The sequence below is a fragment of the uncultured Intestinimonas sp. genome (genome assembly GCF_944387725.1).
Lineage (GTDB): Bacteria > Bacillota > Clostridia > Oscillospirales > Oscillospiraceae > Intestinimonas.
In genome coordinates this window covers 1-54,456 of the sequence record NZ_CALXGA010000002.1, presented here as the reverse complement: position 1 = coordinate 54,456, position 54,456 = coordinate 1, and the positions used below count along the sequence as shown (strand labels likewise).

The following is a 54,456-nucleotide window of genomic DNA, read 5'->3' as shown; positions in this document are numbered from 1 at the left end:
CGATCCTTTCCCTGTGTACGAGAAAGCATTCCGTGCCTACTGCCAGCGATTTGGCGATACGGAGACCCGCCTGCTGATTTATTTGCGTGAAGATTACCCGTACGGATGGCTATATCCAGACGCTGAATAACCTGGTGGCCAAGCACTATTCCGGACGGGGAGACATTCTGGTTCATGTGGAGAACTTGGTTGATGAGCGGCCGCTCTTCGCTGTCTCGGATTTCTTTAACACGACCCGTGCACCAGACACCATCCGTTGGTCCTGCTATGCCTATCAGTACGGAGTCTCCATCCTTTCTGGTGTGGATCAACCCATTTTTTGAGTTTTTAGAGGTTCAGTATAGATCAACAAATTTTTTCCAAGCTACAGATCCTGGCAGTGTTCAGCTAAGGATCACGATGAGCGATCTCTCTTGGCGCTTTAGATTTGATTGAGCATTTCCTTTAACTTCTGCGCAATCTGTTCCATTTCTTTTAAAACACTTGTATTATCGTATCTCTTCGAGGAATGGTCCCGTAGGCGCTCCGCCTCTCGGGACCATTCCTCGAAGTCCGCCTTGCTCATGGTACCCTTTTTGGTCCGGGCAAAGTATTTCTTATAGGCCCGCTGGTGGAGCTTCCAGATATCACTGTTCTGTACTTTATTCCGGAAGCTTGTGGTTCCCCCCACATCCCGGCAGGTTTTCTCCTCCTCTCCAGGCGCCGGTCCATCGCAGTAGGAGTAGATAGCGCCGGGTTTCTGGAGGAACCATCGTTTGCAGTTTGGGTACCGCTTTGGAACAAAGCCCCTCTGCAGTCCCTGCATCATCTCCACATAGATGAAGTCGGAAAGCCGGTCAAAGTACAGCCGCTCCACCAGCTCCGGCGCCCGCTTGGGCAGCTCCTTCAGCGCGAAATGGATGTTCACCTGGGGGGCGTCCACCACCGGGGCCTCGCCCAGACTTCCCCCGCTTACATAGGACTCCAAACCATGTTTCCTGATCTGCGCGGCCAGAGGTGCTTTCCTCTGGCCCTTTTTCTTTTCATAGGACTCGCCTTTGGACAGGGATTCCAGAAACCAGCCATACCGCCGTTGGATGAAGTGGACCTCCCCAAAAAACCTGCGAGAAAAACGAAATCAGAATTCATCAAGATAGTGATCTAAAAATTTGATGGGCAAGCCGTGGCAGGTACCCAGGAGGAACGTCTTGGCATTGCTGACCAGGATATGCAGCCAATGCAGCATCCCGCTTTTGGGGTCATAGCGCTGTGGATGATGTTCAAATGCAGTAAGGGCCGGGCCATAACTGCGAAAGCCGTCGCTGATAATTGTGCTGGGATCCGCAAAGAACTTTTCCGCAAAGCTTTTCACAGACTTTTGACGAATATCCTTTGTGGTTTTCATCCTGATCCAACGATAGTGCAACGAATCCTTTGGCTTTCTCTATACCACGTCCGCGCTTCTTACCTACCGTCGGCCCGCCGAAAAAAGCATCATCGAACTCGATCTGTCAACGCCGGAGTAGAAAAAGCGGAATCGCCGGGAAGAAGCTGACCCAACCGCCGGAATCACATCGCCGGTCTTGTGGTGCCGGAAACCTACCTGCTAGTTATCCGTGCGCCGGAATTTCGGCCAGTGGGACCGGTTAGACGCCGGCCTTGAGGCGGTCCCGCAGCCGGTAGGTCTGGCCCCGGATATTCACCACGTGGGCGTGGTGGAGCAGCCGGTCTAGGAGAGCAGTGGCCAGGATATCATCGCTGAGCAGCTCGCCCCAGTCGCTGAAGTATTTGTTGCTGGTGAGGATCACACTGCCGTGCTCGTAGCGCTCTGAAACCAACCGGAATAACAATTCTGCCTCCTGGCGGTTCAACTGCATGTACCCGACCTCGTCAATCACTAGGGCTTGTTTGAAAATTGGCGATGTGTCCAGCAGCGAGGGATTTTGGGCCGCTGGCAAGCAATTTTTTCGCAGGAATCCTGGCGGATTTCAAGGAAAAATTGCGCCGTCCAGGGGGCAAAAGACCCGCTGATTGGGCATGTTGACTTTTTTCAAACAAGCCCTTAGGGAAAGCCGGAATTGTAGCCTCGGTCCGGCGCAGCAACGGGAGGCGGATTGTGGAGCTTCACAGTGCCGAAAGTGCCGATGCGCCGGAGGCCCCGGAGATCGACCCTATCGACCCTCCCCAAAGCTCCGACCCAAGGAAGCACGCACCGACAGAAGGAAAACTTCTCCCGTTAGGGAGGGCAAGCATCGCGTCCGATACGCCGGCCATAGACTCTGGGGTGCCGCCTTGGTCCCCCAGCCCCTGAAGGGGAGAGAGGTGTGAGCATGCAGAGAGCAGCAAAGAAAACGGAGCTCATCACCCTCCTGGTGACACCCCGGGTCAAAGCGGCCATCCGGGCGCGGGCGAAGCAGGCGGACATGACGGTCACCGACTACCTGTGTTTCTGTGGGCTGGGCAAAAAGATTGTCCAGGTGGACGGCCTGGATAAAGTGATCACTGACCTGAAAGGCCAGGGGCGGAACCTGAACCAGCTTACCACCCTGGCCAACATGGGGAGGATCCCCGTCGTGTACGGTGACAGGCTAGCGGATGGCTACGGGCAGGTCAGCGAACAGCTCCGGCAGTTGTTAAAAGCGGTAAACGGAACCCCCACAAAAGCGGTGAACCGCTTTTGTGGGGAGATGAGACGCCCTAGAATGAGTGAGCTTTCGGACGATAAGGCCGGAAGCGAATGATATGGAGGAGGTGTCGACGAGATGGCCACCTTCACCGCCATCAAAAATCGTGGTGGAGGCCGGGGTGCGCTGGGCGGTATCACCCGCTACGTCAGCCAGAAGGAAAAGACGCTGTGGGAAGGACAGCGGCTGGTGACCGGCTGGAACTGTACCACGCAAAGTGCCCTCTCTGAGATGCAGCTCACCAAGAAGCGGTTCCGAAAAACGGACGGGTGGCAGTACTACCACTTGGTCCAGTCCTTTTTGGAGTCGGACGACCTGACGCCCCAGGAGGTCCACGTCATCAGCCTGGAGCTGGCCCAGCGGGAGTTCCTGGATTTCGAGGTGCTGGTAGCCACCCATGTGGACACAGAGCATCTCCACAACCATCTGGTGGTGAACAGCGTCAGCTTCCGGGGTGGAAGAAAGCTCCACCAGAGCGTCGCCGATCTCCAGGCCCACTGAATGGCCAACGACGAGATCTGCCTTGCCCATGGGCTGGAAATTTTGCCGCCGCCGCAGAAACAGGTTCGGGAAAAACGGATGGGTGCCAGGGAGTACCGCTCCGCCGCCAAGGGCTAGATCTGGAAGTTCCGGCTGATGAAACACCATCGACCAGTGTATGGTATACGCCGCCAGCCGGGAGGAGTTCCTCTCCCTGATGCGGAGCGAGGGCTGTGAGGTCCGCTGGACGGACGGCTGGAAGAGCATCACCTACACCACGCCGGAGGGCATGAGGTGCCGGGATGACCGGTTCTCTGAGGAAAAGTACAGGAAGGAGAGGATGGAGCGTGAGTTCCGCATTCGAGCAGAACTTGTCTCTGGAGGAGCTGAAGCGGCGGAATCTGCCGAATGGACAGGGCGGTCCCCAGACCAGTCCCACGCCCCAGGAGTGGGAGGCGCTGCTGGAGCGGTTGGACCGTCTAGAGGCCAGCGTTGGGGCGCTGGCGGCCCTGTCCCGGGAGATTTCCACCCAGGTGGGGAACTCCCCACCCTGGCACAGTGGGAGGCCCTGACGTGAGTGGTGGCGGAGCTGCGGCGGAGGCTCCCACCGGCTGGGAGGAGGAGCAAGCGTTGTTTCTCACCGCCCAGGCTGCCGAAGCCTTCGCTCCCCCGCCCGTCTCAGGATCTCCTGCTGATCCCGCCAGGGCTGCTGGCCTTGTGGGCGGGCTGGTACGACTTGAGCACGCTCTGGAGCGTGCTCAGGTCAGTGGACCAGTGGATGACTACACCCTGAGGCCCGGCCCGGTAGATTTCGAGACACGGGAGCGGCAGAGGCAGAAGCGGCTGGCCATGGGCCACAGGACCGACGACCATGAGGAAGATCCCACTTGGAAGCTCACCATGTGACCCGGCCTCGTGGAGATGAAAAAAGGCAATGGACTCGTGGGGGAGTGCGGCAGGCTCCGTTTAACCACCGCTGCGCTCCCCTCCGCATGGAAGGAGGCACACATCATGAGGACAGCATCCAAATCCAATTCACATCCGACGATGCGCTGAAAGGGAAGGGGGCACATCCGCTAAGAAATCTGGTCTTGTCCCATGCATACCCTGGAACCAAAGGGGGCATGCGGGATGGGGGATCGGATCAGACTGCTGGGCGTCACAGATGAGAAATTCATCACACAAGAGACGGACCCGGCGTTCTGGTCTATGCTCCAGCGGGCCATCCTGCTCGGGCTGAAAGACGAGGGCATTCTCAGTGAGGTGCAATACAGATATGCGGAAGAAATCTGTAAAGGGAAAATCCATTTCACACCAGAAGGGGAGGGGAAACACACACCATGATCTATGTAGCGTCCTACTGCCGGGTCTCCACCGACAAGGAGGATCAGGCCAACTCCTTTGAGAACCAGCAGCGGTACTTTCGGGAGTACATCGACCGCCATCCGGAGTGGGAGCTGTACCAGGTCTACGCGGACGAGGGCATCACCGGCACCTCCACCAAGAAGCGGGCCGCCTTCAACCAGATGATTCAGGACGCCCGGCGGGGAAAGTTCCGCCTGATCCTAACCAAGGAGGTCAGCCGGTTCTCCCGGAACATCCTGGACACCATCGCTTACACCCGGGAGCTCAAGGCCATCGGGGTTGGGGTGGTCTTCCTCAACGACGGCATCCACTCTCTGGAGCCGGACGCCGAGCTTCGGTTGTCCATCATGGGCTCCCTGGCCCAGGAGGAGAGCCGCAAGACCTCCAGCCGGGTGAAGTGGGGCCAGACCCGGCGGATGGAACAGGGGGTGGTCTTCGGCAGGTCCCTGCTGGGATATAATGTAAAGGATGGACGCCTGACAGTGGAGCCCAAAGGGGCGGAGATCGTCAGGCTCATCTTTCACAAGTACGGCGTGGAGAAAAAGGGCACTACGGTCATTGCCCGGGAGCTGCGGGAGGCCGGATACCGCACCCACCGGGGCAACGTCAAGTGGAGCAACACCCACATCGTTAAAATTCTGAAGAATGAAAAGTACATCGGCGATCTGGTCCAGAAGAAAACCATCACTCCGGACTACCTCTCTCATGCCAAAAAGTACAACCACGGAGAGGAGGACCTGGTTATCCTGCGGGACCACCACGAGCCCATCATTGACCGGGAGTTGTGGGATACGGTCCAGGCGGAGCTGAAAAAGCGAAACCGAAACGGCGAGCTGGGGGCGGGGCACTCCAACCGCTATGTGTTCAGCGGCAGGATCAAGTGCGGGGTGTGCGGGGCCAGCTTCGTGTCCCGGAAGAAGAAGCGGAAGGACGGCAGCTACAGCCGGCGCTGGAGCTGCTACACCGCCACCAGGGAGGGGAGGGCCCATCTGGACCCCCAGGGCAACCGGGTGGGCTGCGATGTGGGGCGGACCCTCCGGGACGAGACGGCCATGGAGCTGCTGCGGCAGTCCCTTCAATCCCTTCCGCTGGACAGTGAGGCGATGGTCCGCAGCGTGACCGCCATCGTCCTGGAGGCCATCCGGGCAGGGGAGGGGGGAGGCAGTGAAAACCAGAAGGCCCTGGAATTGGATCTGGATCGCCTGGCCAAAAAGCGGGAGACCGCCCTGGACGCCTTCTTCGCCCAGGACATCACCAAGGCAGAGATGCGGCAGATGACGGAGCGCTATGACCGGGAGATGGCTCAGCTCCAGGAGCGCCTGTCCGCCGCGAAGGCCGGGGCGGAGGTGGCCTACGACAAGGGCGAGCTGGAACGGTGCATCAAGAGGAGGGTGACCGCCCTGCTCCAGGGGGAGCAGGCCAGCGAGACCTTCTATAAAACCATCCTGGACCACATGGTGGTCTACCCGGACCGGCGGGTGGAGGTGAAGCTGAACCTGCTGCCCAGGACCTGGACCTTCGTGCTGGAGCGGCTGGGGCAGCCGGCCCAGAACAGCCCCTCGGTGCCGATGTCGGTGAGCAGCGCCTTGAGCTCCGGGTAAGGCATGGCGTACCGCTGGCTCAGATAGCGCAGGGAAGCGCCCAGTTCACCGTCCGGCCCACCGTACTGGCTGATGATAAAGGAAGCCAGCTTGGGATTTGGCGTCTTGATTTTGACGGGATATTGCAGCTTTTTCTCATAAGAAAACATCTTATTTCATCCCTCCTTCTGGGTAGTTCCAGGGCCAGGGCTCCTTGGGCCAGGTGTAGGTCTTGCAGTCGGCTGTCTCACTGCGGAGGACAGGGCCGTTGGAGGAGACAAAGGCCGCCCGGGCCTCCTTCTCCATGGCGCTGTACTGTCGGAAGAGCTCAAATGCCTCCGTGTCGGAGGGGTGGGTATCTAGGTAAAGGGCCAGCTCCTGGACCACGAACTCCAGAGCCTGAAGCTCTGTGAGCGGGGTCTGGGGCACGCCGGCGGCGTCCACCTTGGCCCGGAAGGGAAGGTTCAGGCCGGGATAGAGGGTGCCGTTGCTCAGGGCATCCATCTGCTCATAACGTTTGGGGCTGTTCTGCTGAAAGGGTACATAGGGGACCGCCAGAGGGGCGCACTCCGGCAGGGTGCCGCAGGCATCGCCGCAGGGCGTGGGCTTGGTTCCGTTTTCAGGATACAATGTGAGGTTCCTCCTTCGGTGGTTTCGAGGGGTTCCGCCCGGCAGGCTTCCCCTCTGTTCTATCTTATGCGACAGCAGGCGGATGGGAACTGGCAGGGGAGAGGGAAGCCGAACCCTTGCGCGGTTCCTGGAGGATGTGGTATAATCGAGACACGGCTGAGGCCCTTTTGGGTATATTGTGCACGGTCCCCTCATAAGTTGACAGAGAGGGGGTGCCCGTTGATGAAACATCCTGCCCTGATCCGGGTTTTATCTATCGCGGTGACGGTGCTTTTGGCCGTGAGCACCGGCTTTTTTCTGTTTTATGAGAAGGAGTCCGTCCCAACCATGGCCCATCCGGCCCGGTTTTCCCGCTCCACCGTGGTAATTGATGCCGGACATGGCGGGGAAGACGGGGGCGCGGTCTCCCAGACTGGAACGGTGGAGAGCCAGGTAAATCTGGCAGTGGCCCAACGGCTGGACCTTATTCTCGGTCTCTTTGGGGCCGATGTGGTCATGCTCCGCACCGAGGACATCTCTCTCCATGACCCAGAGGCTCAGACGCTCAGGGAGAAGAAGCGATCCGACCTCCAGAACCGGGCGGCCCAAATTGAGGCTGTGCCCAATGCCACCGTCATCAGCATTCACCAAAACACCTATAGCGGCAGCACCCAATACCACGGCGCACAGGTGTTTTATGCCGACGAAGCCAGCAGTCTGGGTTTGGCCCAGCATACCCAGGAGCTGCTGCGGCTGGCTCTGGACCCGGAAAACAGACGCCAGGCCGCCCGTCTGCCCAATACTGTCTACCTGATGACCCACATCACCTGCCGTGCCATTTTGGTGGAGTGCGGTTTTCTCTCCAACCCGGAGGAGGACGCCCTGCTCCAGACCGGCAGTTATCAGACCAAAATCGCTGCGGCTTTGGCCTGCGCCTATCTCAGCGACTCGGAAAATGATTCAGAAGGGGAGGGCACCCTTGAAAGCCAAGACAGTCTTTTATTGTACGGAATGCGGGAATGAAACCCCCAAATGGGTGGGGAAGTGCCCCGCCTGCGGAAGCTGGAACACCATGGTGGAACAGCCCGCAGAGACTAAGAAAAAAACGGCTCCTACCGCTGCGGTCCGCAGTGGGGGAGGCCGCCGTCCCCGTCCCATTACGGAGATCGAGACCAGCGATGAGCTGCGCTTTTCTACCGGCCTTTCCGAACTGGATCGGGTCCTGGGTGGGGGAGCGGTGCAGGGTTCTCTGGTCCTGGTGGGGGGCGCCCCCGGCATCGGAAAATCCACCTTGATGCTCCAAATCTGCGACAATCTCTGCCGGTTTTCCAAGGTGCTCTATGTCTCTGGGGAGGAGTCCGAGCGGCAGATCAAGCTCCGGGCGGAGCGGCTGGGGGTGCGGAGCCAGTCCCTCTATCTGCTGGCTGAGACCGATCTGGGGGAGATTCTGGAGGCCATTCGCTCCCTGCGGCCGGATGTGGTCATTGTGGACTCCATCCAGACCATGTTCAGCGGGGAACTGACCACCTCTCCGGGCAGCGTGGGCCAGGTTAAGGAGTGTACCATGGCCCTGATGCAGCTGGCAAAAGGAGAGGGAATCACCGTTTTCGTCATCGGCCATGTGAATAAGGAGGGCTCCATCGCCGGCCCCAAGGTGCTTGAGCACATTGTGGACTGTGTGCTCTACTTCGAGGGGGAGCCGCACATGTCCTACCGCATTCTGCGCTCAGCCAAAAACCGCTTCGGCGCCACCAACGAAATCGGCGTCTTCGAAATGGCCGACAGCGGCCTGACCCAGGTGCCCAACCCCTCGGAGACCCTGCTGGCGGGACGGCCCCTAGATACGCCGGGCACCTGTGTGACCTGCGTTATGGAGGGAGTTCGGCCGGTGCTGGCGGAAATTCAGGCTCTTCTGGCCCCCAGCGCTTATGGGAACGGCAGACGCACCAGCAACGGGTTTGACTACAACCGGGCCATGCTGCTGCTGGCGGTGCTGGAGAAGCGGGGCGGACTTCTGGTAAGCGGATGCGACGCCTATCTCAATGTCATCGGCGGCCTGAGCCTGGACGAGCCCGCCGCCGACCTGGCCGCTGTCATCGCCATGGCCTCCAGCTTTCGGGACAAGCCCGTGCCCGGAACCCTGGCCGCTATCGGTGAGGTGGGGCTTACCGGCGAGCTGCGCTCAGTGAGCGCCTTAGGCCAGCGGCTCTCTGAGGTGCGCCGGCTGGGCTTTACCCAGTGCCTGATTCCGGCCAGAAACAGCGGCAAGCTCACTGAGCCGGACGGACTCCAGCTTGTCCGAGTCCGCAACATCCGGGAAGCTCTGTCCGCCATCTTATAAAAGAGACACAAAATGACAGAAGCGTACATTGCCAATCACAGACAAAACGCAGAACCGGTTATTAACGCCGTCGGAGCAAGCTGCCCATCAGGCAGCTTGCTTTGGAGGCCTGCCAGGGAGGAGGAATGCGGCGGGAGATTGCGTAGTAAACAAAATAAAAATTTTGTTTACTACGAAGGAGGGGAAGCCACCTTTTTCAGAGTCTCCGCCGCCGGCTGCACATGACAGACTATCGAACGGAAGCGCCCCCCATTCTGCGGGATTTTCTCATTTACCATGAGACCATTCAGGGACATTCCCGCAGAACGGTGGACGAGTATTTTCTGGACCTGCGGAATTTCTTCCGCTATCTCAAGATTGAAAAAGGCCTGGCGCCGAGGACGGCCGAACTGGACAACGTCTCTATTGATGATGTGGACTTGGACCTGGTGGCTTCGGTGACCATCACCGATGTCTACTCCTATATGGCCTACCTGAGCCGGGACCGGGCCCAGCATCCCAACAGTCCCAACACCGGCTATGGGCTGAGTCCGGCCTCCCGGGCCCGAAAGATTGCCGCCATCCGCTCCTTTTATAAGTATCTCGCGGTAAAGGCCAAGCTCCTCCAGGAAAATCCCATGCAGGATCTGGATTCGCCCCGGCTGAAGAAATCCCTGCCCCGATATTTGGATTTGGACAGCAGCATCCAGTTATTGGAATCTATAGACGGGCCGTACCGCGAGAGGGACTACTGCATCCTGACCCTGTTCCTCAACTGCGGGCTGCGGATTTCGGAGCTCATCGGGCTGAATCTCACCGACATCCGGGAGGACAGCCTGCGGGTGCTGGGCAAGGGCAACAAAGAGCGGGTGGTCTACCTCAACGACGCCTGCCGGAGTGCCCTGGACAACTATCTGGCGGTCCGGGGCGGCCAGGAAGTCATCGACAAAAACGCCCTGTTCCTCAGCCGGCTGCGCAAACGCATCTCCAAGGCGGCGGTGGAGAAACTGGTGAAAAAGCACCTGTTGGCCTCTGGACTGGACAGCTCCCAGTACTCCCCTCACAAGCTCCGGCACACTGCCGCCACGCTGATGCTTCAAAACGGCGTGGACGTTCGGACCCTTCAGGAGGTCCTTGGCCACGACCACCTGAACACCACACAGATTTACACCCATGTGGACAATGCTGAACTGCGCATCGCGGCCAAAGCCAACCCGCTTGGGAAGCTCAAGCCTGGAAAGGCCCCCCCCAAGGCGGTCAGGTCCTCCGGCCATCAGGAGGAGGCGGAGGGGCGAAAGAGCGGAAGCAGCAGCTCCCCGAATCCCTCCGGCGGATAGGCCCCCAGGATGTGCAGGAAGCGGATTTCTTGGAAAAAGTAGGTGCTCAAAGGCCTCCAGTCCGCATCATAGGAGTGGGCGGCGACAAGGGTATTTTCCAGGGTTGGCGGGGTTCCCATGGCCACGATGATGGGCGTGTGGCCGAAGACCTCCCCGTTGAAGCGGAGCTGGACAAAGTCACCGGGCTCCAGGTTGTCTAGGGTGCTCTCCAGGCCGAAAGGGCCGGGGGTTTTCTCCTCTCTGGTGATAAAGTTATAAAAATACGGGACGCCCGTCCAGGAGGGCGACTTGTTGTTGGCGTCGAGGTAATACCAGCCGTAGGTAGGGGTGAAGTTCATCACCTTGGTCCCGGCGTAGAGGCACTGGGAGGCAAAATTGGTACAGTCACCCCCGAGCTTCTCATAGTCGTAGTAGTTTGGATTGCGGCTGCTGGCCCAGCGGTGGGCGTAGCGGACGGCCGCCCTTCGGTTATAGGGAATGATCAGGGATGGCATGGCGCGGATCAATCCTTTCACAGGTACTGCTCCATGCTATGCGTCCATATCCAGGGGCGGTACTGTCCACACACAAAGGAGGGAAACGATCTTGTCGCGTTATCAAGCCGTGATTTTTGATTTGGACGGAACGCTTTTGAATACTCTGGAGGACCTGGCGGACAGCACCAACTTTGCCCTGGATGCCCATGGGTTTCCAGAGCGTTCGCTGGAGGAGCTCCGCCGGTTTGTGGGCAACGGTGTGGGGAATCTGATCCGCCGGGCGGTGCCGGCGGGCGCCTCCCCCGAGGAAACAGAGCGGTGTCTGGCGGACTTCAAGGCCCACTATCTTGCCAATATGCAGCAGAAAACCCGGCCCTATCCAGGTATCCCGGAGCTGCTGAAAGCCCTCCAGACCCAGGGCTGCCAGACGGCGGTGGTCTCCAACAAATTTGACGGGGCGGTCAAAGGGCTGTGCCGGGACTATTTTGGGACCCTCCTCCCTGTCGTCCTAGGTGAGAGGCCGGGCCTTCGGAAAAAACCCGCGCCAGACCTGGTGATCAGCTGCCTGGAGGCCCTTCAGGTTCCGGCCTCCGGCGCGGTCTATGTGGGAGACTCCGACGTGGATATTCAGACGGCAGCCAATGCGGGCCTCCCCTGCTTATCGGTCACCTGGGGCTTCCGGGACCGGCAGTTTCTGCTGGAACATGGGGCCTCTGCCCTGGTAGATACCCCGGAGGAGTTGCTGGAGCGCATCCGGTAAACAGGGCCTCTCCCCTCCCCTGCCGACGAAAGCGGCGGGACCCTTACTTGGGTCCCGCCGCTCCTTGTTTATTTTCCATGAAACTGGGATATATCAGGCCTTGTGATCACAGCCCAGCACGTCCACGATTTTGTGGGCCACCAGTTCCTTGATGGCGGCCCGGGCGGGCTTCAGGTACTCCCGGGGGTCGAACTTGTCGGGGTGATCGTGGAAGAACTTCCGAATGGTGCCAGTCATGGCCAGACGAAGGTCAGAGTCGATATTGATCTTGCACACGGACATCGCGGCGGCCCTGCGGAGCTGCTCCTCGGGAATGCCAACGGCGTCAGGCATTTTGCCGCCGTTTTCGTTCACCATCTTCACATACTCCTGAGGCACAGAGGAAGATCCGTGGAGCACGATGGGGAATCCGGGCAGACGCTTGGAGACCTCCTCCAAAATGTCGAAGCGCAGGGGCGGGGGTACCAGCTCCCCCTTCTCATTGCGGGTACACTGATCAGCGGTGAACTTGTAGGCGCCGTGGCTGGTGCCGATGGCGATAGCCAGGGAGTCGCAACCCGTCTTGGAGACGAACTCCTCCACCTCCTCTGGGTGTGTGTAGTGGGACTCCTCGGCGGAGACCTTCACATCGTCCTCAATCCCGGCCAGGGCGCCCAGCTCGGCCTCCACCACAACACCGTGGTCATGGGCGTACTCCACCACCTGCTTGGTGATGGCGATGTTTTCAGCAAAGGGCTTGGAGGAGGCGTCGATCATCACGGAGGTGAAGCCGCCGTCGATACAGGACTTGCAGGTCTCGAAGTCGGGGCCGTGGTCCAGATGAAGCACAATGGGAATGTTGGGGCACTCGATGACGGCGGCCTCCACCAGCTTCACCAGATAGGTGTGGTTGGCGTAGGCCCGGGCCCCCTTGGAGACCTGGAGGATCAGGGGGGCGCTCAGGTCCCGGGCGGCCTCGGTAATGCCCTGCACGATCTCCATATTATTGACATTGAACGCACCGATGGCATACCCGCCGTCGTAGGCCTTCTTGAACATCTCCGCTGAAGTGACCAGAGGCATATGTCTCAACTCCTTTTATCATATTTGGCAAAGAATCCGTGCGGCCTCATTTGAAAGATGTCAGCATGTCCGATGGACAGATTTTCCCCTGGACAGTACAATTCCCTTTGAAATCCGGGGGTTCCTGGGTCGGAACTGCCTGCCATCGGCCAAAATCCCCGCCGCCGGGCACACCGGCAAGTTTCAAACAAAGCCGAGAGGGACGTCCCCTCTTTTTCTTTTCTAATTTTACCAGCAATAGTTGATAAATGCAAGAGGTTATGATATGATATTTGCGCAGAATGAACTTTCACATGAAAGTTTTTCCAAAATGATACGAATGGTATGATTGGAGGACCAAACATGACCGAACTTCGAGGCGCATGCATCATCGGGCAGTCCGGCGGCCCCACTTCTGTCATCAACGCCAGCGCCCAGGGCGCGATCCAGGCGGCCCTGAAGGCCGACTGCATCACCCGGGTGCTGGGCGCTGCTCACGGAATTAAGGGTGTTCTGGACGATAAGCTGTACGATATGGGTCAGGAGGACCCCAAGGAGCTGGAGCTGCTCCAGAACACCCCCTCCTCCGCCCTGGGCTCCTGCCGCTACAAGCTCTCTGACCCCGACCAGGATGACACCGACTACAAGCGCATCCTGGAGATTTTCAAGAAGTATGATGTGCGCTACTTCTTCTACAACGGCGGCAACGATTCCATGGACACCTGCAACAAGATTTCCAAGTATATGCAGAAGGTAGGCTACGAGTGCCGCATTATGGGCATCCCCAAAACCATTGACAACGACCTCAACGGCACCGACCACTGCCCCGGCTTTGCCAGCGCCGCCAAGTATATCGCCACCTCCTGCATGGAGGTCTGGCATGACGCCCACGTCTACGACACCGGCATGGTGACCGTCGTCGAGATCATGGGCCGTCACGCCGGGTGGCTGGCTGGATCCGCCGCCCTGGCCACCTGGGCCGGCTGCGGGCCCGACCTCATCTACCTCCCCGAGGTAGACTTCGACCTGGACCAGTTCATTACCGATGTCACCGCCATTTACGACAAGACCGGCAAGTGCATGGTGGCTGTCTCCGAGGGCATCCACTACGCCGACGGCCGCTTTGTCTCCGAGGCGGAGACCTCCGCCACCGACGGCTTCGGCCACGCTCAGCTGGGCGGCCTGGCGGTAAAGCTGGCCGATCTTATCAAGCAGCGCACCGGCGCCAAGGTCCGGGGCATTGAACTCTCTCTGCTCCAGCGCTGCGGGTCCCATCTGGCTTCCCACACCGACGTGGAGGAGGCCAAAATGGCCGGCCGTGTAGCTGTGGAGTCTGCTGTGGCCGGCGAGACCGACAAGATGGTGGCGTTCGAGTGTACGCGGGACAACGGTAAATACACCTGCAAGGCGGTCCTCCAGCCCCTGGACATCGTGGCCAACGTGGAGAAAAAGGTGCCCCGGGAGTGGATCAACGCCGCGGGCAACGGCGTGGAGCAGCCCTTCATCGACTATGTGCTTCCCCTCATTCAAGGGGAGCCGGACCGGCCCAAGGAGCACTCCCTCCCCCGCTTTGCCAAGCTGAAAAAGGTCCTGGCCTCTGTGTAAAGCTGTGCGTCAATCCCAATAAGACTCCCAATACGCATGATAAAAGCGCCACGAAGAGATGCGGTGATCGCACTTCTTCGTGGCGCTTTTTGAGCTCATTTTGTGACTGGACTGTCTTGTGTGTGACGGAGCTTTTCCAATCTTCTGTTGCGGAGCCAGAGCAGGGCGTCCGTGGAGACCATTATCAGGTTCAGAATATACAGATACAGAACCACATCATAGTTGAAATAAATCTTATTCAAAATGCCCGCAAGATATCCCAGAATCAGCACCAGCAAAAAGGCAAGGCTTTTGCCATTGGTCGATTTTGATGTGGCGGACCGATAGATGGAAAACGGCCAGGCGGCTCCAAAGCAAATCAGCATGACAGCTTCCAGGGTGCTCAATTTCGATATTCTCCTTTAAGTGTGTACTGATCCAAAATGTGCCCTTCCATGGCATGGAACAGATCATTGAGCATAAAACCATTGTTCAGATCCAGCATGGTATCCAGCGCATAGACATGCAGCTCATACAGATGCGGCTCGTTTGGCGGCGCCATCCCCCCGTAAAACGAGGAGAGCTCCTTGCTCTGCTGCCCTCCCTGGATACTAATCCAGCTGTTTACGCCCTGCACGAAGTCAGTGGCGATCTGACTTTCATTTTCCTCGATCTTCCGGCGGGTAATATTGGCGGCCAGCCAGTGCACCCAGGAGAAGCCCCCGCTGACCGGGTAGGCATCCTTGTCCTCCAGGAGGACCGCGAAGCTCTTTGCATGTTCCGGTGCATCCAGAATTTCAAAGGGCAGCGACCAGGTGGGCACGCCATTCTGATTAAAGTGGTCTCCATGCTTGCCATACTTGTCTTCGATGACGCCGTTTTTGATTCCGGCACTGACAACTTTCATAAGGTCATACCTCCATCACGTTTTGAGACGGGGCCATTATATCAGTATCGAGAGAGTCTGTAAATTACTTACTTTTTTGTGGGTATCTCAGGCAAAAGCCCCTTGCCTCCAATTCATCCAGCATCCCATGCCCAAGCATGTAGTCAATGCCAATCTCCTGCATGATTTTCAAGGCGGACAGCAGCTTTTCCCCCTGCGGGCTTGTCAGAAAATATTCGACCTTCAGCGGATAGCCCTCATAGACGGTTTTCCCCACAAAGCCAAGCGCCATCAATTCCTTGAGATGCTGGAGCAGCATTTTCTGCGTAATGCCTTCAATGTCATGCTCCAGCTTGGACAGAGAGGTTGGACCCAGCCGAAGGCGCCACACAATGATCGGCTTCCACTTCCCTTTCATCATATCGTGGGTCAGCTCAAGCGGGCATGTGTAAACACTTCTTATTTTCATTTCCTGGAAATCTCATTCCACCCCCGTCAGCGCCCGCATGACGGTGTAGGTCTGCTCGTCCAGGCCCTTTTTCATCTCCAGAGCCTCGTTGATGTCATAGTCCACATAGGTCTCTCCCTGGACGCAGACCACCCGGTTGGTCTTCCCTTCCGCCAGAAGCCGCACAGCCTCATAGCCCATATAAGTAGCCGCCACCCGGTCCCGGGCGGTGGGAGCGCCTCCCCGCTGGACATGGCCCAGCACAGTGACCCGGGTGTCCAGGGCGGTGATTTCTGTGATTTTCTTGGCCACATCATAGGCACTCCCCACTCCCTCGGCCACAATGACCATAAAGTGGGTCCGCCCGCCCAGACGGGACTTCCGAATGGGCTCGATGACATCCCGCTCAAAGTTCACCTCCCGCTCCGGGACCAAGACGCAGGTGGCTCCACAGGCTACCCCCACATAGAGGGCCAGGTGGCCGGCGTGGCGGCCCATCACCTCCACCACAGAGCAGCGCTCGTGGGACTGCATGGTGTCCCGCAGCCTGTCCGTGGACTCCAGGGCGGTGTTACAGGCGGTGTCAAAGCCGATGGTATAGGTGGAACAGGCGATGTCGTTGTCAATGGTGCCCGGCACCCCCACCACAGCAATGCCCCGCCGGGAGAGCGCCAGCAATCCCCGGAAGGTGCCGTCTCCACCGATGCCCACCACGCCGTCCAGACCCAGCAGCTTGCAGGTGGCCACCGCCTTCTCCTGCCCGGCATCGGTTTTGAAGTCCTCGCTGCGGGCGGAGTAGAGCATGGTGCCGCCCCGGCGGCTCAGCCCGCTGACGCTGTCAAAGTCCAGGGGGATGAAATCCCCGTGAACCAGGCCGTTGTAGCCCCGGCGGATGCCGATGCACTCGATGCCCATATGGACCGAGGTACGGACCACCGAGCGGATGACAGCGTTCATGCCGGGGGCGTCTCCCCCGCTGGTAAAGACTCCGATCCTGTTTACTGCATTAGACATCATGACGCACTCCCTTCTCTATTTTTGATTGCTTATACCTTGAGGTCCACGTCCGCGCCCTGAAGGGCTTCCGGGTATTTGTCCAGCACCGGCTGGATGTGCTGAGTCAGAAATTCCGTCACCTGCTCCGGGCAGCGGCCAATATAGCGCTCCGGCTCCAGATGGGCGGTGAGCTCCTCCCGGCTCATGCCAAAGGTGGGGTCCGCCGCGATGAGGTCGATGAGGTTGTTGTCCAGACCTAGGTCCTTCACGTTCCGGCCGGCCTCCTGAGAGAGTACCCGAATGCGCTCGTGGAGTTCCTGACGGTCCCCTCCCCGCTTCACCGCGTCCATCATGATGTTCTCTGAGGCCATGAAGGGCAGCTCCTCCAAAATGTGGCGGCGGATGACCTTCTCGTGGACCACCAGACCGGAGCAGACGTTTTCATAGATGTTCAAAATGGCGTCCGCCGCCAGGAATGCCTCGGGTATCGAGATGCGCTTGTTGGCCGAGTCATCCAGGGTCCGCTCAAACCACTGGGTGGCGGCGGTGACAGCCGGGTTTCCGGCGTCTACAATGACGTACCGGGCCAGGGAGCAGATGCGCTCGCACCGCATGGGGTTGCGCTTGTAGGGCATGGCCGAAGATCCAATCTGATTTTTCTCAAAGGGCTCCTCCACCTCCTTGAGGTGGCATAGCAGCCGCAGGTCGGTGGCGAACTTGCTGGCCGACTGGGCGATTCCAGAGAGTGCGGCCAGGACATTGGCGTCCACTTTTCTGGAATAAGTCTGGCCAGAGACAGGTACAACTTCTGTAAAGCCCATTTCCTTTGCAATCTTTGCCTCCAGGAGCTTCACCTTCTCATGGTCCCCGTCGAAAAGCTCCAGAAAGCTGGCCTGGGTGCCGGTGGTCCCCTTGGAGCCCAACAGCTTCAAGGTGGAAATGCGGTACTCCACCTCCTCCAGGTCCATCAAAAGCTCGTTCATCCAGAGGGCGGCACGTTTGCCAACAGTCACAAGCTGGGCGGGTTGAAAGTGTGTAAATCCAAGGGTTGGAAGGGACTTATGCTTGTCAGCAAAGAGGGACAGCGTATGGAGCACCCGCACCAGCTTATCCCGGATCAGCTCCAGGCCCTCCCGCATAAGAATGATGTCAGTGTTGTCCCCCACATAGCAGCTGGTCGCCCCCAGGTGGATGATGGGCATGGCTTTTGGGCACTGGGCGCCGTAGGCGTGAACATGGGCCATGACGTCATGGCGGAGCCGCTTCTCCTCGGCGGCTGCCACATCGTAGTTGATGTCGGTTACATGGGCCTCCAGCTCGTCCACCTGCTCCTGGGTCACCGGGAGCCCCAGTTCCATCTCGGCCCGGGCCAGGGCTACCCAGAGCCGCCGCCAGGTGGTAAACTTCTTGTCCGGGGAAAAGAGGGCAAGCATCTCCTCGCTGGCATAGCGGGAGGAGAGCGGGCTTTCATAAATCTTGGTATTGCGCATTGGGCACAGCCTCCTGTCACAGCACTTTCACTGAAAAGCATCATACCATAAAAATGGAGCGGACACAAGGTCCGCTCCGAAGATATCACCAGTTTTTGCATTCCCTTCTGCCGGAGGGGAGAGAAGCCGCCCCTCCCCTCTCCTTTCCGCTGTGGGCCTCAGCCCTGCAAAAAACGCTCCAGCCGGTCCAGACCTGCGTCGATGTTCTCCATGGAGGTAGCGTAGGACCAGCGGACGAATTCCGGTGCGCCAAAGCCGGTACCAGGCACTGTAGCCACCAGGCCATGCTTCAGAAAGGCGTCGGCAAAGTCGTCCGCGTTCTGGATAACGGTTCCATGGAGCTCCTTTCCCAAGAGCGCCCTGAGGTTCATCATGACATAGAACGCCCCCTGGGGCTTGAGGCAGCTCACGCCGGGGATGGCGTTCATCCGTTCCACCAGGTGGTCTCTGCGGGCCTCGAAGGCCTGGCGCATGGTCTCCACTGCGTCCTGGGGACTGGCCAGGGCGGCCACAGCGGCCTTCTGGGCGATGGAGCAGGCTGCTCCGGCGGAATGGCTCTGGTAGTTGGAGATTACCTTGGCGATGGCCTCCGGCGCGGCGGCATAGCCCACCCGCCAGCCGGTCATTGCGTAGGACTTGGAGACACCGTTGATAACGATGGTACGCGCTTTGACGTCCTCCCCCAGTGCGGCGAAGCTGGTAAAGCTCCGTCCATCATAGACCAGGCGGTAGTAGATTTCGTCGGCGATGACGTAGAGGTCCCGCTCAACACAGACGCCGGCCAGGGCCTGGAGCTCTTCGGGGCTGTAGACCATGCCGGTGGGGTTGGAGGGATTGTTGAGCAGGACGGCCTTGGTCCTGGTGGTCACCGCTGCGGAGAGCTGCTCCGGCGTGAGCTTGAAGCCGGCGGACTCCTGGGCGGTGACAATGACGGGGACGCCCCCCACCATGCGGACCATCTCGTAATAGCTCACCCAGTAGGGCGCGGGAATGATGACCTCGTCTCCTGGATTTACCAGGGCCCGGAGAGCGCCGTACAGGGAGTGCTTGGCGCCGCTGCCCACCACGATCTGGCTGGGCTGGTAGTCTAGGCCGCAGTCGGCCCGGAGCCGGTCACAGACAGCCTGACGCAAATCCAGAATGCCGGCGGTGGGGGTATAGCGGGTGAAGTTCTCCCGGATGGCGGCCTTCCCCGCCTCTTTGATGTGGTCCGGCGTATTAAAGTCTGGCTCTCCCGCTCCAAAGCCGATGACGTCCACCCCGTCCGCTTTCATCTGCTTGAACATGGCGTCAATGGCCAGGGTGGTGGAGGCCTGGACTCCAGCGGCAATCTGTGACAGCTCTTTCATGTGTGTATTCCTCCCTATGAAACACAGAGTATCGAACCGGCTCCATTATAAGATGACAGAGAGGGAATTGCAAGAAATACCGGAAAAAACCGCATGGAAATGGCAGCGGGCCGAACGCCTGCTCCTGACGTCCGGCCCGCTGCCAAAAAGGAAAGAGGATACAATGAAACGAAGAAACTGTCCCTTGCATGTTCTATCATAAGGGAAAGATATTAAAGAAGAAGGGAGAAGATGTTTCAAATGTGTAAAGTTTTTGGATTTTTGCGGTTTTCTTTTTGTTCCGTCCCGATTCCTGTAAAAAATTGCTTGTTAGAAACCCAAAATTCCTCACCGCTGGGTACATTGCTATTTTTCAAACAAACCCTCGTCCGAAGAAAACGGCTGCCTCTCTGCAAAGTACCGGTAAAAAGAAGCGCGGGCCCGCTGAAACGAGCCCGCGCTTCTTTTTGAGAGAGGAGGAGGGGTAAATCTTTTTTCTGCTTTCCTGACCACATGGATAGTGTACCATGCCCCAGTGGAAAATGATTGGACAAATTTTGAATGAGCTGTAAATAAAATGTGAACCCTTTCCAGCTCTCCACCCCGGGGCAGCTAAAAGAGCAGCTCCATCAGGTCTTCTTCCTCAGAACGGAAGCCGCCCCCAGCCAGCCACGCCTGAACCTGTCCCATCAGGGCGGGCTGAATCTCCGGGTAGGTCATCTCCTCCGGCAGGCCATCCATGCAACGGTTCTCCGCGATCTCAAATCCGGACGGCCGTTCCCCCAGTTCCCGGACCTCCGCGAAAAAGAGGGCCCCAAAGGAGGGCTCCTCCCCCTCCTGGAAGAGACCGTAGGCCGCCACGGGCTCCAACTGGCATTCGGTGACGCCGGTCTCCTCCCACAGCTCCCGCAAGGCGGCGCTGTAGATATCCTCCCCCGTCTCCCGGTGCCCGCCCGGAAACTCCCAGGTGGACCGGTCCTGGTGGCGGCAGAGGAGCCACCGGCTCCCCACCCGGGCTGCCACCACGGCAAATTTCAGGTCGCTGTCCAGCGCCTGGTCGTAAAAACGGATTTCCATACGCGATCCACTCTCAGTTCAGAAAGTCCTTGAGTTTCTTGCTCCGGCTGGGGTGGCGGAGCTTACGGAGGGCCTTGGCCTCGATCTGGCGGATGCGCTCCCGGGTGACGTTGAACTCCTTGCCCACCTCCTCCAGGGTGCGGGTCCGGCCATCCTCCAGGCCGAAGCGGAGCTTGAGGACCTTCTCCTCCCTGGGGGTCAAGGTGTCCAGCACGTCGATGAGCTGCTCCTTGAGGAGGGTGTAGCTGGCGGCCTCAGAGGGCTCGGAGGCGTCCTCGTCCGGGATGAAGTCTCCCAAATGGGAGTCCTCCTCCTCGCCAATGGGGGTCTCCAGACTCACAGGCTCCTGGGCGATCTTCAAAATCTCCCGGACCTTGTCCACCGGCATGTTCATCTCCTCGGAGATCTCCTCCGGGGAGGGATCGTGTCCCAGCTCCTGGAGAAGCTGACGGGAGACTCTGATAACCTTGTTGATGGTCTCCACCATATGGACGGGGATGCGGATGGTCCGGGCCTGGTCTGCAATGGCCCGGGTGATGGCCTGGCGAATCCACCAGGTTGCATAGGTGGAGAATTTATAGCCCTTGGTGTAGTCGAACTTTTCCACGGCCTTGATGAGGCCCAGGTTACCCTCCTGGATGAGGTCCAGGAAGAGCATTCCCCGGCCCACATACCGCTTGGCGATGGAGACCACCAGCCGGAGGTTGGCCTCAGCCAGGCGCTGCTTGGCGGCCTCTCCCCGTTTGACAGCCCGTTTAAGCGCCTTATCCTCCTCGGGAGTCAGGGAAACCTCCTCCCCCCGGGCCTTGGCCGCCTCCAGCTCCTCCATTTGGGACTTGGCCGCGTCTCCGGCCCCCATATCCTGGGCCAGCTGGACCTCCTCCTCCGGGGTCAGCAGATTGACCTTGCCGATCTCCTTGAGATACATCCGCACCGGGTCGTCGATGCCGAAGGAGTCCACCAGGGTGTTGGGGTCTACAATCTCCTCCTCGGGAATCTCCTCGATCTCCTCCAGAGGGGGCACATCGTCTACCAGCTCAGGGAGGTAGTCCTCCCCGGAGGTATCAATGCCCATGTTCTCCATGGTGTCATAGATCTTGTCAAGCTGCTCGCTCTCCAGGTCCAGCTCCTCCAGAACGTCCATGAGCTCGCTGGAAGAGAGCTTCCCCTTCTTCTTTCCCCGGTCCAGAAGCTCCGCCAGTTTTTCCGCCCCCTGAACCCCTGCGACCACCTTCATCAGCTCGATCTTACCGGCCTCCAGCTTCTCGCCGCTGATGGTGTCGTTCTTCTTTTGGGGCTGGTTGTTGGCCTGGGGCTTTTCCCCCTGGGGCTGGCTGTTGGCCTGGGGGCTCTCCAGGGGATCGGACGGCATATCCAGCACTCTCTTTTCACTCATGGGCATATCCTCCATATGCTTTTTTCTCTAGCAGCTTTTTTTGAAGCACACGCAGGGCGTCCCGGTCCCCCGGGAGGCTGCGTTTTTCCGCCTCATCCTGAATGATCTCTATGTAGTCCGACATGGCCGCCGCTCCGTTCTGGAGGGACTCCGGCCGCTGGACGATGCCGGTCAGGCAGTTCATCTCCTCTGGCTCCAGCTCCCCGGCCAGGGCCGAGAGCTGGACCGCCAGCCCACCCTCCCAGCGCTCCCGCAGGAGGCGGTAGGTCTTGCCCAGCAGAGGCGAGGAGAACGCCTCCGGCGTCAGGCTCCCCGTCCTTCGGAACAGCTCCGGGTCCAGCAGCACCAGCCGCACAACCCCCTCCTCCGCCCGGGCGGAGTGCAGGTTTTCGTAGCGCAGGGTGCGCTCCTTGGGCTGGAGCTGGACCGTTGGCGTCAGATCCCGGCGCTCCTGCTGCTTCTGTTCCTTTCTGGCGCGGCGGGAGCGCTCCCTCCGGACCTCCTGGGCCATGGTCTCGGCGGAGATACCCGCCAGATCGGCACAGCGGGCGCCGTAGACCTCCCGCTCCACTGGGCTGTGGAGCCCGGCTACCACCTCCACCGCCTCCTTGAGAAACTCTACCCGCTGGGCGTCGTCGGTAAGGTCGTACTTGGCCTTCACCTGGTCGATGCGGTACTCGATATGGTTCTCACTCTGGTCCAGAAGCTTGGCAAAGGCCTCCGGGCCGTACTGCTTGATAAACTCATCGGGGTCCTTGGCCCCCTTCATCCGCAGAACCCGCACCTTCATGCCGGTCTTCTCCAAAATGGGGATGGCCCGCTGGGCCGCCGAGACCCCCGCCCCATCGCCATCGTAGGCGATGACCACTTCCTTGGTGTACCGGGACAGGAGCTGGGCGTGTTCAGAGGTCAGGGCCGTGCCCAGGGAGGCCACCGCGCAGTCAAAGCCCGCCTGGTGGAGGGAGATGGTGTCCATATACCCCTCTGTCAGGATGATCCGGCCCAGCCGGGACTTTTTGGCGATGTTCAGGGCGAAGAGATTACGCCCCTTGTTGAACACCGGGGTGTCTGGGGAATTGAGGTACTTAGGGGAAGAATCGTCCAAAACCCGTCCTCCAAAGCCGATGACATCCCCCCGCAGGTCGATGATGGGGAACATGACACGGTTCCGAAAGCGGTCGTAGACCCGGCCCTCCTTGCTGCGGACCGCCAGTCCGGCGGTCAACAGGTCGCTCTTTTCGTAGCCCTTGGCCACCATGGCTGTGATGAGGTTGTCCCAGCCCTCCGGGGCCATGCCCAGACCGAATCGGGTGACGGTGGCCTTGGAGAGCTTCCGCCTGCCGAAGAGGTAATCCACTCCTGCCCGGCCCTCCGGGCTCCGAAGGCTGGCATGGAAGAAGCGGGCGGCCTCCCGGTTGAGCTCCAGCAGCCGCTCCCGCCGCCTGCGGAAGGCGCCGCTGCCCTCCCGGTCCTCCGGGACCTCCAGTCCCGCCCGCTTAGCCAGGAAGCGCACCGCGTCCGGGTAGGAGAGGTTCTCCATCTCCATGATGAAGTTGATGACACCCCCGCCCTTACCGCAGCCGAAGCACTTATACATCTGACGCTCCGGCACTACATGAAAGGATGGGGTCCGTTCACTGTGGAAGGGACAGCAGCCCCACAAGCTGCCCCCCTTCCTGGTGAGGGGAACATAGTCGGCCACCACATCCGCGATGTCGCAGCGGGCCGCCAGTTCGTCGATGAAATGGGCTGGAATGGCCATTCTTGCACCCCCCTTTCGGTCTATTTTGGCCGGATGACCGTTCTTTCATACGATTTTTTCATTTCACGCCCCAGGAGATGGGGATAAAGGCGTCGGAAAATTTCTCCACCGCGTATTTGTCGGTCATGCCCGCGATATAGTCGCACACCGCCCGCTCCACGCCCTCCCGTTCCCGGATGTCCTGGAACTCCGGGGGAAGCCTGTCCGGGCCCCGGCAATAGTGCTCGAACAGGTGGAGGAGCATCTCCTGGGCCTTGGACTCCTCCCCCTTGGCCACCGGGTTTCGGTAGACATGCTCAAACATGAATGCCCGCAGGTTGGCCATGGCCTCCCGGCAGGGCTCAGACTGCCGGAGGACGCCGATGCCGGCACTCTCCCGGATGATGTCGGTGGTGAGCGTGTCGATGCGGTCAGAGTAGGTAAAGCCCAAAACATTGGAAATCTCCAGCGGGATATCCATGGGGTAGATGATGCCGCCCCGCATGGCGTCGTCGATGTCGGCGTTGATGTAAGCAATCTTGTCCGCCAGCCGCAGAAGCTGTCCCTCCAAGGTCTCAGCCATGTCCGGCCCGGTGTGGCAAAGGATACCCCGGCGGACCTCATAGGTGAGGTTCAGGCCATCCCCGTCGTTCTCCAGCCGGTCCAACACCCGCAGGGACTGGACGTTGTGCTCAAAACCCCCGGGCATAATCTGATTGAGGACCCGCTCCCCGGCGTGACCAAAGGGGGTGTGCCCCAGATCGTGGCCATAGGCAGCCGCCTCAGTGAGGTCCTCGTTGAGCTGGAGCCCCCGGGCGATGGTTCGGGCGATGCGCACAACCTCAATGGTATGGGTCATCCGGGTGCGGTAGTGGTCCCCCTCCGGCTGGAGGAAGACCTGGGTCTTGTGCATCAGCCGCCGGAAGGCCTTTGAGTGGACAATGCGGTCAATGTCCCGCTGGAAGCAGGTCCGCACCGGGCAGGGCTCCACCGGCCGCAGGCGCCCCCGGGAGTCCACTGCCCGGCAGGCAAAGGGGGAGAGCATCTGCCGCTCCTGCTCCTCTCTCCGTTCTCTCTCCGTCAAGGACTTTCACCTCCCAAAATTGGGCTCTAATGAGAAGATACGCCGTGGGCAGGGAAAAATCCTGCCGCCCGGAGCAGAATTCACAAATTATTCACGACTTATCCGTTGAAGCATTCTTGTAAAGGTATATCCCTTAACGTCTCTCCGATGACAACAGGTGCTGATTCCCCCGCTGTCACTTCTGCGATCCGGTCTGTAAAGTCTTTTACCTTTCCTTCTGGAAACAGCGCGTGGAGGGTTACGTCGGCGGCGTAGTCTGTCTCCACCGGCAGGCCATCCGCCTCCTCCACCTCCAGCTTCACCCGTTCGTAGAGGCGGTAGGGGCAGGTAAGCTCCACCTCTACCCAGCGGCGGACCACCGAGATGCCGGCGGCGTGCAAAGCCTCCTTGGCAGAGCGGCTATAGGCCCGGGTCAGGCCACCGGTCCCCAGCAGGACACCGCCGAAATACCGGGTTGCCACACAGCATACGTTGGTAATCCCCACCCGGCGGAAGACCTCCAGCATGGGCTGTCCCGCTGTGCCCTGGGGTTCCCCGTCATCAGAGTAGCGCTCCACAGCGGGGTCTCGGAGAAGGTAGCACCAGCAGTTGTGCCGGGCGTCGTGGAAGCGTTTTTTTGTCTCATCAATCCGGGCTCTGGCCTCCTCTTCCGTCTCCACCCGCCAAACCTGGCCAAGGAAGCGGGAGCGTTTTTCCGTGAATTCCGTCTCTGAGTGGCCTGTGGGGATATAGTATTCCGTCATAGCGGCATCCATCCTTTCCCATCCGTTCCGGCTTTCGGAGGTACAGGGCGGAGGCCTGCGCCCTGTACCTCCGCCTGGAAACAGGCAGACTCATTATATCACATGGATTTCTTTTCTTCCAGCCTCTCCCGGAGGGTCTGGTTTACCACCTGGGGGGAAGCCTGGCCCTTAAGCTCCCGCATGACCTGGCCAACCAGAAAACCGAAGGCCTTCTCCTTGCCGCCCAGGTAGTCCTCCACCGACTTGAAGTTGGCGGCCAGGACCTGCTCCACCACCTGCCCCACTAGTCCGGCATCAGAGACCTGCTCCAGACCGTGTTCTCGGATATAGGCGTCCACATCGCCGTCCCCGGCAAAGACGGCGTCGAAGACCTTCACCGCCGTGTTCCGGTTGATTTTCCCCTCCTGGACCAGGGCAATGATCCGTGCCAGGGTCCCGGGGGTCAGGGCCATCTCTCCGGCCTCGAGCCCGTCGGCCGAGAGCCTCCGGAGGACCTCCCCCATGATCCAGTTGGAAGCCTGTTTGGGCGGGGCCCCCAGGTTTACCGTCTCCTCGAAAAAGCCGGCCAGAGCTTTCTCCCCGGTGAGCATCTGGGCGTCGTAGGCCGGAAGGCCCCACTGGGTCTGGTAGCGGACCGCCTTCTTCTCTGCCATCTCGGGAATCTGGGCCCGGAGACGGTCCAGGTATTCCTCCGTGAGCTCAAGAGGCGGGATGTCCGGATCGGGAAAGTAGCGGTAGTCCTGGGCGTTCTCCTTGGAACGCATGGCGAAGGTGGCGTCCTTGTTCTCGTCCCAGCGGCGAGTCTCCTGGAGCACCCGCTTTCCCTCCTCCAGGGCCTCAATCTGCCGCCGGGACTCATAGGCGATGGACCGGGCAATGGCCTTGAAGGAGTTGAGATTCTTCATCTCGGTCCGGGTCCCCAGATCCTGGGAGCCCGCCGGGCGCACCGACAGATTCACATCACAACGCAAAGACCCCTCCTGCATCTTGCAGTCAGAGACCCCCAGGTACTGAAGGGTGGAGCGCAGCTTCTCCAGGTAGGCGATGACTTCCTCTGCGGAGCGGAAATCTGGCTCCGTGACAATCTCGATCAGGGGCACTCCACAGCGGTTGTAATCGCACCGGGTCTGATCGATCCAGGGGTCGTGGACCAGCTTGCCCGCATCCTCCTCCATATGGAGCTCGTGAATGCGGATGACTTTCTCACCGCCGCTCTCCGTGCGGATGGGCACCTTTCCATTTCGGACGATAGGCAGGTAGAGCTGGGAGATCTGGTAGGCCTTTGGCAGATCGGGGTAGAAGTAGTTCTTTCGGTCGAACTTGCAGCGCCGGGTGATCTCCCCGTTCAGGGCCAGGCCGGCCTTGACGGCGAACTCCAGCACCTTTTCATTGACCACCGGCAGAGTGCCGGGCATTCCGGTGCACACCGGGCAGCAGTGGGTGTTGGGCTCCCCTCCGAACGCGGTGGTGCAGGAGCAGAAAATCTTGGTCTGGGTAGCGAGCTCCACATGGGTCTCCAGACCGATGACGGTTTCCCAGGGCATCTCAGCAGGCCTCCTTTCCGGCGGAGCTCTGTCTGTGGTAGTCGGTCTCCAGTTGGAAGGCGTGGGCGGCGGCCAAGACCTTGGCCTCCCCCAGGGCGGGGCCGATGAGCTGGGCCCCGATGGGCAGACCCTGCCCGTCAAAGCCGCAGGGCATGGAGAGTCCCGGCAGGCCCGCCAGGTTCAGGGGGACGGTGTAGATGTCCGAGAGGTACATCTTCAGCGGGTCCTTGAGGCTCTCCCCCAGCCGGGGGGCGGTGGTGGGGGACACCGGGGTGAGGAGCAGGTCATACTGCTGGAAGGCGGCGTCATAGGCCTCCTTGATGACCGCTTTGACCTGGAGGGCCTTTTTGTAGTAGGCGTCGTAGTACCCGGTGGAGAGAACGAAGGTCCCCAGGAGGATGCGGCGCTTCACCTCGGCCCCGAAGCCCTCGGTCCGGGTCTTCTCATAGAGATCAGTGAGATCCTCATAGCCCTCCGCCCGCCAGCCGTACTTCACCCCGTCGAACCGGGAGAGGTTGCTGCTGGCCTCGGCGGAGGCGATAATATAATAGGTGGGGACCACATAATTCATAATGGGCAGAACGCACTCCTCCACCACGGCCCCCCGGTCCCGGAGCACCTGGGCGGCGGCCAGGACAGCGGCGCGGACCTCCCCGTCCAAACCCTCCCCGAAGCAGTCGGCGGGCAGGCCAATGCGCAGCCCCCGGATGTCCCCAGCAAGGGAGGTCAGGAGTCCCCCCACCGGCACGTCCAGGCTGGTACTGTCCCGCCGGTCCCGGCCCATCACCAGGTCCAGGACGGCGGCGCAGTCGGCGGCTGACCGGGCCAGGGGGCCCATCTGGTCCAGAGAGGACGCGTAGGCAATGAGGCCATATCGGGAGACCGTGCCATATGTGGGCTTCATGCCGGTGACTCCGCAGTAGGAGGCGGGCTGGCGGATGGAGCCCCCGGTGTCGGATCCGATGGCGTACCAGCACTCCCCGGCGGCCACTGCCGCCGCCGCCCCGCCGGAGGATCCGCCGGGCGCCCGCTCCAGGTCCCAGGGATTTCGTGTGGGGCCGTACCAGGAGGTCTCAGAGGTGGAGCCCATGGCGAACTCGTCCATGTTCAGCTTCCCCAGCAGAACTCCGCCGGCGGCCTGAAGCCGCTCCGCCAGGGTGGCGTTGTAGGGGGGCGCGAAGTCCCCCAGAATTTTCGAGGCACAGGAGGTCCTGATCCCCCGGGTGCAGATGTTGTCCTTCAGGGCCATGGGTACTCCGGCCAGAGGGGAGAGGGCCTCTCCCCTGCCCAGGACCGCCTCCACCGCCTTGGCCCGCGCCAGGACTTGTTCCTCCTCCAGGGTGGTGACAAAGGCGTTGTTCCGGGGCTGCTCCCCGGCCAGCCTGTCCAGGGCCGCCCGGGCCGCCTCCACTGGGGAGACCTCCCCTTTTTGTATCAGACCGCCCAGCTCCAGGGCGGTAAGCTCCCACAATTCCATCCTGTCTTCCCCCCTATTCCACGGTTTTTGGCGCCAGGAAAGCCTCCAGGTCCGGTACCGGCGCGTTTTTCAGAAGCTCCGCCCGGTCGGCGGAGGGCTCCACCGCATCGGGCCGCAGGACGTTCTTCACCGGGAAGACGTGGCTCATGGGCTCCACCTCCGACGTATCTAGGACATTAAGCACGTCCATAAACGCCAAAATCTGTTCCAGCTCTCCGGCCATCCGGGTTTTCTCCTCCTGGGGAAGCTTCAGCCGGGATAAGGTGGAGACATAGTCCACCATCTCTTCTGTAATCTTCATCTTGCAGACCTCCATCTCATTCAGGGCTCCAGCCGGGAGAGATCCCGGGGAAACAGACCGGCATACCGCACGTTTTCCAGCCCGCAGAGCTGCATGGTCAGCCGCTCCAGACCGATTCCCAGTCCGCCGTGGGGGGGCATCCCGTGCTCGTGGATCATAAGGTAGCTCTCAAACTCCGCCGGATCCATACCCCGGGCCTCCATCTTGGCCACCTGCTGAGCGTAGTCGTGGATACGCTGCCCTCCGGTGGTGACCTCCACCCCCTGGAAGAGCAGGTCAAAGGAGAGGGTATACCGGGAGTCGGCCGGGTCATCCATGGCGTAGAAAGGCCGCTTCTTGCTGGGGTAGTGGGTGACAAAGACAAAGTCGCTCCCCCACGCCTCCCTGGCGTACCGGCCAATGGCGTGCTCTTCCTCTGGCTCCAGGTCGTAGGGGTCCCGAATCCGGTAGCCGTATTTCTCCGCAGCCAGGGCCTTAGCCTCATCGAAGCGGACGCAGGGGATGCGTTTGACATCCGGGATCGTAACCTCCAGGCGCTTTAGGTCTTCCCCATATTCCCCCTCCAGCAAGGCCATGGCATACTGGAGATACCCTGTCTCCACCGCCATTACGTCCTGGAAGGAGTCAATGAAGCCCATCTCCAGATCCAGACTGGTGTACTCGTTGAGATGGCGGATGGTGGCGTGCTTCTCCGCCCGGAAGACCGGAGCCGCCTCAAAGACCCGTTCAAAGACTCCCACCATGGTCTGCTTGTAAAACTGCGGGGACTGTGTCAGGAATGCCTTGCGTCCAAAGTAGTCCAGCCGGAAGATGTTTGATCCGCCCTCCGCCCCGGCGTGGACGATTTTCGGGGTATGGATTTCGGTAAAGCCCTGGCCCTGGAGATACTCACGGAAGGCCCGGCACAGGCCCGCCTGAATCTGGAAGATGCTCCGCTCCCGCAGGTTCCGCAGGAGCACCGGCCGCAGGCTCAGCTCAGTGTCCAGATTCAAATGGAGCTTGGCCTTGGCCACCGGCACCGGCATGGGTTCCGCCGGCCGGGAGAGGACCTTCACCGCCCGGGCCGCCAGCTCCACCCCGCCGGGGGCCCGAGGCTCGTCCCGGAGGGTTCCGGTGACCACAACGGCGGCCTCCTCCGGCACCTGGGAGAGGTCCAGGCCATCGCAAGTACACTGGAGAACGCCGTCCTGCTTGCGCAGCTTCAAAAAGGTGAGTCCGCCCCCCATGGGGCGCTTGGCGTGGACCATGCCAGAGACCTGAACGGTCTCATTTCGATGGGCCCCTCCCATGATGTCCTTCCACTCCAGCCGCAGGCTCTGCCGGCCATCTGCCAGAAATTCCATACCGTTCACGTCCTTTCTTTCAAATTGGTTGGGGTGTAGGGCTTGTTTGAAAATTGGCGATGTGTCCAGCAGGGAGGGATTTTGGGCCGCTGGCAAGCAATTTTTTCGCAGGAATCCTGGCGGATTGCAAGGAAAAATTGCGCCGTCCAGGGGGCAAAAGACCCGCCGGTTGGGCATGTTGCCATTTTTCAAACAAGCCCTAGGGGCGGAAAAACAAAAAATCCCGAAACTGCCTCCTGCAGTCTCGGGACGGAACATTCCGCGGTACCACCCAAAGATTGCCGCCTCCCCTTTGAAGCGGCCGCTTCGTTCCCTTAACGCGGGGATACGGGGAGCCCTCCTCCCTCGCGGGACTCGAACCCCCAGCTCGAAAGCGTTGCGCCTCCCCATCCTGCCGGACCGGGCTCTCAGTCGGCGGCCCGGATTCTCTGGCGGCCCTCACGGGGGGCGGTCTTTGTCATCGCCTTTGCTGTGGGTAGTATATGCGCTTCTCAAGAAAATGTCAACCGTCAAATTTATCAAACAACAGGGCTTCCCGTCCCCCCTGCTTTGTGGTATAATCCTGTCAGACTCACAGGAAATGGGGAATTTGTTTATGCTGGATTGGACTGAGCTGGAGCGCACCTGCCGCGCCTGTCAGAAGTGCGCTCTGGCCGAGACCCGCCACAATGTGGTCTTCGGCGAGGGGAGCCGTGAGGCCGAGGTCATGTTCATCGGGGAGGGCCCCGGTGAGCAGGAGGACCTGACTGGCCGCCCCTTTGTGGGCCGGGCGGGGAAGTTTCTGGACGAAATGCTGTCCATCATTGACCTGGACCGCTCCAAATATTTCATCGCCAACATGGTCAAGTGCCGCCCGCCCCAGAACCGGGACCCCCTCAATGTGGAGATGGACGCCTGTATTGGCTACCTTCGGAACCAGGTGGCCCTCATCCGCCCCAAGATCATCGTCTGTCTGGGCCGTGTCGCCGCTGTCCGGCTCATCCGGGAGGACTTCAAGATCACCCGGGAGCACGGTCTCTGGTTCGAGAAGGCCGGTATCCAAATGATGGCCATGTACCACCCATCCGCCCTCCTCCGGGACCCCAGAAAGCGGCCGGAGGCCTTCGAGGACCTGAAAAAACTCCAGGCCAAAATGCGGGAGATCTGCGTCCACACCGGTTGACCACGGGAAACTCCCACCGGGAGTGTTGAGCTGCGCCTGGATTTATGGTAAACTGTTGAAAAAGACGGGAGATGGGGCATATGCAAATGAATCCTTCCGAGAGCACCTTTCGGACCGCCGTAGTGGGCGGTTTCAACCGGCAGGATGTTTTGAACTACATCGAAGCCAGCGCCCGGCAGTCCAAGGAGCACCTGACCGAGCTCCGCAAGGAGGTGGACGCCGCCCGAAAGGAGGGAGAGTCTGCCAAAAAGGAGAACCAGGCCCTCCAAAAACGGAACGCTGCCCTGGAAAAAGAGGTGGAGGAGCTCCGCAAGCTCCTGGATGACGCCGCAGCCGGCCGGGATACCGCTCAGGCCGATCTCGCCCAACTCCAATCTGAGTCCGGGGAGATGCGGGAAGAGCTGTCCATCCTGCGGGAGAAATGCGCCCAGTGGGAGCAGGGAGCCCAGGCCTACGCCGACCTGAAGGACCGCACGGCCACCATCGAGCTGGAGGCCCGCCGCCGGGCCCAGGCCATTGAAGAGCAGGCGGCCCGGCGGGCCAAGGACGTCGAGGAACAGGCAGCCCAACGGGCCAAGCTGGTCCAATCCGGGACGGAGCAGCTCCTCAGCCAGGTCAAGGCGGGCTATTCCCGGCTCCGGGAGGACGTGGGGGCCACCCTCTCCCACGCCTCCAGTGAGCTGGGCCGGGTGGATAAGGCCCTCTCTCAGGTCCTTACAGAGTTCTCCGAGCACGACGCCACCCTGGAGAGGCTGCTGGCCTCCTGCGGAGAGGGGTCTCCCAAAAAGGAGGCCCCCTCGCTTCCCACAGAGGGGTGACCTTACAACGAAATAGAAAGGAGCCCTTTCCATGCCCCTACTCCCCTGTCCCGAGTGCGGCCGGCAGATCTCCGACCAGGCCGCCTGGTGCGTCCACTGCGGCTATCCACTGACCCCTCCAGGTCACGCAGACCGCTATGACCTGATTCTGGAAGACGCGGGTGGAGACATGGAGCTGACCGCTCAGTGCCTGGCTCGAAGGCTGACCCTCTCGCTTCCCCAGGCCAGGGAGCTGCTTTTCGCCACGCCCTGCGTCCCGGCCCAGAGGCTCTCCTGTCAAGAGGCCCGGGAGCTCCAGAACGAATTGAAGTATCTCTGCACCTGTAAGATGGTTCGGAGCCGTTCCCTCTGGACGGGGGAAACCGCCCTGGCAGCCGATCCGGTCCAGCTGGATCAGGAGCTTTGCCGCGCGAACGTTCAGGGCAAACCCATGACTTTCCTTAGGACTGTGGGCGCCATTCTGTCCGCACTGGCCATCTGGAGCCTATTTGGGGCCGTTCTGTCTTCCCTTTGAATCGGAACCTCCTTTCGGGCCGCCTGCAGGCGGCCCTTTTGCATGTTTGGACTCTATTCCGGGCAAACTGGTCCCAAACAGACTCAAGGAGGGCAAAGAAGCTATGACAGAAGAGACTCAGGAGACCAAAGAGACAGAAACCGGCGACAGCCAGCGCCAGGACCGCCGGCAGCAGGCGGTGGACATGGGCTCCGCCACCATCCGCACCACTCAGGGCGCCATCTACACGCTAACCATTGTGGGGGAAATCGAGGGCCACCAGGTTCTGCCCCCCTCCAGCAAATCCACCAAGTACGAGCACGTCATCCCACTGCTGGCCGCTGTGGAGGAGAGCGAGGACATCGACGGGCTCCTGCTCCTCCTCAACACCGTGGGAGGCGACATCGAGGCGGGGCTGGCCATTTCGGAGCTCATCGCCGGCATGAAGAAACCCACCGTCTCCCTGGTGCTGGGAGGCGGGCACTCCATCGGCGTGCCCCTGGCGGTCTCGGCCCAGACCTCCTTCATCGCCCCCACAGCGGCCATGACCATCCACCCGGTGCGCCTGTCCGGGACAGTCATCGGCGTCAGCCAGACCTTCACCTACTTTACACGCATTCAGGAGCGCATCCTCGACTTTATCACCCGAAATAGCAATGTGAAGCGAGATGACTTTACAAGGCTGATGCTTCAAACAGGAGAGCTGGCCGCCGACGTGGGCAGCGTCCTCTATGGGGAACAGGCCGTGTCGTTGGGCCTCATCGACCGCACCGGCAGCCTCAGCGACGCCCTGGACTGTCTCCACGAGAAGATCGCCGCCCAGCGAAAACCCTCATAGCCTCTGCCGCCCGCAGAAAAAGGCTGGAAATGTTCCGTCCTGTGTGGTAATATAGTTTTATATGCTCTCCGGCGCCGTCCGGCGGGACATCATCACAAGGGGGAACCAGCTTGAACTACCTGTATTCCATCGCCATGGGCGTGCTCCAGGGCGTGACAGAGTTTCTGCCCATCTCCAGCTCCGGCCACCTGACCTTGTTTCAGTACTTCTTTTCCCCAGACCAGAGCGCCGGAGAGACCGATATGCTCTTCACCATCCTGCTCCACTTCGGCACTCTGCTTTCAGTGTGCCTTTACTATGGGAAAGACATCCTGGACATGATCCAGGAGTTCTTCCTGGGCCTGGCCGCCCTCTTCTCCCGGCGTGGCTCGTCCGGCCGCCCGCCGGAGGCCCGGCGGCTGGTGCTGATGATCATTGTAGGCACCCTGCCCCTGTTTCTGGTGCTGCTGGTGAAGAATGTGCTGGACGCCGCCTTCAACAACGTCACCTTTGTCTCCCTGGCCCTCATCGCCACCGGCTTTCTCCTCTTTTTCTCCGACCGGCTGGCCAGGGGGCACAAGACGGTCCGGACCGCCAGCATGAAGGACGCCCTGGTGGTGGGCTGCGTTCAGGCGGTGGCCACCCTGCCTGGGCTCTCCCGAGCGGGCTCCACCATCTCCGCCGGGATGCTCTGCGGCTTCGACCGCTCCTTTGCCGTCCGATTCTCCTTCCTCCTGTCCCTGCCCGCCGTGTTGGGGGCCAATATCCTGGAGATCGCTGACGCGGCCCAGGCCGGGGCCTTTGACGCATCGCTTCTCCCCATCTACCTTCTGGGCATGGCGGTGGCCGCTGTGGTGGGCTACTTTGCCATCCGGCTGGTGAACCTCCTGGCCGACAAGGGTAAATTTGGCAATTTTTCCTACTACTGCTGGGCAGTGGGAATCATCTCCCTGGTGGCCGGTTTTCTGCTGAAAAAGTGAGACGGCGCCGCACAAAGCCGTTCGGCACTCTCAATACAGTGCCGCCGTAAGTTCCCCACTTTGTCTATCCTCTCTTTGAAAGGATGATCCCATGGCATCCACACAAAAGAAAAGCTCCGGCGGAGCGCACTCGGGAACCGCTTCCTCCGGGAAGCGGAGCGCCTCCTCCTCCCGGAAGGGAAGGGGCAGCCGGAGCAGGGCCGCGGCACAGCCCAAGCCCATCCGCCGGGAGGTGGGAGCGGTGGTCTGCCTGCTGCTGGCCTTTTTCTCCGCCTTTGGGTATTTTCAGATTGAGGCCCTCTTCATCCACTTCTTCTGCGGTCTGCTGAAGGGGCTGATCGGCTTTGGCTTCTGGCTGACCACTCCCATGCTGTTGGTGGCCAGCTACATACTGGCCTTCCACCGGGGACGCCCCGTCCGTCTGCGGCTGTGCTGCGCCCTGCTGACCCCCGTGGTCATGGGTGCTATCCTCCACCTCTTTCTCTACCGGGGAACCTTCTCCTTTCGGATTTCGGCCATTCAGGGCCTATGGACCCATGGCTTGGAGATGTCCTGCGGCGGAGTGGTCAGCGGACTGCTGGCCGAAGGACTGCGTGTGGCGTTCAGCGGCATCGGCACGGGAGTCATTCTGATCCTGCTCCAGCTCCTCATGGTGCTGGGGGCTTTCCATCTCTCCGTCCCGGATCTGGTGGATGCTGTCCGCTCCCGGACCTGGGCCGAATATGAGTACGAGGAAGAGGACGAAGAGGACGCCCCGGCGCCGCCCCCTGCCCCTAAGCGGCCTGCCGCCAGGCGGCGAGCCGCCATCGACATTCCGGTGGACGATGGGCCGGAGCTCCCCCCCCAGCCGGAGCGGCCCAAGTCTCCCCTGCCCTTCACCCCCAAGAAGGATCGCCTGTTCAACCGCAAGGCTGGGGTTCTGCCTCCAGACCAGGTGTTGACCGGTGGACGGCCCATGGAAGCCCCCGTTCCGGAGACGGAGGAGCCCCCGGCTCCAGACCCAGTCCCGCCTCAGGCGGAGGCGCCGCCGGTTGCCCCGGCCCCCATCCCGATCCCCGAGGAGCCGCCGGTCCTGCCGGAGGAGGAACCCCCGGCCCCTCCCCTGCCGGAGATTCAGCGGGAGCCTGCGGTGCCCAAGGTGACCACCAAGGATACCCAGAACGCCGCCGCCGAGGTGGAGCAGGACATTGCAAAAACCCTCTCGGAGCCCGCCCCCGCCGCCTACCAGTATCCGCCGGTCTCCCTCCTGGTAGAGGGCAGCGGCGGTGTGGAGGCCGGAGCTCAGGCCGAGCTGAAGCTCAACCAGGAGCGGCTGGCCGAGACCATCCGATCCTTCGGCATCGAGGCCCGGATCTCCGATGTAACCAGAGGGCCCTCGGTGACCCGGTATGAGGTGGAGCTGGACCAGGGGGTCCGGCTCAACAAGCTCACCAACCTCTCCGACGACATTGCCCTGGCCCTGGGGGCCACCGGCGTCCGCATCGCCCCCATCCCAGACAAGATCGCCACTGTGGGCATCGAGGTGCCCAACAAGCTGGTGAGCCCCGTCCATATCCACGAGGTCATCGACTCCAAGGCCTTCCGGGACCACCCCTCCAAGGTGGCCTTCGCTGTGGGCAAGGACATCGCCGGCAACTGCATTGTGGGCAACATTGCCAAGCTGCCCCACCTGCTCATCGCCGGCACCACCGGTTCGGGCAAGTCGGTGTGCACCAACTCCCTTATCATCTCCCTGCTCTACAAGGCTACCCCGGAGGAGGTCCGTCTCATTATGGTGGACCCCAAGATGGTGGAGCTGGGCATTTACAACGGCATCCCCCACCTGCTCATCCCCGTGGTCACCGACCCCAAGAAGGCCGCCGGGGCCCTCCAGTGGGCGGTCACCGAGATGATGAAGCGCTACCGTTCCTTCTCCGAGATCGGAGTCCGGGACTTGGCCTCCTACAACGCCCACGCGGCCAAGACGGAGGGCATGGAGAAGATGCCCCAGATCGTGGTAGTCATCGACGAGCTGGCCGACCTTATGCTGGTGGCTGCCAAGGAGGTGGAGGAATCCATCTGCCGGGTGGCCCAGATGGGCCGCGCCGCCGGAATGCACCTCATCATCGCCACCCAGCGCCCCTCGGCCGACGTCATTACCGGCCTGATGAAGGCCAATATCCCCTCCCGCATCGCCTTTGCTGTGGCCTCCGCCCTGGAGTCCCGGATCATCCTGGACACCCAGGGCGCCGAAAAGCTGGTGGGCCGGGGCGACATGCTCTACTTCCCTCTTGGCTCCGGAAAGCCCCAGCGGGTCCAGGGCTGCCTCATCTCCGACGAGGAGGTGGCCGCCGTGGTGGGCTTTATCAAGGATCAGAGTACCGTGGAGTACGACGAGTCGGTCATCCACGAGATCGAGCGCCATGCCGCCGAAAAGGACAAGCAGGGCAAGGGCGTGGGCGGCGCCCCCCCAGAAGAGGCGGGCAACGAGTACGACGAGCTCCTCCCCGCCGCCATCGAGGTGGTGGTGGAGACCGGCATGGCCTCGGTCTCCATGCTCCAGCGGCGGCTGAAGCTGGGCTACTCCCGGGCCGCTAGGCTGGTGGATCAGATGGAGGAGAAGGGCGTGGTGGGCCCCTTCGAGGGCTCCAAGCCCCGGCAGCTCCTCATCACCAAGGAGCAGTGGCAGGAGATGCAGTTCAAGCAGGGCCTGATCAACAAGGCTCCCGAGCCTGTCCCCGAGGAGCTGGAGTTTGAGGGAGACGCCGTCCCTCAGAGCCTGGAGGTTCCACCCTTCGATCCAGATGAATGACTGTGAAAGGGCTCCCGGCGGCAGGCTGGTTTTCAGCCAGTCTGCCGCCGGGAGCCCTTCTGCTTTGGGCTTCACACATCCAGGATCACCGTCTCCAGGCCCTGGCGCATGGCGTAAGTCAGGGTATACATGGTACCTCCCAGGGTCATGCCGTCGTAGACGGCGATGAGCAGGCTGGAGTGGTCCACCATGTAGCGGTCCCGGCGCTGCATACAGCCGTGGGTGTAGCGGTGTTGGACCATGGTCTCATAGTCGCACTGCTCCACCAGGGCGAAGTAGCGTCGCCGGTCTCCCTCCTGCCATCGGGCGGCCTGCTCCTCACAGGGGATGGCGGCCTCCACCGTTACGCCCTCCCGACAGGTCCGCAGGTTCAGAACCGCCTCGCAGAAGTATAGGTCGCAGCCCAGAGCCATACCGCTGATAAAGTGGCGGTAGCCCTTGTCATAGGCGGCCTCCACCTCTCGTGCCAGCCGCTCCTTCAACGCCAGACAGCGGGGGTCCCCCTCGTTGCTCCCCCATGGGAGCTTATTCGGCCGGTGGCCGGTAAAACAGCAGGTGTGTTCTCTCTCCACAAGATACCTCCAGATCCGGTCCATTCCCCGGCCCCTCTTCCTCCAATTTACGGTTGATATTCGGTAGACTCAGCAGACATTATTGTAGTATATCCCGGAGGGCAAGTCAATGTGTTATCGAACATTTGTTCTGAAAATTTCCCGCCAAAAAGGCTTGCAATTTTTGCGCGGTCGTGTATAATAACAGACAGAGAAAACAACTGAACAGCGAGATGTCTTCAGGGCAGGGTGAAAATCCCGATCGGCGGTACAGTCCGCGACCCGCGCTCCCGCGCGGCTGACTCGGTGGAACTCCGGGACCGACAGTGACGCCTCCATTTCGGTGGACGCGAAGTCTGGATGGAAGAAGATGTGTTCAATCGCGCACCTTTCCCCATGTATTGTGATTAACACCTGGAAGGCATTGTGTCTTTCGGGTGTTTTCTACTTTACATGAGACATGGCCGGAGCGCCGGCCATGTCTGGAAGGAGCCTGTATTTTTATGACCGATCCCCTCCTCGCCAGAACCGGGGCCCGCCCCGCCATGAGCACCAAGACCATCACCACCCTGGCCATGCTCTCCGGAATTGCCTATGTGGTGATGCTGGTCTCCAAGCTGCTACCCAGTGTCAACGGCTTTTTGGATTTCGACTTCAAGGATGTGGTCATCTGCATCGGCGGCTTTGCCTTTGGGCCCGTGGCCGCCGCCATCATGTCCATTGTGGTGGCCTTCGTGGAGATGATTACCATCAGCACCACCGGCCTCATCGGCTTCGTGATGAACGTCCTGGCCACCTGCGGCTTCTGCTGCACAGCCACCTTCATCTACAAGAAGCGCCACACCATGGCGGGCGCCGTCCTGGGCCTGGGCCTGGGCGTGGTGGTTCTCACCGTGGTGATGCTGCTGTGGAACTACTTCCTCACCCCCATCTACCAGGGGCTGCCCCGGGATGCCGTGGCTGACATGCTGGTACCCATCTTCCTCCCCTTCAACCTGGCCAAGGGCGGTATGAACATGGCCGCCACCCTCCTGCTCTACAAGCCGGTGGTCACCGCCCTGCGGAAGGCCGGCCTGGTGACCTCCTCCCAGAGCGCCCAACCCTCTCGCCGGGCCAGCGCCGGATTCCTCCTCTTCTCCCTGGCCCTGCTGGCTACCTTCGTCATGCTGGCCCTGGTCCTGCTGGACGTCATCTGAGCCCTCTCCCCGCACGCTTCTCTAAAGACCGCCTTTGGGCGGTCTTTTTCTTTCCGTCACGAAATTCCAGTTGACAACATTTCCCTTCGATGTTATGATATCGTTAGATGATATTAAAATTCGATATTAAGAGAGGTGGGAGCGGCCTTGTCCAAAAAAGCCCTGGGCACCCTGACCGAGACCATGTTCTATGTCCTCATGGCTTTTCTCAAGGAGGAGCGATGCGGCACCGAGGCTGCGGAGTTCGTAGCCTGCAAGACCAAGGGGCGGGTACGGATGGGTCCTGGGACCCTCTACACCATCCTGGGAAAGTTCGAGGAGGAGGGCTTGCTGAAGGAGGTGGCGGTGGAGGGCCGGAAGCGGACCTACCGGCTCACCGACCGGGGCCGGGCTCTCTATCAGGAGGAGGTGGCCCGGCTGCGGGCCTGCGTGGCCGACGCCGACAGCGAGGAGGTGCAGTCATGAGCAAAGACATCGTGCGCAAACCCGTCCCAGTGGATTTTCTGGACCTGGACGGGATGGAGCTTTGGCTGGAGGAAATGGCGGCCAAGGGGCTCCACTTCCAGGGTTCCGGCGTTCTCTTCGCCCACTTCCTGCCGGGAGCTCCGGCCCAGGTCCGCTGCCACGCCGAGCCCACCCCGGACAAGCGGCGGGACGTGATCCCGGGGCAGGCTGTGGACTGCGGGGATCTGGGCTGGAGCTATGCAGGAAAAATCGGCTGGCTGGCCGTCTTCCGAACCAGCGACCCCAGCGCCCCAGACTTCCATACTGACCCGGTGGCCCAGAGCTACACTCTGGAGCGGATGACCCGGACCATGACCCGCTCCACCTGGCTCCTCCTGGCTGTCATGGCATCTCTGACCGCCTTTCTCGTTTGGAGTTCTCTGGACAGCAGCTTCGGGCCGGTCCTCCGACTGGTCGGATACAGCTCCCCCTATACCGGCTTTGTCTTTCTGCTGGATTTGGTGCTCACCCTCCACATCGTGCGGGAGGTCTGGGGCCTGTGCCGCCTGCGTCGGCGGCTCCGGGCGGGCATGCCCATCAGCGGCCCGCCCGCTGGCGGCATACCGGCCTCGTCCGGCAGGGCTACACCCTCTTACTCTGTATCCTCGCCCTGGCCCAAATCGGCGGAGCCTGTGCCTACTTTTTGGGCCTGACCCACTGGAGTATGGAGTTAGCCTCCCTGGACCGCCCCGCCCCGGTGCTCTCTTTGGCGGAGCTGGAAGGCGATGGATACGCCCCGGAGCCCTTCTGGTACCCCGGCTGCGAGGGCCCCGACCGGGACAACTATGTCTCCTATGCGCAGGAAGCCCTGGCCCGCATCTTCGAGGTGGACCAGACGGGCGCCGTGGACGGGGACCGGCGCCGCCTGGATATGGAGTGGTACAGCCTGTCCCTCCCCTTCTTGGCCTCCCCCCTGCTGGACGACCTCATGGACTACCATCTCTATGACCTGGCCTACCAGCCGGATCGCTACGCGGTGGAAGAGCTGTCCGTCCCCGGCTTCGACCGGCTGGTGGTGGTGGAGGCCGTGGCGTATGACAGCCAGCAGCTCTTTGCCCAGTCAGGGCGGCGGGTGCTCTATCTGGACTACAGCGGCTCCCAAGACCTGCGGGACCACCTGGAGTCGGTGGCCGGACTGCTGGCATGGAGCTGATGTCTTCCCGAACATGTGTTTGACAACCCTGCTCCTCCATGCTACACTGTGAGAAAAGGGGGGCGTTCTGCGGTGGACCGGACCATTCTGCACTGTGATCTCAACGGCTTCTACGCCTCGGTGGAGATCCGGGAGCGCCCGGACCTGCGGGAGAAGCCCGTAGCGGTCTGCGGCGACCTGGAGAGCCGCCACGGCATCATCCTAGCCAAGAACGAGATGGCCAAGGGCTTCGGCGTCAAAACGGCGGAGACCATCTGGCAGGCCCGGCAGAAGTGCCCCGGCCTGGTCCTCCTCCCCGCCCACCACGACCAGTACCGCCTCTGGTCCAAGCGGGTCAACGCCATCTATGAGCGGTACACCGACCTGGTGGAGCCCTTCGGCATTGACGAGAGCTGGCTGGACATCACCGGCTCCATGCACCTCTTCGGCGGGGACGCCAAAGACATCGCTGACCAGATTCGGGCCGTAGTCCGGGCCGAGACCGGGCTCACCATCTCGGTGGGGGTCTCCTTCAACAAGGTCTTCGCCAAGCTGGGCAGCGATCTGAAAAAGCCCGACGCCACCACCGTCATTGCCCGCGCCGATGTTCCGGAAAAGGTCTGGCCTCTTCCGGTCACCGACCTGCTCTTTGTGGGCCGGGCCTCGGCCAAGGTCCTCCGGGACTACGGGGTCCGCACCATCGGGGACCTGGCGGTCTTCGGCCGGGAGCCCCTGGAGCGCATCCTGGGCAAGCTGGGGGGACAGCTCTACGACTACGCCGCCGGTCTGGAGCACAGCCGGGTCACCCGAGCCGGGGAGACCCCGCCCCCCAAGTCGGTGGGCAACGGCATCACCTTCCGGCGGAATCTGGTGGGCTGGGCCGACATCCGCACCGGGGTAGTCCTCCTGGCCGACAGTGTGGCCATGCGCCTGCGGAAGCACGGCATGAAGTGCGCCACCGTCCAGGTCACCATCCGGGATCCCCATTTCAAGGACATCTGCCGCCAGAAGCGGCTGGAGGCCCCCTCCTGCACCGCCCAGGACATCGGCCAGGCCGCGCTGGCACTCATTCGGGCCTCCTGGGACCCCCGCTCCCCCATCCGGGCCCTCACCATCACGGGCCAGAACCTTCTCCCCGAGGGGGAGGCCGGGGAGCAGCTTGACCTCTTCCAGGCCGGTGCAGCCCCCCGCCGGGAAAAGCGGGAAAAGCTGGAGCGAGCGGTGGACGGCATCCGAGAGAAATTTGGACGGGGGTCCATCCAGTCTGCCGCCGTAGTGGGCGAGGATATCGACCACCCCGCCGGACACGCCGGGAGCATCCCCCCCCCCGGGGGCAGCCATCGCGGAGCATAAAAGACCGCGCCCAATCCTGACTGGGTGCGGTCTTCCTATAATAAGGCCAGGCGGAGGGGGCCTTACCCCTGCCGTCGGGCGATCCGCCAGCGAACCGTGATCTGGAAGAGGCCCTCCGGGGTGAGCTCGGCCGTCACCGTATGGCCCATACGCTCCACCAGGGCCTTGACAATGGCCAGCCCAAGTCCGGTAGACTGGCCGGTGCGCATCTTGTCAGCGGTGAAGAAGCGGTCGAAGACGTGCTGGACATCCTCCTGGGCGAGCCCTGGGGCGTCATTGGCAAAGACCGAGCACACCGCCTCCCCCTCCCGGTAGAGCAGAATCGACATCCGCTCCCGTCCGTGCTCCAAGACGTTGCGGATGAGGTTGGTGAAGACCCGGAGCACTCCGGCGGGGTCCGCCGTCACCGGCGGCAGACCCTCCTGGAGCTCCACCGTCATCTCGAAGCCGGCCCCCTCGAAGTCGTTGTAGAACTCGGCTGCCAGCTCGCTGAGGACATGGTAGAGGTCCACCCGCTCCCTAGAGAGGGGGTACTCCTCCCCCTCCAGCCGGGACAGGTCGTAAAAGCTGGTGATGAGACTCTGAAGGGCCCTGGCCCGGCCCCGGACGATGTCCAGGTACTCCCGGCGCTCCTGGGGGGTGAGGTTGTCTCCCTCCAGAAGCTGGAGATAGCCCAAGATGGAGGTAAGGGGGGTCCGCAGGTCATGGGAGATGTTGGCGATCTGTTGCCGGATGGCCTTCTCCTGCCGCCGGTGGGCGGCGGCGTCGGACTCCCGTAGGGCCAGCAGGCCGTTCACCGCCGTCAGAAGCGCCTCCACCCCCCGGTGGGGGGCGGCCATGGCGACCCGGGCGGTCCGCCCCTCCCGGAGCTGTCGGGCGCACCGGCGAATATCCCGCTCCAGGGTATAGAGGCGCAGCCCCAGGGCGGCGCAGATCGCCAGGAGCAGAATCACCGCCAGGATCAGCATGGTAAGGATTCCCCCTTGTCAGCGAATTTCCCGCCGCCGGAACAGGGCCAAACCCAGGGCCGAGGCGCCGGCCACCCAGACCGCCCCCACCGTCCAGCTCTGCCCCACCTCCGCTGGCGGCATATCCATGAAATAGGGTCCGCTGAGGAGGAAGGGCCGGAGCAGGTCGCCCAGGGTATTGAGCGCTGTGCCCACCAGGCCCATTCCCTGGAAGCTCACAGCGGCCAGGGTCATCTCTCCGAAGAAAAAATAGAGGTAGTAGAGCACAGCCCCCAGTCCGGCGCTGCGGAGGGAGAAGAGCAATAGATGGGCCAGGGCCGCCGCCCCAAAATACCGGGGCAGGGCGCACAGCACAGCCTCCAGAAGCTGGATCCAGACCGCCAGAGCCAGGACGGGGTCCCCCTCCCAGGTCCCCCAGCCATCCTGAGCGGCCAGGGGCAGGGCCACCCCCAGAAAGGCCAGGGCGGTGAAGAGAAAGAGCAGAAGCCCCATCAGAAAGGCGGCAAAGAGCTTTCCCAGGTAGATGCGGCCCCGGGGCAGGCCGAAGACGATTTCATTGGTGAGCAGGCCCGTCCGAGCGGCGTCCCCTTCCGCCCAGGAGGTCAGGGGCAGGGCCGCATAGAGCCCTGCGGGAAGCAGGTTCTGAAAGGCTTCCAGAGCCTCCGCCGGGGAGCCGGTCCCGCAGAACCACCCCGCCAGGGCGGCCAGGAGCAGAAAGATCATCCACTGGGCCAGATCCAATCTCCGGCAGCGCATCCGCCAGAGCTCGGCGCTGAGATAGTTGAGCACGGCGGGACCTCCTCCCTCAGCTGATTTCCCGCCGGTGGAAGCTCCAACAGCCGATGGCTGTGGTGGCAGCGCACCAGCCCAGGCCAACCGCCCAGGACCAGCCCATCCGGGACCAGTTCCACACATCATCGATCAGACCCTCCAGAGGGGCGGTGAGCAGCAGGTCCTGGAGCACCAGCACCACCTCCCCCAGGGCGGGAACCCGGACGCTGACCAGCAGGTAGAGGAGCTGAAGGGCTTGGCCCAAAATGGCCAGGATTCCGGTCCCCACCAGAGTCGCGGCTGTGCTGCCCCGGAAGACGAAGAAGCACATGAGATAGAGGGACTGGGCCCCCAGCCACACCGGCAGGGCAGTCAGCAATCCAAAACCCACCGTCCTCCAGGCGTTGAGCATGGCCCCGTCTCCGGGGAGGAGCACCCCGCACAGCAGGCCGTACCAGAGCACGAGAACAGCACAGGCAGCCAGGGCCAGCAGGGTGCTGGCCAGGAGCTTACCGAAGTAAATCCGCAGCCGGGGCAGGCCATAGGCCACCTCGTTTTTCAGGGTGTTGTGCTTGTACTGCTCAGAGAAGACGATGTCCCCAGTGACAGCGGTGGCGTAGTACCCAAAGGGCAGCAGATAGAGGAGGACGGTCAGGCCCACCGAGGCGGTCATGTTGGTAACGTCTCCGTTCAGCGCGGCGAACAGGACCACCAGCAGGAGCTCCAGGGCTCCGGTGATGAGGAGGGCAAGCCATAAGTAGGAGCGGCGGGTCAGTTTATAGCCCTCGGCCAATAGATACTTACCCATGGCGGACACCTCCAATCAGGCCCAGGAAGTAGTCCTCCAGGTTGGCGCTCCGGTTCTCCAGACCCAGAAGGGCCACCTTCATCTCGGTGAGGACAGCGGCCACCGCCTGGGGCCGGTCCAGGAAGCCGTAGAGCCGGAGCACATTGCCGGGCAGGACCTCGTAGTCCCGGGTGTCCAGCCGCTGTTCCAGGGCCAGGGCGGCCCGGGCGGTGTCATCTACCGTAATCTGGAGGCAGGCCCGGCACTTCTCCCGGAGGGCCTGGGCGGAAATCTGCTCCAGCATGTGGCCCTTGTCCAAAAAGCCGAAGTGGGTGGCCACGTTGGAGAGCTCCGAGAGGATGTGGCTGGAGATCAGGATGGTGGTCTCCCGCTGGCGGTTTAGGTCCAGCAGCAGGTTCCGAAACTCCACAATGCCCTCCGGGTCCAGTCCGTTGATGGGTTCGTCCAGAAGGAGAAGGTCCGGGTGGTTCATCAGGGCCAGGCCCAGGCCCAGCCGCTGCTTCATGCCCAGGGAAAAGTGCTTGAACTTCTTTTTTCCCGCGCCCTGGAGTCCCACCTGCTCCAGCACCTGCCCCACACAGGCTTGGCCAGGGATGCCCCGCTGGCGGCGGTAGTACTCCAGGTTCTCAGCGGCGGTGAGGTAGGGGTAGAAGCTGGGAATCTCCACCATGGCCCCCACCCGGGCCCGGGCAGCGGATAGGCCCCTGGGTGTGGTCTCTCCGAATAGCTCGATTTCCCCGGAAGCGGGGAGGGTCTGGGCGGTGAGCATCCGAATGATGGTGGTCTTACCGGCGCCGTTCCGGCCCACCAGGCCGTAAATCTGGCCCTTCTCCAGGCAGAGGTCCACATCCTCCACCGCCGCTGCGGCGCCGTATCGTTTGGTGAGGGCGCGGGTCGCCAGGATTGGTTTCGACATATGGCATCAGCCTTTCTTTTGGAATCATGATGCCATGATAGCACGAAGGCAGCAGGATTCCTTTAAGCAAAGGTGAAGAAAGCATAAAGCCATGCCCTACTCCACGTTCATCTTGAAGCCAATGCCCCAAACGGTGCGGATGTACTCCCGGTCGGAAACCTTCCCCAGCTTGGCCCTCAGGTTGGAGATATGGACGTTGACGGTGTTGTCATCCCCCATGTATTCCCCGCCCCACACCGTTTCGTAGAGCTGCTCCCGGGTATAGACCTTTCTGGGGTGGGACATGAGCAGGGCCAGAATCTCGAACTCCCGGGCGGTGAGGGCCGCCTCCCTTCCCCCGGCGGTGACCCGGACGGCCTCCCGGTCCAGCTCCAGATCCCCACAGCGGAGGACCTGGGCCGCTCCCACCGGGGCGGAGAACTCCTTGTACCGCCGGAGCTGGGCCTCTATCCGGGCCAGAACCTCGTCGTTGTCAAAGGGCTTGGGGATAAAGTCGTCGGCCCCAATCCGGAGCACATTCACCCGATCCTCCAGCCCCGCCTTGGCCGAGAGCACCAGGATGGGCATGGTCTTCTGCTTCCGCATCCGGGCGATGAACTCTTCCCCGGTGAGGCCGGGAAGCATCAGGTCCAGGAGGACCAGGTCGTATTCGTACTGCTCGGCCCACAGCACCGCTTCGCTGCCGGAAAAGGCCGGGCGCACGTCGTAGCCCCCATCGGTGAGGATGCGGCAAAGGAGGCGGTTGATGTCCTGGTCGTCCTCCACCACCAAAATGTGACAGGTCTCCATGGCTATTGCTTCCCCTCCCGGTCCCAGCAGACCCATTTCAGCATATGGATCTCCTCCTTCTCTCTTCCCAGCCAGAGGGCCGGGGCTTTTACTTGACTCTCAGCTTCTTTGCCAGATCCCCGTCCGGGTCCACATAGGCGGTCTGATAGGTGGTGTAGACCACCATCCCCGGCCGGGCCCCGGCGGGCTTTTTCACATATTTCACCGGGGTATAGTCCACCGGCACCTTCTTCCCCTCTCTGGCCTGGGAGAACCAGGCCGCCAGCACGGCGGCCTCCTCCACGCTCTTGGCGTCGGGGGTCTCTCCCCCGGTCCACAGGATGACGTGGGAGCCGTGAATCTTCTGGGTGTGAAGCCACAGGTCCCCCTTTCCCGCCAGCCGGGTGGTGAGGAGGTCGTTCTGGGTGTTGTTCTTCCCCACCGAAATCCGCAGCCCGGCGGAGGAGCGGAACTCCATGGGCTTGGCCGCCGCCTTCATCCGCTTGGCCGCCTTGTCCCCCCGGCGGAGGTAGCCCGTCTCGGTGAGCTCCTGCCGGATTTCCAGCAGGTCACGCTCCCCCTCCGCCAGATGGACGGCCTCCAGGACGCTGTCCAGGTACTCCAGCTCCCGCCTTCCCTTCTCGATCTGCTCCCCCAGCACCACCTCCGCCGTCTTGGCCTTGTTGTACTCCTTATAGTACCGGGCGGCGTTCTGCTGGGGGGTCAATAGTGGGTCCAGGGGGATCTCCACCTCCCGGCCCTCCGGGTCGTAGTAGTCGGTCAGCCGGACGGTGCGCATCCCCTTCTCCAGGACATGGAGGCTGGAGGTCAGGATGTCCCCCAGCTCCCGCTTACGCTCCCGGTCCCGGGTGGCCTCCCGCTCCAGCTCCTGCTGGTCCACCCGCCGGGCCACCCGGTCCCGGACCCGGGTCACCGCCTTCAGGAGGCCGGCCCCCCGCTGGCCCACCTTTTCCGCTGTGGCCCGGCCGGCATAGAACACATCCAGGAGCTGAGAAAAGCTCTCACAGCGGCGCAGCTCCACCTCCGGCCCGTACTGGAGGATGGGCAGGCAGGAGAAGTCCGCTGGCTTTCCCTCCTGGAGGAGGAGGTAGGGGCCCCCCTCCCGGCCCAGGATCTCCCGGAGCCGGGAGAGCTTCCGCTCCAGGGGCTCCGTCCGGCTCTCCCCGTTGGAGCGGAAGTCCAGCTCCCGCTCCAGGAGGGGGGACAGGCCGGGCCGGGGCTCCGGCAGGCGATAGAAGAGGCCGGGCATCACGCCCCGCTGGCCGGTGGCCACATCCCCCTCCACCCGGCGGATGCAGTCCAGGATGCGCCCCTCCCCGTCCAGCAGGATGAGGTTGGCCCTGCGGCCCATGGCCTCCAGCACCAGGGTGCGCCCCACCCGATCCCCCAGCTCGTCGGTGGCCTCCAGCCGCAGGAGGATGATGCGCTCCAGCTCCGGCTGCTCCAGCCGGAGGATGCGGGCCCCGGTGAGGTGTTTGCGCAGAAGCATACAGAACATGGGGGGCTGGGCCGGGTTCTCCCGGACCTCCCGGGTCAGATGGAGCCGGGGTCCATTGGGGCTGGCCGAGAGGAGGAGGCGCACGTTCTCCCCGCCCCCCCGGACTGCCAGAAGAATCTCATCCCGGCTGGGCTGATAAATTTTGTCGATCTTTCCGCCCTCCAGGGTGGGGCGGAGCTCCTCCGCCACCGTCGTCAGACACATCGCGTCCAGTGCCATGACTCCCTCACGCTCCCATCATCAGGGTGAAGAGCTCGTTGAGCCGCTCCGTCTTCCCCTGCAAATATAAATAGCCGAAGAGGGCCTCCAGGGCGGTGGCCGTCTGGTACTCCTCCCGGCTGGCGGCTTTGGGTACGGTGTGGGGGCTGGCGTTGCGCCCCCTCCGGAAGACGTCCTGCTCCTCCTCCGTGAGGACGGGCAGGATTTTCTCCGTCAGGGCGGCCTGGGCCGGGGCCGCCACCAGCCGGACGGTGGCCCGGTGGAGCCCCCGGGAGGTAGCCTTTCCGTGGAGCACCAGCCAGGAGCGCACCATCAGCTCGTAGACACCGTCCCCCAGATGGGCCAGACCCAGATTGCTCACCCCCCGGATAGCGTCCGGGCTGGCGCTGAGATGAAAATAATCCGTCATGGTATCTTCTCCGTCAAAATAGGAATGATATGTAAGGTAGTATAACGCAAATGCCGGCAAAACACAATCACTTGTGAAAGGAGTCTTGCCCCATGCCCTATCCCTTCACCCTGCGCCCCCTGCCCTACGCCTACGACGCCCTCCGCCCGGAGATCAGCGAGCAAACCCTCCACTTCCACCACGACAAGCACCTCCAGACCTATGTGGACAACCTGAACAAGGCCCTGGCCGACTGCCCGGACTGCCAGAAAAAATCCCTGGAGGAGCTGCTGCAAAATCTGGACCGCATCCCGGAGCACAAGCGCACCGCCATCCGCAACAACGCGGGCGGCGTCTATAACCACTACCTCTACTTCGACTGTATGGGCGGCAGGAGCAGCCTCCCCGCTGGGAACCTGTCCCGGGCCGTCTGCCGGGCCTTCGGCTCACTGGAGGAGTGGCGGGTTCGGATGAAGGAGGCCGCCCTGGGCCAGTTCGGCTCAGGATACGCCTGGCTGGCAGCCGATGGGGACGGGGCCCTCTCGGTAATCAAGACCCCAAACCAGGACTGCCCCCTCAGCCAGGGGCTCTGGCCCCTGCTGTGCGTAGATGTCTGGGAGCACGCCTACTACCTGGACTACCAGAACCGCCGGGGCGACTATGTGGACGCCTGGTTCGGCCTTATCAACTGGGACTTCGTCTCCAACCGCTACGACATCCGCCGGGGCTGAGACGGGCCTCTTTTTCTAAGACAAGCGGAGGACTGGGCCCGGCAAAACGCCGGTCCCAGTCCTTTTTGCTCTACTGCTGGTCCTCCATCCGATGCCAGAGGGCAGCGAGGAGCCGCCGGCTGGGCTGAAAGAGCAGCAGCGCCATGGCGAAGTTCCCGGCACAGTGGAGGAGGTCGAAGGGAATGCCCGCCACCCAGGTAGCAGCGAACATGGCCGGGCCCCCGATGGGCAGGTAGACCAGAGCGCACAGGGCCCCGAAGGAGAGCCCGTAGCCCCCCGAAAGGATAGCCCAGCCAAGACGGGACTCCATCCGCCGGAAGAGCCAGGCCAATATTGCCAGCACCGCCCAGACGTAGCAATAGCTGATGACCCAGGTATGGACGCCCCAGACCAGCATCTCCAGCACTACAAAGCCGGCGATGATATAGGCCACCCCCCTGCCGAAGACCACAGTATAGACCATGATGAGGAGGCTCACCGGCTCAATGTTTGGAAGGGCGGCCATGGCCACCTGGAGCCCCACCAGAAGAGCCTCCAGCAGGGCGAAGAGCACCAGCCGCCGGGTGGTCAGTCTGGCCCGGCCCATCAGTAGGACATCAGGGTGAGCTCATAATGCTCCCCGTCGGCGATGGGGGTGAGGTCGGCGCTGGTGGTCACCTCTCCCCCGTCCTTGGTGATGCACCACCAGGTCCGCGCGGCGTCGGAGGCGGTCTCCCCGTCCACTGTCTTGATATAGAGTCCGTAGGGGCCTTCTTCACCCTCCACCAGGCCCTCCTCCTGATCCAGTGCCTCCCCCAGGTATCCGGCGTCCGTGTGGAGCTCCACCGTCCGGGTGGAGCCGTCCCCGTGGACAATCTCCACGGTAATGGTCTTGGCCCCCTCTACCGGCCGGGGGGCGAGGGCACGGTAGACCAGCAGCAGGCCGGCGGCCACAAGCAGCAGGGCCCCAAGGCTCAACCACATCTTTTTGTTCTTCACGGCAAATTTCTCCTTCTCTTGTCTTTCGCCCCTCAGTTTAACACAGCGCGGCCCCGGGGTCAATCATGCTGTTTTTCCTTGGGACTGCTCCCCGCTCCCTCCCTCCCGGGCGGCAGAGGCCAGCCCACGGCGTCGAAGCGGAAGAGGACATGCCGCCGTCCCTCCAGCTCCGCCGGCTCCGCCAGACAGAAGAGGTCCGGGATGGGAAAGGGCTCCCGGCAGGAAAAGGGACAGGCCAGGGCAAAGCCCTCTCCCTCCTGCCGGTACAGGGTCCGGCCCAACCGGGACGCCGCCCGCCGGAGCTCCCTGTCCCGGAAGGGCAGCGCCGCCGGGTCGGCCCAGCGCCAGCCCTCCGTCGCGGCATTCCCTGTAAAGGAAAAAGACAGCTCAGCTCTTCCGCCGCAGGGTGGCCAGGCCCCCTGCCGGCGCAGCTCGTCCAGAGAGAGGGTGCGGCGTATGACAAGTATTTTCCCTTCCGGCGCCATGGTGCCCAGCAGGGCCCGGCCCTCTGGCCCCAGGAGGTAGGCCCGGTAGAGCCCCCGCCCGTCGTCGGGGCGCTGGGCGGCCAACACCGCCCGGAGCCCCTCCTCCCGGACCGTCAGAGCTCCGCCCCCCTCCAGAGTGAACCGCCGCTCCATGCCCCCGCCCCCTTTCCTTATCTTCTATTCTATGCGTTTTGGGTGCCGGGATTCCCTCCTCTGCCACTCAGATGGAGGGGGCAAAAATGGGCGCGGAGCACAGGCGCTCCACGCCCATTCGATCTGAGCCGAGAGGCCCGGCGCTCAGCCGTTCACAAACACCTGGAGGGTGGTGGTGAGCTGGCGGCCCGGGGTGGCCAGGGTCTGGCCGTTATAGTACATTCCGGTGGAGGCGCCGCCGTCCAGGTTCACCGCGTCCTGGCAGCCGAGCTGAAGCATCAGCTCCCGCATCTGCTGGATGGATGCGGCGGAGGTCTGGACCAACAGGAGCTTGCCGTCGGCGGTAGCGCCGATGGCGGTCCGGGGGGTAACGCTCGTGGTGAACCGGGCCTCGGTGAAGCCGGGGTCCAGGTAGGTCTCGATGGCTCCGTCCTTCACCAGACGGGGGGCGCCGGAGAGAAGGCTGGTGACCCCCTCCAGAGAGAAGCCCTCCTCATCAGCCGACTGCAGATAGGGCTCCAGGACCACGGTCCGGCCCATCTCAGGGACGCTGAAATAGTGGGTGGAGGTAAAGCCGGTGCCCATCCACAGGACATAGCCGTCGGCGGGGATGGTGATGGTGTCCCCAGCCGCCACCTGCTGATAGCTGGTGGTGACGCCGTTGATGACGGTGAGCACCGCACCGGTGCAGGTCACCGGCACCGTGGTCCCCCGGGCGGGGGTGTAGATCACGGAGACATCGGCGGACTGGTTGAACACATTGAGGTTATAGCCGGACCACTCCTGGGCGGCGCCGCCGTCGGTGGTCTTCACCCGGTAGAAAACGGAGGGACGGCCGAAGTACACCTTTCCGTCGGCGGTGATACCAACGGAGGTCATGGAGCCGCTGTTGCCGTAGACAAAATTGCCGTCCACCATCACCGGACCGATGGGGTCCTGGATATCCTGGTAGGACTCGAAGAAGTTGCCGTTGATGACGGCCACCGCGCCGCCGGAGGAGGCCACAATGTCGCCAAAGGAGGCGGTGGCGTTGAGCCGCCCGCCCACAATGCCGCTGCGGACCGACACCCGGGGATCGTTGAGATTCACGGTGATGACGTTGGCGCTCACCGTTCCGGAGGGCAGGCTGTAGCTGGAGCTGGTGTGCTGGACAGGCTCGCCCTGAGGCTGGGAGGCCGCCTCCTGCTCCAGCAGCAGCGTTACGCTCTCCAGGGAGATGAGGTCGTTCTGGTCCACTGCGGCGGCGCTGACCACCACCACCTGGTTCTGGGGCTCATAGGAGACATACAGGCCCAGATTCTCAGACACAAAGCGTACCGGTACGAAGGTCCGGTCGTTCCTGGCCTCGGCGGGGACGTCCATGGTGACGGTCCGGCCGTCCACCTGGGCCTGGGCGGAGCCGGGAGTCAGCTCCACCTGGCGGCCATTGAGAGTGCAGAGCACACCGTTGGTGGCGGGGACCCAGTCCACAGTGCCGCCAAAGGCCTCCATCACCCGGCGGATGGGCAGCAGGGTATAGCCGCCTCCGTTAACCTGGACGGCGTAGGGGGTCACCTGGCTGTTGCTCTCGTCCACCTGGGTCACCTGGCTGTCAATGACGCACAGGGGGCTGCCCAGCTTCAGGGCCACCACCGAGCCGGCGGCCTGAGCCCCCACAGGCAGGACGCCCAGGACCAGTGCAAGGGCCAGCAGGAAGGGGAACAGTTTTCTTCTCATCGTCTATCTCCTTTCAAATTTGGGATAAGCCCAGTATAGAGTCTTTTTTCCGAAAAATCAATATGCAGGCAGCATCCTATGCCATTATTGTACGGAAAACATTTCAAGACAACCCTGCGCATAGCGCCGGGCCGCAGCGCCCATGCTAAACGGGAAAAGGAGGCGGATTTCAGATGAAGGGGATCAAGATGGGCCGCAGGGCCCTGGTGCGGTGCGGGAGCTATCTGGCGGCGGCCTTTCTCGTTTTGGCGGGTCTGGCCTTCCAGGGCCACCGGGAGGCGGCTGTCTACCGGCAGTACCTCTCTCTGAGCCGGCTCCACGCCTTCGCTGAGCTCTCTGCCAACCTCAGCCAGCTGGACGCCGACCTCCAGAAGGGGGTCTATGCCAGTTCCCCCGCCATGCTCAGCGCTCTCTGCACCCAGATCTTCGGCCGGGCCATTTCGGCCCAGATGGCCCTGGGAGAACTGCCCTACGCCAATATGGAGCTGGAGCAGACCGCCGCCTTCCTGGCCAAGACCGGGGACTACGCTGCGGCCCTGGCCCGATCCGCCGTGGCGGAGGGTGGGTGCACCCAGGAGCAGCGGGAGACCCTTCGGGCCCTCTCCCAGGCCGCCTCTGCCCTCTCCGGGGAGGTGGCGGCGCTCCAGGCTCAGCTCCTGGACGGCGAGGCCGCATTGGAGGATGTGGAAACGGTCCAAACCCGGATGTCCGCCCAGGAGGGCCGGGAGCAGGAGGTGGCCGGGACGGTCTATCAGGCGGTGGAGGAGGATTTTCCCGAAATGCCCACCCTCATCTATGACGGACCCTTCTCCGACCACATCACGGGCCGGTCCCCCCGGATGCTGGAGGGGCTCCCGGAGGTCACCCAGGAGGAGGCCCAGGCGGCGGCCGCCGCCTTCCTGGACCTGCGGCCGGAGATCTTCACCCTGATCTCTGCCGGCGAGGGGAAGGTTCCCGCCTACAGCTTCTCCGCCGCCGTGGACGGCGGAGAGCTCTATGTGGAGGTCACCCGGCAGGGAGGGCTGGTGCTGGAGGTCCTCCACGCCCGGACCGCCGGGACCCCTTCCCTCACCCGGGAGGAGGCCGTCGCGCTGGCCGGGGCCTTTCTGGAACGACAAGGATATCCCAATATGGTAGAGAGCTATGACATGGAGCGCGGGGGCGTGCTCACCGTCAACTTTGCCGCCCGGCAGGACCAGGTCCTCTGCTACCCCGACCTGGTGAAGGTCTCCATCGCCCTGGACACGGGGAAGGTGGTGGGCTTTGAGGCCGCGGGCTACCTGATGAACCACACGGAGCGGGATCTCCCCTCCCCTGCCGTCCCCGCCGGGACGGCCCAGACTGGACTGGCCGAGGGGCTCACCGTCCTCTCCCAGCGGCTGGCCCTGATCCCCACCAGCGGTGAAAATGAGGTCCTCTGCCACGAGTTTCAGTGCCAGGACGCCGACGGACGGCACGTCCTGCTCTATGTCAACGCCATGACCGGACAGGAGGAGCGCATCCTGATTCTGCTGGAGGATGAGAACGGCACCCTGGTGATCTGAAGACCGGGAAGGCCCGGAGTACGCATGAGAAAAATGCACAAAAAATCACCGGTATATTCAGAAACTCCCCCCGCCTTTGGGCGGCGGGGCGTTTCCTTTTCCCGCTATTTCCCGGATATCAGGGAAATTTCTCTTACTTTTTTGCGTTATACCGTTTATGTAAAATTATTTCTAAACAAAGTTTTTATATAAAAATATTTGTTGACAAAGATATTTTGCGATGATATACTTTCCCCGCAAAGAAGCGGACGGGCCATCGTTCCCCAGCTTCAAAATACTTATAACTTTGGAAAGGAAGACATCGCTATGATCGACTTCGCCCTTGACTCTGAGCACCAGGAACTCCAGGAAATGTACCGCAAGTTTGCAGAGGAGCGCGTGAAGCCTCTGGCCCACGAGATGGACGAGGCGGAAAAGTATGACATGGGCCTGCTCAAGGAGATGCAGGAGTGCGGCTTCTTCGGCATCCCCTTCTCTGAGGCCTACGGCGGCGCCGGCGGCGATGTCCTCTCCTATGTGCTCTGCATGGAGGAGATGTCCAAGGTGGATGCCAGCACCGGCATCACCCTCTCCGTCCACACCTCCCTGTGCGCCTCCACCATCGAGGAGTTCGGCACCGAGGAGCA

The 54,456-nt window shown here is 61.9% G+C and carries 59 protein-coding genes, 2 pseudogenes and 1 riboswitch (1 of these 62 only partly in view); of the genes and pseudogenes, 26 read left to right on the top strand and 35 right to left on the bottom strand.

The window, feature by feature from the left end; genetic code table 11:
• A protein-coding gene (locus Q0K09_RS00650; protein ID WP_294471582.1) for a hypothetical protein crosses the window boundary here: on the top strand, window positions 1-130 show its final stretch. Its footprint begins 422 nt before the window's first position; 130 of the gene's 552 nt are visible here — the last part of the coding sequence; its start codon lies off the left edge, out of view; its stop codon occupies window positions 128-130.
• Between the two features lie 291 nt (window positions 131-421).
• Here Q0K09_RS00650 and Q0K09_RS00645 read toward each other — a convergent pair whose 3' ends face one another.
• The 3 genes and pseudogenes from Q0K09_RS00645 to Q0K09_RS00635 form a co-directional block, all read right to left on the bottom strand.
• Complete coding sequence (locus tag Q0K09_RS00645) at window positions 422-967, bottom strand: DUF6076 domain-containing protein (RefSeq protein WP_294471577.1); 546 nt, start codon at window positions 965-967, stop codon at window positions 422-424.
• Window positions 968-1,120: 153 nt separating this feature from the next.
• A pseudogene (locus Q0K09_RS00640) lies at window positions 1,121-1,487 on the bottom strand (transposase); the annotation flags it as partial.
• A 138-nt stretch (window positions 1,488-1,625) separates the two neighbouring features.
• Complete coding sequence (locus Q0K09_RS00635; protein WP_294471575.1) at window positions 1,626-1,829, bottom strand: ATP-binding protein; 204 nt, start codon at window positions 1,827-1,829, stop codon at window positions 1,626-1,628.
• Window positions 1,830-2,309: 480 nt separating this feature from the next.
• Here Q0K09_RS00635 and Q0K09_RS00630 point away from each other — a divergent pair, with 480 nt between their 5' ends.
• The 6 genes from Q0K09_RS00630 (at window position 2,310) to Q0K09_RS00605 (ending at window position 6,109) form a co-directional block, all read left to right on the top strand.
• Window positions 2,310-2,720: a hypothetical protein gene (locus Q0K09_RS00630; RefSeq protein WP_294471572.1), complete on the top strand. Its 411-nt coding sequence runs from the start codon at window positions 2,310-2,312 to the stop codon at window positions 2,718-2,720.
• A 21-nt stretch (window positions 2,721-2,741) separates the two neighbouring features.
• Window positions 2,742-3,164, top strand: coding sequence for a relaxase/mobilization nuclease domain-containing protein (locus Q0K09_RS00625; RefSeq protein WP_294471569.1), 423 nt, complete (start codon window positions 2,742-2,744; stop codon window positions 3,162-3,164).
• Window positions 3,165-3,490: 326 nt separating this feature from the next.
• A complete protein-coding gene (locus Q0K09_RS00620; protein WP_294471566.1) occupies window positions 3,491-3,715 on the top strand; it encodes a hypothetical protein in 225 nt (74 codons plus the stop codon).
• Window position 3,716: 1 nt separating this feature from the next.
• Window positions 3,717-4,049 carry a hypothetical protein gene (locus Q0K09_RS00615; protein ID WP_294471563.1) on the top strand — a complete coding sequence of 111 codons (333 nt, stop codon included), beginning with the start codon at window positions 3,717-3,719 and terminating at the stop codon, window positions 4,047-4,049.
• Window positions 4,050-4,274: 225 nt separating this feature from the next.
• Window positions 4,275-4,487 (top strand): hypothetical protein, encoded by a 213-nt coding sequence (locus Q0K09_RS00610; protein WP_294471560.1) that lies wholly within the window; start codon window positions 4,275-4,277, stop codon window positions 4,485-4,487.
• Window positions 4,484-6,109, top strand: coding sequence for a recombinase family protein (locus tag Q0K09_RS00605; RefSeq protein WP_294471557.1), 1,626 nt, complete (start codon window positions 4,484-4,486; stop codon window positions 6,107-6,109). The genes Q0K09_RS00610 and Q0K09_RS00605 overlap by 4 nt, the downstream gene beginning before the upstream one ends.
• On the opposite strand, the pseudogene Q0K09_RS00600 reads toward Q0K09_RS00605, so the two are convergent.
• Window positions 6,067-6,258 (bottom strand): annotated as a pseudogene (locus Q0K09_RS00600) (manganese catalase family protein); the annotation flags it as partial. The gene Q0K09_RS00605 and the pseudogene Q0K09_RS00600 overlap by 43 nt on opposite strands.
• Before the next feature lies 1 nt (window position 6,259).
• On the bottom strand, window positions 6,260-6,718 hold the full coding sequence (locus Q0K09_RS00595) for a spore coat protein CotJB (RefSeq protein WP_294471552.1): 459 nt from the start codon (window positions 6,716-6,718) through the stop codon (window positions 6,260-6,262).
• A gap of 222 nt (window positions 6,719-6,940) precedes the next feature.
• On the opposite strand from Q0K09_RS00595, the gene Q0K09_RS00590 reads away from it, so the two are divergent.
• The 3 genes from Q0K09_RS00590 to Q0K09_RS00580 all read left to right on the top strand — a co-directional run bounded on the left by Q0K09_RS00590 (window position 6,941) and on the right by Q0K09_RS00580 (window position 10,354).
• On the top strand, window positions 6,941-7,720 hold the full coding sequence (locus Q0K09_RS00590) for an N-acetylmuramoyl-L-alanine amidase (protein ID WP_294471549.1): 780 nt from the start codon (window positions 6,941-6,943) through the stop codon (window positions 7,718-7,720).
• Window positions 7,677-9,038, top strand: a complete 1,362-nt coding sequence (gene radA, locus Q0K09_RS00585; RefSeq protein WP_294471547.1) for a DNA repair protein RadA — start codon at window positions 7,677-7,679, stop codon at window positions 9,036-9,038. The genes Q0K09_RS00590 and radA overlap by 44 nt, the downstream gene beginning before the upstream one ends.
• Window positions 9,039-9,259: 221 nt before the next feature.
• Window positions 9,260-10,354: a tyrosine recombinase XerC gene (locus Q0K09_RS00580; protein ID WP_294471544.1), complete on the top strand. Its 1,095-nt coding sequence runs from the start codon at window positions 9,260-9,262 to the stop codon at window positions 10,352-10,354.
• On the opposite strand, the gene Q0K09_RS00575 is transcribed toward Q0K09_RS00580, so the two are convergent.
• Window positions 10,291-10,848, bottom strand: a complete 558-nt coding sequence (locus tag Q0K09_RS00575) for an amidase domain-containing protein (protein WP_294471655.1) — start codon at window positions 10,846-10,848, stop codon at window positions 10,291-10,293. The two genes, Q0K09_RS00580 and Q0K09_RS00575, sit on opposite strands and share 64 nt — an antisense overlap.
• Window positions 10,849-10,939: 91 nt before the next feature.
• Between Q0K09_RS00575 and Q0K09_RS00570 the strand changes: the two genes are divergently transcribed.
• A complete protein-coding gene (locus tag Q0K09_RS00570; protein ID WP_294471541.1) occupies window positions 10,940-11,590 on the top strand; it encodes an HAD family hydrolase in 651 nt (216 codons plus the stop codon).
• Between the two features lie 93 nt (window positions 11,591-11,683).
• Here the strand turns inward: Q0K09_RS00570 and fba are convergent, their stop codons facing one another.
• Window positions 11,684-12,652 carry a class II fructose-1,6-bisphosphate aldolase gene (gene fba, locus Q0K09_RS00565; RefSeq protein ID WP_294471538.1) on the bottom strand — a complete coding sequence of 323 codons (969 nt, stop codon included), beginning with the start codon at window positions 12,650-12,652 and terminating at the stop codon, window positions 11,684-11,686.
• Between the two features lie 342 nt (window positions 12,653-12,994).
• On the opposite strand from fba, the gene Q0K09_RS00560 reads away from it, so the two are divergent.
• A complete protein-coding gene (locus tag Q0K09_RS00560) occupies window positions 12,995-14,236 on the top strand; it encodes a 6-phosphofructokinase (RefSeq protein ID WP_294471535.1) in 1,242 nt (413 codons plus the stop codon).
• A 95-nt stretch (window positions 14,237-14,331) separates the two neighbouring features.
• Here the strand turns inward: Q0K09_RS00560 and Q0K09_RS00555 are convergent, their stop codons facing one another.
• The 16 genes from Q0K09_RS00555 to aspS all read right to left on the bottom strand — a co-directional run bounded on the left by Q0K09_RS00555 (window position 14,332) and on the right by aspS (window position 30,069).
• On the bottom strand, window positions 14,332-14,622 hold the full coding sequence (locus Q0K09_RS00555; RefSeq protein WP_294471533.1) for a hypothetical protein: 291 nt from the start codon (window positions 14,620-14,622) through the stop codon (window positions 14,332-14,334).
• Window positions 14,619-15,122 carry a YbhB/YbcL family Raf kinase inhibitor-like protein gene (locus tag Q0K09_RS00550; RefSeq protein ID WP_294471531.1) on the bottom strand — a complete coding sequence of 168 codons (504 nt, stop codon included), beginning with the start codon at window positions 15,120-15,122 and terminating at the stop codon, window positions 14,619-14,621. Before Q0K09_RS00550 ends, Q0K09_RS00555 begins: the two co-directional genes overlap by 4 nt.
• A gap of 64 nt (window positions 15,123-15,186) precedes the next feature.
• Window positions 15,187-15,570, bottom strand: coding sequence for a helix-turn-helix domain-containing protein (locus tag Q0K09_RS00545; protein ID WP_294471528.1), 384 nt, complete (start codon window positions 15,568-15,570; stop codon window positions 15,187-15,189).
• A gap of 12 nt (window positions 15,571-15,582) precedes the next feature.
• Complete coding sequence (locus Q0K09_RS00540) at window positions 15,583-16,563, bottom strand: ATP-dependent 6-phosphofructokinase (RefSeq protein WP_294471526.1); 981 nt, start codon at window positions 16,561-16,563, stop codon at window positions 15,583-15,585.
• A gap of 32 nt (window positions 16,564-16,595) precedes the next feature.
• Window positions 16,596-18,035 (bottom strand): adenylosuccinate lyase, encoded by a 1,440-nt coding sequence (gene purB, locus Q0K09_RS00535; RefSeq protein ID WP_294471523.1) that lies wholly within the window; start codon window positions 18,033-18,035, stop codon window positions 16,596-16,598.
• Window positions 18,036-18,193: 158 nt separating this feature from the next.
• Window positions 18,194-19,384, bottom strand: coding sequence for a pyridoxal phosphate-dependent aminotransferase (locus tag Q0K09_RS00530; RefSeq protein ID WP_294471518.1), 1,191 nt, complete (start codon window positions 19,382-19,384; stop codon window positions 18,194-18,196).
• A gap of 236 nt (window positions 19,385-19,620) precedes the next feature.
• Entirely contained in the window at window positions 19,621-19,965 is a 345-nt protein-coding gene (locus Q0K09_RS00525; protein ID WP_294471515.1) for a hypothetical protein, read from the bottom strand.
• 10 nt (window positions 19,966-19,975) lie between these two features.
• Window positions 19,976-20,440 (bottom strand): NUDIX domain-containing protein, encoded by a 465-nt coding sequence (locus Q0K09_RS00520; RefSeq protein ID WP_294471512.1) that lies wholly within the window; start codon window positions 20,438-20,440, stop codon window positions 19,976-19,978.
• Window positions 20,441-20,453: 13 nt separating this feature from the next.
• Window positions 20,454-21,677 (bottom strand): RNA polymerase sigma factor RpoD, encoded by a 1,224-nt coding sequence (gene rpoD / locus Q0K09_RS00515; RefSeq protein WP_294471652.1) that lies wholly within the window; start codon window positions 21,675-21,677, stop codon window positions 20,454-20,456.
• Between the two features lie 151 nt (window positions 21,678-21,828).
• Entirely contained in the window at window positions 21,829-23,598 is a 1,770-nt protein-coding gene (gene dnaG, locus Q0K09_RS00510; protein WP_294471508.1) for a DNA primase, read from the bottom strand.
• A gap of 58 nt (window positions 23,599-23,656) precedes the next feature.
• Complete coding sequence (locus Q0K09_RS00505) at window positions 23,657-24,661, bottom strand: deoxyguanosinetriphosphate triphosphohydrolase (protein WP_294471505.1); 1,005 nt, start codon at window positions 24,659-24,661, stop codon at window positions 23,657-23,659.
• A gap of 98 nt (window positions 24,662-24,759) precedes the next feature.
• Complete coding sequence (locus Q0K09_RS00500) at window positions 24,760-25,404, bottom strand: YigZ family protein (protein WP_294471502.1); 645 nt, start codon at window positions 25,402-25,404, stop codon at window positions 24,760-24,762.
• A gap of 98 nt (window positions 25,405-25,502) precedes the next feature.
• Window positions 25,503-26,948: an Asp-tRNA(Asn)/Glu-tRNA(Gln) amidotransferase subunit GatB gene (gatB, locus tag Q0K09_RS00495; RefSeq protein ID WP_294471500.1), complete on the bottom strand. Its 1,446-nt coding sequence runs from the start codon at window positions 26,946-26,948 to the stop codon at window positions 25,503-25,505.
• A gap of 1 nt (window position 26,949) precedes the next feature.
• A complete protein-coding gene (gene gatA, locus Q0K09_RS00490; protein WP_294471497.1) occupies window positions 26,950-28,425 on the bottom strand; it encodes an Asp-tRNA(Asn)/Glu-tRNA(Gln) amidotransferase subunit GatA in 1,476 nt (491 codons plus the stop codon).
• A 13-nt stretch (window positions 28,426-28,438) separates the two neighbouring features.
• Window positions 28,439-28,726, bottom strand: a complete 288-nt coding sequence (gatC, locus tag Q0K09_RS00485) for an Asp-tRNA(Asn)/Glu-tRNA(Gln) amidotransferase subunit GatC (protein ID WP_294471495.1) — start codon at window positions 28,724-28,726, stop codon at window positions 28,439-28,441.
• Between the two features lie 20 nt (window positions 28,727-28,746).
• Window positions 28,747-30,069: an aspartate--tRNA(Asn) ligase gene (aspS, locus tag Q0K09_RS00480; RefSeq protein ID WP_294471492.1), complete on the bottom strand. Its 1,323-nt coding sequence runs from the start codon at window positions 30,067-30,069 to the stop codon at window positions 28,747-28,749.
• Between the two features lie 595 nt (window positions 30,070-30,664).
• Here aspS and Q0K09_RS00475 point away from each other — a divergent pair.
• The 6 genes from Q0K09_RS00475 (at window position 30,665) to Q0K09_RS00450 (ending at window position 37,130) form a co-directional block, all read left to right on the top strand.
• Complete coding sequence (locus tag Q0K09_RS00475; protein WP_294471490.1) at window positions 30,665-31,231, top strand: uracil-DNA glycosylase; 567 nt, start codon at window positions 30,665-30,667, stop codon at window positions 31,229-31,231.
• An 86-nt stretch (window positions 31,232-31,317) separates the two neighbouring features.
• Complete coding sequence (locus tag Q0K09_RS00470) at window positions 31,318-32,049, top strand: hypothetical protein (RefSeq protein WP_294471486.1); 732 nt, start codon at window positions 31,318-31,320, stop codon at window positions 32,047-32,049.
• 31 nt (window positions 32,050-32,080) lie between these two features.
• On the top strand, window positions 32,081-32,563 hold the full coding sequence (locus tag Q0K09_RS00465; RefSeq protein WP_294471483.1) for a hypothetical protein: 483 nt from the start codon (window positions 32,081-32,083) through the stop codon (window positions 32,561-32,563).
• Between the two features lie 103 nt (window positions 32,564-32,666).
• A complete protein-coding gene (locus tag Q0K09_RS00460; protein ID WP_294471480.1) occupies window positions 32,667-33,380 on the top strand; it encodes an ATP-dependent Clp protease proteolytic subunit in 714 nt (237 codons plus the stop codon).
• Between the two features lie 110 nt (window positions 33,381-33,490).
• A complete protein-coding gene (locus Q0K09_RS00455) occupies window positions 33,491-34,339 on the top strand; it encodes an undecaprenyl-diphosphate phosphatase (RefSeq protein ID WP_294471476.1) in 849 nt (282 codons plus the stop codon).
• A 91-nt stretch (window positions 34,340-34,430) separates the two neighbouring features.
• Window positions 34,431-37,130 carry a DNA translocase FtsK gene (locus tag Q0K09_RS00450; protein WP_294471474.1) on the top strand — a complete coding sequence of 900 codons (2,700 nt, stop codon included), beginning with the start codon at window positions 34,431-34,433 and terminating at the stop codon, window positions 37,128-37,130.
• Window positions 37,131-37,201: 71 nt separating this feature from the next.
• On the opposite strand, the gene Q0K09_RS00445 is transcribed toward Q0K09_RS00450, so the two are convergent.
• Entirely contained in the window at window positions 37,202-37,702 is a 501-nt protein-coding gene (locus Q0K09_RS00445) for an SLOG family protein (RefSeq protein ID WP_294471472.1), read from the bottom strand.
• A 210-nt stretch (window positions 37,703-37,912) separates the two neighbouring features.
• Window positions 37,913-38,057, top strand: a riboswitch (FMN riboswitch).
• A gap of 127 nt (window positions 38,058-38,184) precedes the next feature.
• On the opposite strand from Q0K09_RS00445, the gene Q0K09_RS00440 reads away from it, so the two are divergent.
• From Q0K09_RS00440 to dinB, 5 genes are all read left to right on the top strand, one after another.
• Window positions 38,185-38,877 carry an ECF transporter S component gene (locus Q0K09_RS00440; protein ID WP_294471468.1) on the top strand — a complete coding sequence of 231 codons (693 nt, stop codon included), beginning with the start codon at window positions 38,185-38,187 and terminating at the stop codon, window positions 38,875-38,877.
• A gap of 147 nt (window positions 38,878-39,024) precedes the next feature.
• Complete coding sequence (locus tag Q0K09_RS00435) at window positions 39,025-39,342, top strand: helix-turn-helix transcriptional regulator (RefSeq protein WP_294471465.1); 318 nt, start codon at window positions 39,025-39,027, stop codon at window positions 39,340-39,342.
• Window positions 39,339-40,034: a DUF2812 domain-containing protein gene (locus Q0K09_RS00430; RefSeq protein WP_294471463.1), complete on the top strand. Its 696-nt coding sequence runs from the start codon at window positions 39,339-39,341 to the stop codon at window positions 40,032-40,034. Before Q0K09_RS00435 ends, Q0K09_RS00430 begins: the two co-directional genes overlap by 4 nt.
• Window positions 40,035-40,045: 11 nt before the next feature.
• The gene (locus Q0K09_RS00425) at window positions 40,046-40,534 is read left to right on the top strand and encodes a hypothetical protein (RefSeq protein ID WP_294471460.1); all 489 of its coding nucleotides are present in this window, start codon (window positions 40,046-40,048) and stop codon (window positions 40,532-40,534) included.
• Window positions 40,535-40,606: 72 nt separating this feature from the next.
• The gene (gene dinB, locus Q0K09_RS00420) at window positions 40,607-41,866 is read left to right on the top strand and encodes a DNA polymerase IV (protein ID WP_294471457.1); all 1,260 of its coding nucleotides are present in this window, start codon (window positions 40,607-40,609) and stop codon (window positions 41,864-41,866) included.
• Between the two features lie 62 nt (window positions 41,867-41,928).
• Here dinB and Q0K09_RS00415 read toward each other — a convergent pair whose 3' ends face one another.
• The 7 genes from Q0K09_RS00415 to Q0K09_RS00385 all read right to left on the bottom strand — a co-directional run bounded on the left by Q0K09_RS00415 (window position 41,929) and on the right by Q0K09_RS00385 (window position 48,244).
• Window positions 41,929-42,834, bottom strand: coding sequence for a HAMP domain-containing sensor histidine kinase (locus tag Q0K09_RS00415; protein ID WP_294471454.1), 906 nt, complete (start codon window positions 42,832-42,834; stop codon window positions 41,929-41,931).
• A gap of 18 nt (window positions 42,835-42,852) precedes the next feature.
• Window positions 42,853-43,623: a hypothetical protein gene (locus Q0K09_RS00410; protein ID WP_294471451.1), complete on the bottom strand. Its 771-nt coding sequence runs from the start codon at window positions 43,621-43,623 to the stop codon at window positions 42,853-42,855.
• A 16-nt stretch (window positions 43,624-43,639) separates the two neighbouring features.
• Window positions 43,640-44,413, bottom strand: a complete 774-nt coding sequence (locus Q0K09_RS00405) for an ABC transporter permease (protein WP_294471447.1) — start codon at window positions 44,411-44,413, stop codon at window positions 43,640-43,642.
• Window positions 44,406-45,329 (bottom strand): ABC transporter ATP-binding protein, encoded by a 924-nt coding sequence (locus Q0K09_RS00400; protein ID WP_294471444.1) that lies wholly within the window; start codon window positions 45,327-45,329, stop codon window positions 44,406-44,408. The genes Q0K09_RS00405 and Q0K09_RS00400 overlap by 8 nt, the downstream gene beginning before the upstream one ends.
• A 96-nt stretch (window positions 45,330-45,425) precedes the next feature.
• Window positions 45,426-46,118: a response regulator transcription factor gene (locus Q0K09_RS00395; protein ID WP_294471441.1), complete on the bottom strand. Its 693-nt coding sequence runs from the start codon at window positions 46,116-46,118 to the stop codon at window positions 45,426-45,428.
• 88 nt (window positions 46,119-46,206) lie between these two features.
• A complete protein-coding gene (locus Q0K09_RS00390; RefSeq protein WP_294471439.1) occupies window positions 46,207-47,835 on the bottom strand; it encodes an NFACT family protein in 1,629 nt (542 codons plus the stop codon).
• A gap of 7 nt (window positions 47,836-47,842) precedes the next feature.
• On the bottom strand, window positions 47,843-48,244 hold the full coding sequence (locus Q0K09_RS00385) for a ribonuclease III domain-containing protein (protein WP_294471436.1): 402 nt from the start codon (window positions 48,242-48,244) through the stop codon (window positions 47,843-47,845).
• Between the two features lie 92 nt (window positions 48,245-48,336).
• Here Q0K09_RS00385 and Q0K09_RS00380 point away from each other — a divergent pair, with 92 nt between their 5' ends.
• Entirely contained in the window at window positions 48,337-48,954 is a 618-nt protein-coding gene (locus tag Q0K09_RS00380; RefSeq protein WP_294471434.1) for a superoxide dismutase, read from the top strand.
• 70 nt (window positions 48,955-49,024) lie between these two features.
• Here the strand turns inward: Q0K09_RS00380 and Q0K09_RS00375 are convergent, their stop codons facing one another.
• From Q0K09_RS00375 to Q0K09_RS00360, 4 genes are all read right to left on the bottom strand, one after another.
• Window positions 49,025-49,540: a hypothetical protein gene (locus Q0K09_RS00375; protein WP_294471431.1), complete on the bottom strand. Its 516-nt coding sequence runs from the start codon at window positions 49,538-49,540 to the stop codon at window positions 49,025-49,027.
• Window positions 49,540-49,932, bottom strand: a complete 393-nt coding sequence (locus Q0K09_RS00370; protein WP_294471428.1) for a hypothetical protein — start codon at window positions 49,930-49,932, stop codon at window positions 49,540-49,542. The genes Q0K09_RS00375 and Q0K09_RS00370 overlap by 1 nt, the downstream gene beginning before the upstream one ends.
• Window positions 49,933-49,991: 59 nt before the next feature.
• Entirely contained in the window at window positions 49,992-50,570 is a 579-nt protein-coding gene (locus Q0K09_RS00365) for a hypothetical protein (protein ID WP_294471426.1), read from the bottom strand.
• A 144-nt stretch (window positions 50,571-50,714) separates the two neighbouring features.
• Window positions 50,715-52,286 carry a phosphodiester glycosidase family protein gene (locus tag Q0K09_RS00360; protein WP_294471423.1) on the bottom strand — a complete coding sequence of 524 codons (1,572 nt, stop codon included), beginning with the start codon at window positions 52,284-52,286 and terminating at the stop codon, window positions 50,715-50,717.
• Between the two features lie 173 nt (window positions 52,287-52,459).
• On the opposite strand from Q0K09_RS00360, the gene Q0K09_RS00355 reads away from it, so the two are divergent.
• Window positions 52,460-53,830, top strand: a complete 1,371-nt coding sequence (locus tag Q0K09_RS00355; RefSeq protein ID WP_294471418.1) for a PepSY1/2 domain-containing protein — start codon at window positions 52,460-52,462, stop codon at window positions 53,828-53,830.
• A gap of 306 nt (window positions 53,831-54,136) precedes the next feature.
• Window positions 54,137-54,456, top strand: a 320-nt coding sequence (locus tag Q0K09_RS00350) for an acyl-CoA dehydrogenase family protein (RefSeq protein WP_294471414.1), incomplete at its 3' end; no start/stop codon positions are given.

Excerpts from the sequence above, each read along its gene's own strand:
- Q0K09_RS00530 (WP_294471518.1), bottom strand. The coding sequence starts at position 19,384 with ATGAAAGAGCTGTCACAGATTGCCGCTGGAGTCCAGGCCTCCACCACC.
- Q0K09_RS00405 (WP_294471447.1), bottom strand. The coding sequence starts at position 44,413 with ATGGGTAAGTATCTATTGGCCGAGGGCTATAAACTGACCCGCCGCTCC.
- gatA (WP_294471497.1), bottom strand. The coding sequence starts at position 28,425 with ATGGAATTGTGGGAGCTTACCGCCCTGGAGCTGGGCGGTCTGATACAA.
- Q0K09_RS00385 (WP_294471436.1), bottom strand. The coding sequence starts at position 48,244 with ATGACGGATTATTTTCATCTCAGCGCCAGCCCGGACGCTATCCGGGGG.
- Q0K09_RS00395 (WP_294471441.1), bottom strand. The coding sequence starts at position 46,118 with ATGGAGACCTGTCACATTTTGGTGGTGGAGGACGACCAGGACATCAAC.
- Q0K09_RS00545 (WP_294471528.1), bottom strand. The coding sequence starts at position 15,570 with ATGAAAATAAGAAGTGTTTACACATGCCCGCTTGAGCTGACCCACGAT.
- Q0K09_RS00520 (WP_294471512.1), bottom strand. The coding sequence starts at position 20,440 with ATGGAAATCCGTTTTTACGACCAGGCGCTGGACAGCGACCTGAAATTT.
- Q0K09_RS00575 (WP_294471655.1), bottom strand. The coding sequence starts at position 10,848 with ATGCCATCCCTGATCATTCCCTATAACCGAAGGGCGGCCGTCCGCTAC.
- Q0K09_RS00415 (WP_294471454.1), bottom strand. The coding sequence starts at position 42,834 with ATGCTGATCCTGGCGGTGATTCTGCTCCTGGCGATCTGCGCCGCCCTG.
- Q0K09_RS00470 (WP_294471486.1), top strand. The coding sequence starts at position 31,318 with ATGAATCCTTCCGAGAGCACCTTTCGGACCGCCGTAGTGGGCGGTTTC.
- dnaG (WP_294471508.1), bottom strand. The coding sequence starts at position 23,598 with ATGGCCATTCCAGCCCATTTCATCGACGAACTGGCGGCCCGCTGCGAC.
- Q0K09_RS00460 (WP_294471480.1), top strand. The coding sequence starts at position 32,667 with ATGACAGAAGAGACTCAGGAGACCAAAGAGACAGAAACCGGCGACAGC.
- Q0K09_RS00355 (WP_294471418.1), top strand. The coding sequence starts at position 52,460 with ATGAAGGGGATCAAGATGGGCCGCAGGGCCCTGGTGCGGTGCGGGAGC.
- Q0K09_RS00440 (WP_294471468.1), top strand. The coding sequence starts at position 38,185 with ATGACCGATCCCCTCCTCGCCAGAACCGGGGCCCGCCCCGCCATGAGC.
- Q0K09_RS00465 (WP_294471483.1), top strand. The coding sequence starts at position 32,081 with ATGCCCCTACTCCCCTGTCCCGAGTGCGGCCGGCAGATCTCCGACCAG.
- Q0K09_RS00365 (WP_294471426.1), bottom strand. The coding sequence starts at position 50,570 with ATGGAGCGGCGGTTCACTCTGGAGGGGGGCGGAGCTCTGACGGTCCGG.
- Q0K09_RS00390 (WP_294471439.1), bottom strand. The coding sequence starts at position 47,835 with ATGGCACTGGACGCGATGTGTCTGACGACGGTGGCGGAGGAGCTCCGC.
- fba (WP_294471538.1), bottom strand. The coding sequence starts at position 12,652 with ATGCCTCTGGTCACTTCAGCGGAGATGTTCAAGAAGGCCTACGACGGC.
- Q0K09_RS00630 (WP_294471572.1), top strand. The coding sequence starts at position 2,310 with ATGCAGAGAGCAGCAAAGAAAACGGAGCTCATCACCCTCCTGGTGACA.
- Q0K09_RS00500 (WP_294471502.1), bottom strand. The coding sequence starts at position 25,404 with ATGACGGAATACTATATCCCCACAGGCCACTCAGAGACGGAATTCACG.
- gatC (WP_294471495.1), bottom strand. The coding sequence starts at position 28,726 with ATGAAGATTACAGAAGAGATGGTGGACTATGTCTCCACCTTATCCCGG.
- Q0K09_RS00450 (WP_294471474.1), top strand. The coding sequence starts at position 34,431 with ATGGCATCCACACAAAAGAAAAGCTCCGGCGGAGCGCACTCGGGAACC.
- purB (WP_294471523.1), bottom strand. The coding sequence starts at position 18,035 with ATGCGCAATACCAAGATTTATGAAAGCCCGCTCTCCTCCCGCTATGCC.
- Q0K09_RS00590 (WP_294471549.1), top strand. The coding sequence starts at position 6,941 with ATGAAACATCCTGCCCTGATCCGGGTTTTATCTATCGCGGTGACGGTG.
- Q0K09_RS00400 (WP_294471444.1), bottom strand. The coding sequence starts at position 45,329 with ATGTCGAAACCAATCCTGGCGACCCGCGCCCTCACCAAACGATACGGC.
- aspS (WP_294471492.1), bottom strand. The coding sequence starts at position 30,069 with ATGGAATTTCTGGCAGATGGCCGGCAGAGCCTGCGGCTGGAGTGGAAG.
- Q0K09_RS00360 (WP_294471423.1), bottom strand. The coding sequence starts at position 52,286 with ATGAGAAGAAAACTGTTCCCCTTCCTGCTGGCCCTTGCACTGGTCCTG.
- Q0K09_RS00425 (WP_294471460.1), top strand. The coding sequence starts at position 40,046 with ATGGAGTTAGCCTCCCTGGACCGCCCCGCCCCGGTGCTCTCTTTGGCG.
- Q0K09_RS00430 (WP_294471463.1), top strand. The coding sequence starts at position 39,339 with ATGAGCAAAGACATCGTGCGCAAACCCGTCCCAGTGGATTTTCTGGAC.
- Q0K09_RS00375 (WP_294471431.1), bottom strand. The coding sequence starts at position 49,540 with ATGGGCCGGGCCAGACTGACCACCCGGCGGCTGGTGCTCTTCGCCCTG.
- Q0K09_RS00605 (WP_294471557.1), top strand. The coding sequence starts at position 4,484 with ATGATCTATGTAGCGTCCTACTGCCGGGTCTCCACCGACAAGGAGGAT.
- Q0K09_RS00560 (WP_294471535.1), top strand. The coding sequence starts at position 12,995 with ATGACCGAACTTCGAGGCGCATGCATCATCGGGCAGTCCGGCGGCCCC.
- Q0K09_RS00550 (WP_294471531.1), bottom strand. The coding sequence starts at position 15,122 with ATGAAAGTTGTCAGTGCCGGAATCAAAAACGGCGTCATCGAAGACAAG.
- rpoD (WP_294471652.1), bottom strand. The coding sequence starts at position 21,677 with ATGAAGGTGGTCGCAGGGGTTCAGGGGGCGGAAAAACTGGCGGAGCTT.
- Q0K09_RS00610 (WP_294471560.1), top strand. The coding sequence starts at position 4,275 with ATGGGGGATCGGATCAGACTGCTGGGCGTCACAGATGAGAAATTCATC.
- Q0K09_RS00540 (WP_294471526.1), bottom strand. The coding sequence starts at position 16,563 with ATGTCTAATGCAGTAAACAGGATCGGAGTCTTTACCAGCGGGGGAGAC.
- Q0K09_RS00380 (WP_294471434.1), top strand. The coding sequence starts at position 48,337 with ATGCCCTATCCCTTCACCCTGCGCCCCCTGCCCTACGCCTACGACGCC.
- Q0K09_RS00475 (WP_294471490.1), top strand. The coding sequence starts at position 30,665 with ATGCTGGATTGGACTGAGCTGGAGCGCACCTGCCGCGCCTGTCAGAAG.
- gatB (WP_294471500.1), bottom strand. The coding sequence starts at position 26,948 with ATGCCCTGGGAAACCGTCATCGGTCTGGAGACCCATGTGGAGCTCGCT.
- Q0K09_RS00580 (WP_294471544.1), top strand. The coding sequence starts at position 9,260 with ATGACAGACTATCGAACGGAAGCGCCCCCCATTCTGCGGGATTTTCTC.
- Q0K09_RS00625 (WP_294471569.1), top strand. The coding sequence starts at position 2,742 with ATGGCCACCTTCACCGCCATCAAAAATCGTGGTGGAGGCCGGGGTGCG.